Source organism: Calothrix rhizosoleniae SC01, from assembly GCF_900185595.1.
Taxonomy (GTDB): domain Bacteria; phylum Cyanobacteriota; class Cyanobacteriia; order Cyanobacteriales; family Nostocaceae; genus Calothrix_A; species Calothrix_A rhizosoleniae.
This window is the reverse complement of sequence record NZ_FYBH01000114.1, coordinates 1-57,671: the sequence shown is the minus strand read 5'-3', so window position 1 is coordinate 57,671 and position 57,671 is coordinate 1. Positions and strand designations below refer to the sequence as shown.

At 39.1% G+C, this 57,671-nt stretch carries 48 protein-coding genes and 1 pseudogene (1 of these 49 running past the window's edge); 16 read left to right on the top strand and 33 right to left on the bottom strand.

The window, feature by feature from the left end:
• The 7 genes from CALSC_RS06520 to CALSC_RS06490 form a co-directional block, all read right to left on the bottom strand.
• Positions 1-593 carry the 5' portion of an NAD-dependent epimerase/dehydratase family protein gene (locus CALSC_RS06520; RefSeq protein WP_088240577.1) on the bottom strand. Its footprint begins 418 nt before the window's first position, so 593 of the gene's 1,011 nt are visible here — the first part of the coding sequence; it begins with the start codon at positions 591-593; its stop codon lies off the left edge, out of view.
• Between the two features lie 216 nt (positions 594-809).
• Positions 810-1,727 carry a glycosyltransferase family 2 protein gene (locus tag CALSC_RS06515; protein ID WP_088240576.1) on the bottom strand — a complete coding sequence of 306 codons (918 nt, stop codon included), beginning with the start codon at positions 1,725-1,727 and terminating at the stop codon, positions 810-812.
• A 199-nt stretch (positions 1,728-1,926) separates the two neighbouring features.
• Positions 1,927-3,468: a haloacid dehalogenase-like hydrolase gene (locus CALSC_RS06510; RefSeq protein ID WP_200817581.1), complete on the bottom strand. Its 1,542-nt coding sequence runs from the start codon at positions 3,466-3,468 to the stop codon at positions 1,927-1,929.
• A gap of 575 nt (positions 3,469-4,043) precedes the next feature.
• Entirely contained in the window at positions 4,044-5,942 is a 1,899-nt protein-coding gene (locus tag CALSC_RS06505) for a glycoside hydrolase family 9 protein (RefSeq protein ID WP_088240575.1), read from the bottom strand.
• Positions 5,943-5,983: 41 nt separating this feature from the next.
• The gene (locus CALSC_RS06500) at positions 5,984-7,276 is read right to left on the bottom strand and encodes a glycosyltransferase family 4 protein (protein ID WP_088240574.1); all 1,293 of its coding nucleotides are present in this window, start codon (positions 7,274-7,276) and stop codon (positions 5,984-5,986) included.
• Positions 7,277-7,476: 200 nt separating this feature from the next.
• A complete protein-coding gene (locus tag CALSC_RS06495; protein ID WP_088240573.1) occupies positions 7,477-8,757 on the bottom strand; it encodes an oligosaccharide flippase family protein in 1,281 nt (426 codons plus the stop codon).
• The gene (locus CALSC_RS06490) at positions 8,754-10,079 is read right to left on the bottom strand and encodes an O-antigen ligase family protein (protein ID WP_088240572.1); all 1,326 of its coding nucleotides are present in this window, start codon (positions 10,077-10,079) and stop codon (positions 8,754-8,756) included. Before CALSC_RS06490 ends, CALSC_RS06495 begins: the two co-directional genes overlap by 4 nt.
• 607 nt (positions 10,080-10,686) lie before the next feature.
• Between CALSC_RS06490 and CALSC_RS06485 the strand changes: the two genes are divergently transcribed.
• The 3 genes from CALSC_RS06485 to CALSC_RS06475 all read left to right on the top strand — a co-directional run bounded on the left by CALSC_RS06485 (position 10,687) and on the right by CALSC_RS06475 (position 15,736).
• Positions 10,687-11,007 (top strand): DUF3040 domain-containing protein, encoded by a 321-nt coding sequence (locus tag CALSC_RS06485; RefSeq protein ID WP_088240571.1) that lies wholly within the window; start codon positions 10,687-10,689, stop codon positions 11,005-11,007.
• Between the two features lie 5 nt (positions 11,008-11,012).
• Entirely contained in the window at positions 11,013-13,094 is a 2,082-nt protein-coding gene (locus CALSC_RS06480; protein ID WP_088240570.1) for a dynamin family protein, read from the top strand.
• Positions 13,095-13,483: 389 nt separating this feature from the next.
• Positions 13,484-15,736, top strand: coding sequence for a dynamin family protein (locus CALSC_RS06475; RefSeq protein ID WP_088240569.1), 2,253 nt, complete (start codon positions 13,484-13,486; stop codon positions 15,734-15,736).
• A gap of 228 nt (positions 15,737-15,964) precedes the next feature.
• On the opposite strand, the gene CALSC_RS06470 is transcribed toward CALSC_RS06475, so the two are convergent.
• Both CALSC_RS06470 and CALSC_RS06465 read right to left on the bottom strand, forming a co-directional pair.
• A complete protein-coding gene (locus CALSC_RS06470; protein WP_088240568.1) occupies positions 15,965-16,603 on the bottom strand; it encodes a peroxiredoxin in 639 nt (212 codons plus the stop codon).
• A 154-nt stretch (positions 16,604-16,757) separates the two neighbouring features.
• A complete protein-coding gene (locus CALSC_RS06465; protein ID WP_088240567.1) occupies positions 16,758-18,008 on the bottom strand; it encodes a ribulose bisphosphate carboxylase small subunit in 1,251 nt (416 codons plus the stop codon).
• Between the two features lie 322 nt (positions 18,009-18,330).
• Between CALSC_RS06465 and CALSC_RS06460 the strand changes: the two genes are divergently transcribed.
• Positions 18,331-18,891, top strand: a complete 561-nt coding sequence (locus CALSC_RS06460) for a peroxiredoxin (protein ID WP_088240566.1) — start codon at positions 18,331-18,333, stop codon at positions 18,889-18,891.
• A gap of 36 nt (positions 18,892-18,927) precedes the next feature.
• On the opposite strand, the gene CALSC_RS06455 is transcribed toward CALSC_RS06460, so the two are convergent.
• From CALSC_RS06455 to CALSC_RS26305, 6 genes are all read right to left on the bottom strand, one after another.
• Complete coding sequence (locus CALSC_RS06455; protein ID WP_088240565.1) at positions 18,928-19,539, bottom strand: GDSL-type esterase/lipase family protein; 612 nt, start codon at positions 19,537-19,539, stop codon at positions 18,928-18,930.
• Positions 19,540-19,541: 2 nt separating this feature from the next.
• Positions 19,542-19,985 carry a GNAT family N-acetyltransferase gene (locus CALSC_RS06450; RefSeq protein ID WP_088240564.1) on the bottom strand — a complete coding sequence of 148 codons (444 nt, stop codon included), beginning with the start codon at positions 19,983-19,985 and terminating at the stop codon, positions 19,542-19,544.
• A 119-nt stretch (positions 19,986-20,104) separates the two neighbouring features.
• Positions 20,105-20,434 carry a ribulose bisphosphate carboxylase small subunit gene (locus CALSC_RS06445; protein ID WP_088240563.1) on the bottom strand — a complete coding sequence of 110 codons (330 nt, stop codon included), beginning with the start codon at positions 20,432-20,434 and terminating at the stop codon, positions 20,105-20,107.
• A gap of 46 nt (positions 20,435-20,480) precedes the next feature.
• Positions 20,481-20,888, bottom strand: coding sequence for a RuBisCO chaperone RbcX (rcbX, locus tag CALSC_RS06440; protein ID WP_088240562.1), 408 nt, complete (start codon positions 20,886-20,888; stop codon positions 20,481-20,483).
• 88 nt (positions 20,889-20,976) lie between these two features.
• Positions 20,977-22,401 carry a form I ribulose bisphosphate carboxylase large subunit gene (locus tag CALSC_RS06435; protein WP_088240561.1) on the bottom strand — a complete coding sequence of 475 codons (1,425 nt, stop codon included), beginning with the start codon at positions 22,399-22,401 and terminating at the stop codon, positions 20,977-20,979.
• Between the two features lie 239 nt (positions 22,402-22,640).
• Entirely contained in the window at positions 22,641-22,787 is a 147-nt protein-coding gene (locus CALSC_RS26305; RefSeq protein ID WP_159460573.1) for a hypothetical protein, read from the bottom strand.
• Between the two features lie 319 nt (positions 22,788-23,106).
• On the opposite strand from CALSC_RS26305, the gene CALSC_RS06430 reads away from it, so the two are divergent.
• Positions 23,107-24,234: a ligand-binding sensor domain-containing protein gene (locus CALSC_RS06430; protein ID WP_088240560.1), complete on the top strand. Its 1,128-nt coding sequence runs from the start codon at positions 23,107-23,109 to the stop codon at positions 24,232-24,234.
• A 162-nt stretch (positions 24,235-24,396) separates the two neighbouring features.
• Complete coding sequence (gene panB, locus CALSC_RS06425; protein ID WP_088240559.1) at positions 24,397-25,173, top strand: 3-methyl-2-oxobutanoate hydroxymethyltransferase; 777 nt, start codon at positions 24,397-24,399, stop codon at positions 25,171-25,173.
• Positions 25,174-25,409: 236 nt separating this feature from the next.
• Here the strand turns inward: panB and CALSC_RS27985 are convergent.
• Positions 25,410-25,613, bottom strand: a pseudogene (locus tag CALSC_RS27985) (hypothetical protein); the annotation flags it as partial.
• A 218-nt stretch (positions 25,614-25,831) separates the two neighbouring features.
• On the opposite strand from CALSC_RS27985, the gene CALSC_RS06415 reads away from it, so the two are divergent.
• From CALSC_RS06415 to CALSC_RS06405, 3 genes are read left to right on the top strand one after another with little or no spacing between them, the layout of a single operon-like run.
• Positions 25,832-26,824: an iron ABC transporter substrate-binding protein gene (locus CALSC_RS06415; protein WP_088240558.1), complete on the top strand. Its 993-nt coding sequence runs from the start codon at positions 25,832-25,834 to the stop codon at positions 26,822-26,824.
• A 3-nt stretch (positions 26,825-26,827) separates the two neighbouring features.
• On the top strand, positions 26,828-28,411 hold the full coding sequence (locus CALSC_RS06410; RefSeq protein ID WP_088240557.1) for an ABC transporter permease: 1,584 nt from the start codon (positions 26,828-26,830) through the stop codon (positions 28,409-28,411).
• A 29-nt stretch (positions 28,412-28,440) separates the two neighbouring features.
• Positions 28,441-29,499 (top strand): ABC transporter ATP-binding protein, encoded by a 1,059-nt coding sequence (locus CALSC_RS06405; protein ID WP_088240556.1) that lies wholly within the window; start codon positions 28,441-28,443, stop codon positions 29,497-29,499.
• Positions 29,500-29,706: 207 nt separating this feature from the next.
• Here the strand turns inward: CALSC_RS06405 and CALSC_RS26300 are convergent, their stop codons facing one another.
• Both CALSC_RS26300 and CALSC_RS06400 read right to left on the bottom strand, forming a co-directional pair.
• A complete protein-coding gene (locus tag CALSC_RS26300; RefSeq protein WP_159460572.1) occupies positions 29,707-29,868 on the bottom strand; it encodes a hypothetical protein in 162 nt (53 codons plus the stop codon).
• Between the two features lie 73 nt (positions 29,869-29,941).
• The gene (locus CALSC_RS06400) at positions 29,942-31,564 is read right to left on the bottom strand and encodes a DUF6930 domain-containing protein (RefSeq protein ID WP_088240555.1); all 1,623 of its coding nucleotides are present in this window, start codon (positions 31,562-31,564) and stop codon (positions 29,942-29,944) included.
• A 304-nt stretch (positions 31,565-31,868) separates the two neighbouring features.
• Between CALSC_RS06400 and CALSC_RS06395 the strand changes: the two genes are divergently transcribed.
• The 3 genes from CALSC_RS06395 to CALSC_RS06385 all read left to right on the top strand — a co-directional run bounded on the left by CALSC_RS06395 (position 31,869) and on the right by CALSC_RS06385 (position 33,064).
• Positions 31,869-32,225 carry an iron-sulfur cluster assembly accessory protein gene (locus CALSC_RS06395; RefSeq protein ID WP_088240554.1) on the top strand — a complete coding sequence of 119 codons (357 nt, stop codon included), beginning with the start codon at positions 31,869-31,871 and terminating at the stop codon, positions 32,223-32,225.
• 88 nt (positions 32,226-32,313) lie between these two features.
• Entirely contained in the window at positions 32,314-32,739 is a 426-nt protein-coding gene (locus tag CALSC_RS06390; protein ID WP_088240553.1) for a tetratricopeptide repeat protein, read from the top strand.
• A gap of 79 nt (positions 32,740-32,818) precedes the next feature.
• A complete protein-coding gene (locus tag CALSC_RS06385; RefSeq protein ID WP_088240552.1) occupies positions 32,819-33,064 on the top strand; it encodes a hypothetical protein in 246 nt (81 codons plus the stop codon).
• A 31-nt stretch (positions 33,065-33,095) separates the two neighbouring features.
• Here the strand turns inward: CALSC_RS06385 and CALSC_RS06380 are convergent, their stop codons facing one another.
• The 9 genes from CALSC_RS06380 to CALSC_RS06340 form a co-directional block, all read right to left on the bottom strand.
• Positions 33,096-33,314: a hypothetical protein gene (locus tag CALSC_RS06380; RefSeq protein ID WP_088240551.1), complete on the bottom strand. Its 219-nt coding sequence runs from the start codon at positions 33,312-33,314 to the stop codon at positions 33,096-33,098.
• 272 nt (positions 33,315-33,586) lie between these two features.
• Entirely contained in the window at positions 33,587-34,027 is a 441-nt protein-coding gene (locus tag CALSC_RS06375) for a hypothetical protein (RefSeq protein WP_088240550.1), read from the bottom strand.
• Between the two features lie 113 nt (positions 34,028-34,140).
• Positions 34,141-35,754, bottom strand: a complete 1,614-nt coding sequence (locus CALSC_RS06370; protein WP_088240549.1) for an NAD(P)H-quinone oxidoreductase subunit 4 — start codon at positions 35,752-35,754, stop codon at positions 34,141-34,143.
• Positions 35,755-36,296: 542 nt separating this feature from the next.
• Positions 36,297-37,196: a peptide chain release factor N(5)-glutamine methyltransferase gene (prmC, locus tag CALSC_RS06365; RefSeq protein WP_088240548.1), complete on the bottom strand. Its 900-nt coding sequence runs from the start codon at positions 37,194-37,196 to the stop codon at positions 36,297-36,299.
• Between the two features lie 227 nt (positions 37,197-37,423).
• Positions 37,424-38,494 (bottom strand): iron-containing redox enzyme family protein, encoded by a 1,071-nt coding sequence (locus CALSC_RS06360; protein WP_088240547.1) that lies wholly within the window; start codon positions 38,492-38,494, stop codon positions 37,424-37,426.
• 152 nt (positions 38,495-38,646) lie between these two features.
• Complete coding sequence (gene thrB / locus CALSC_RS06355) at positions 38,647-39,567, bottom strand: homoserine kinase (protein WP_088240546.1); 921 nt, start codon at positions 39,565-39,567, stop codon at positions 38,647-38,649.
• A gap of 649 nt (positions 39,568-40,216) precedes the next feature.
• Complete coding sequence (locus CALSC_RS06350; RefSeq protein WP_088240545.1) at positions 40,217-40,567, bottom strand: DUF1257 domain-containing protein; 351 nt, start codon at positions 40,565-40,567, stop codon at positions 40,217-40,219.
• A 139-nt stretch (positions 40,568-40,706) separates the two neighbouring features.
• Positions 40,707-42,218, bottom strand: coding sequence for a stress-responsive protein Ycf46 (gene ycf46 / locus CALSC_RS06345; protein ID WP_088240544.1), 1,512 nt, complete (start codon positions 42,216-42,218; stop codon positions 40,707-40,709).
• Between the two features lie 98 nt (positions 42,219-42,316).
• Positions 42,317-42,676 carry a hypothetical protein gene (locus CALSC_RS06340; protein WP_088240543.1) on the bottom strand — a complete coding sequence of 120 codons (360 nt, stop codon included), beginning with the start codon at positions 42,674-42,676 and terminating at the stop codon, positions 42,317-42,319.
• Positions 42,677-43,059: 383 nt separating this feature from the next.
• Between CALSC_RS06340 and CALSC_RS06335 the strand changes: the two genes are divergently transcribed.
• Positions 43,060-43,566 carry a hypothetical protein gene (locus CALSC_RS06335; protein ID WP_235006702.1) on the top strand — a complete coding sequence of 169 codons (507 nt, stop codon included), beginning with the start codon at positions 43,060-43,062 and terminating at the stop codon, positions 43,564-43,566.
• A gap of 362 nt (positions 43,567-43,928) precedes the next feature.
• On the opposite strand, the gene CALSC_RS06330 is transcribed toward CALSC_RS06335, so the two are convergent.
• The 4 genes from CALSC_RS06330 to CALSC_RS06315 form a co-directional block, all read right to left on the bottom strand.
• Positions 43,929-44,909, bottom strand: a complete 981-nt coding sequence (locus CALSC_RS06330) for an aldo/keto reductase (protein WP_088240542.1) — start codon at positions 44,907-44,909, stop codon at positions 43,929-43,931.
• 261 nt (positions 44,910-45,170) lie between these two features.
• Positions 45,171-46,697 (bottom strand): ferredoxin:protochlorophyllide reductase (ATP-dependent) subunit B, encoded by a 1,527-nt coding sequence (gene bchB, locus CALSC_RS06325; RefSeq protein ID WP_088240541.1) that lies wholly within the window; start codon positions 46,695-46,697, stop codon positions 45,171-45,173.
• Between the two features lie 389 nt (positions 46,698-47,086).
• On the bottom strand, positions 47,087-48,280 hold the full coding sequence (locus CALSC_RS06320; RefSeq protein ID WP_088240540.1) for a DNA sulfur modification protein DndB: 1,194 nt from the start codon (positions 48,278-48,280) through the stop codon (positions 47,087-47,089).
• Positions 48,281-48,386: 106 nt separating this feature from the next.
• Entirely contained in the window at positions 48,387-49,985 is a 1,599-nt protein-coding gene (locus CALSC_RS06315; protein ID WP_088240539.1) for a DGQHR domain-containing protein, read from the bottom strand.
• Positions 49,986-50,202: 217 nt separating this feature from the next.
• Here CALSC_RS06315 and dndC point away from each other — a divergent pair, with 217 nt between their 5' ends.
• Both dndC and dndD read left to right on the top strand, forming a co-directional pair.
• Positions 50,203-51,858, top strand: a complete 1,656-nt coding sequence (dndC, locus tag CALSC_RS06310; RefSeq protein ID WP_088240538.1) for a DNA phosphorothioation system sulfurtransferase DndC — start codon at positions 50,203-50,205, stop codon at positions 51,856-51,858.
• 87 nt (positions 51,859-51,945) lie between these two features.
• Positions 51,946-53,946, top strand: a complete 2,001-nt coding sequence (dndD, locus tag CALSC_RS06305) for a DNA sulfur modification protein DndD (RefSeq protein WP_088240537.1) — start codon at positions 51,946-51,948, stop codon at positions 53,944-53,946.
• An 89-nt stretch (positions 53,947-54,035) separates the two neighbouring features.
• On the opposite strand, the gene CALSC_RS06300 is transcribed toward dndD, so the two are convergent.
• On the bottom strand, positions 54,036-55,550 hold the full coding sequence (locus CALSC_RS06300; protein WP_088240591.1) for a hypothetical protein: 1,515 nt from the start codon (positions 55,548-55,550) through the stop codon (positions 54,036-54,038).
• Positions 55,551-55,715: 165 nt separating this feature from the next.
• Between CALSC_RS06300 and CALSC_RS06295 the strand changes: the two genes are divergently transcribed.
• A complete protein-coding gene (locus CALSC_RS06295; protein ID WP_088240590.1) occupies positions 55,716-56,918 on the top strand; it encodes a histidine kinase in 1,203 nt (400 codons plus the stop codon).
• 20 nt (positions 56,919-56,938) lie between these two features.
• Here the strand turns inward: CALSC_RS06295 and mutT are convergent, their stop codons facing one another.
• Positions 56,939-57,367: an 8-oxo-dGTP diphosphatase MutT gene (gene mutT / locus CALSC_RS06290; RefSeq protein ID WP_088240536.1), complete on the bottom strand. Its 429-nt coding sequence runs from the start codon at positions 57,365-57,367 to the stop codon at positions 56,939-56,941.
• Positions 57,368-57,671: the final 304 nt, after the last annotated feature.

The window sequence follows — 57,671 nt, the reverse complement described above, 5'->3', positions numbered from 1 at the left end:
GCTCCAATCAATAACCAAAGCGGGCCAAACCCAGCCCCATGACAAGCATTCCAGAGTACTTCTCGCCCATAAATCATTCCCGGTCGCAGAATTGTCACAGCACTATGGGGGAGAGATGCAAATTCACGAACAAGCTGTTCTTGCATTAATTTTGTTTGAGCATAAGCATCACGTGTGCTAGGAGAAGTCTCTATTGGACATGACTCATCCAGAGTATTCCCATCTGAGACTTGAGAATAGTCATATACGGAGAAGCTACTAATAGAGATTAGCCTCATAACCTGGGCACATTCCATCGCTTTCAGTAGATTTTGCGTCGTTAATACAGTTCCTTTACAGGCTTTTACAAAATCGCTACTTTTGGATGCTACCAAGTGGATAACACAATCCACTCCTGAGACAGTAGAAACAAGCTCAGGAGCAACAGCAAGATCTGCTTTGACAATTTCAACAGCATCGTGGTTAGACCAGGTTAACAAAGATATATCCTGATGGGGACGTACAACAGCCCTGACTTCATATCCACGACGCAGAGCATTAACAACCACATATTGTCCCAAAAATCCTGATGCTCCAGTAATCAATAGCTTCACAAACTAAACTCCTGATTTGATTCTGATGTTTACAGGACTTACGCAACGAAGATTTGTCATTGCGACCGAAACGAAGTGTAGGGAAGCAATCCCAGGATTTTTGCGATTACGTCGCTGTCGTTCGTCCGTTCCGGACATGCTACGCAAACGTAATGACGCAGTAACGTTACTTTTGCGTAAGTCCTAGTTTAAAAAGTGCGATCGAAAAATTTTATTTTATTTCCATTGACCTTGAAGTCCAAATAGACCTGAAATAGTTCCTAATCCTCGATAAATACTCAACAGAGCAGAAACTAATTTATGTTTACCTTGAATTATGGCTGGGACAAAAGATACTACTCCTAATCCAATCAAAACAGCACCTTTTAAAAAGCGCATTAACCAATATTTTGATGAAGAATATATATCTGTTTCAATAAAGCTGTAAGAACTCCAACCCCAGTAACCGCGTTGTAATATCCACTTTAAATTAGTACGTGATGGTGGAATCCATTCATCAACAATTGCTTCATTTGCCCATACTATTTTATATCCTTGAGAATGCAAACGCATAAACAGATGAGTATCTTCTGCTCCTTTAATAGCAAACCTTTGATCAAAAATTACGTTTAGTTTTTTTAATCTCTCAGCTCGAACCAACACATTATTTGTAAAAGCTGTTTCTAGTAGAGTTCCTGTTTGATGAAGTCTAGGAATAAAGAAATTACCATTACAAATCCATTCAGGCAAATCTTGCTCTTCAAAACAAGGAAATACTGGTCCTGTAACTATATCCGCATCATACTTTTGCTGTGTTAGTAAAAACTCTTCTAGCCAATTAGAACGAGGCACCTCATCATCATCAATCATGACAATAAAATTAGATTGTTTCGAAGAATTTTTTATCGCACGATTACGAGCAAAAGTGACTCCTTGGGTTGGTTCAATATCATATTTTAATGGCCATTTAAACTCTGTTTTTATGCGATCGCATAAATTTTGTGCAGATCCAGAAGCATCATTATCAACTACAATCACTTCTATATCTGGCAAGGTAATTTTATTGAACTTTAAGCGATTAATCCCCTCCATTAATCTTTCGAGACCATGAGGACGTTTATATGTTGCAATACATATAGATACCTTTACAGTCATAAGCTGTTACCTCATATAATGAGTAAACTTATTGTGTTTATAAAAATCCAATTTTAAAACAGATAAAATCTGATTTAGATAGAACAATTGATATAGTATATGGCGGTTAAATAAACCAATTAATATGAAGAATACATGGATTATTCAGAATTTTTAACTATAGTCTTTTTATCCTAATTATTGATTGTTCGTATCACAACTAAGATATTTGATGTGCCTGCCAATCATCTTGTTTAATTGGATGTGCTTGATGAATAATTTCTCTGAATTGTTTGCGTCCCCGCCAAGCGCAATAGACGAAAATACATAAACTTTGCCAACTAATTAATAAAGAAGTATCTTGATTTCCCAGAGATGCAGCTATAAGTAAGAAAGTAAAGATTACACATCGAAATAAGTTAGTGAATAAGTGTCCTACATTTGCAGTCCAATTACCAACCTTCGCATATCGATAAATAATATAAGGAAGCCAGCGAGATAGTACTTGTGCTGCAAACAGCATTGATCCAACAATATTTGTTGTTGTTATTACCAGAAAACCAAAGCACTTATAAACTTGTAAACATGGAAATAGCCAAACTCTCGTTTGTTTATCTACACGATTGTAAACCCAGTAAGTAGCTCTTAAGAGTAAAAGTAAACCAAACCATAATCCAATCTTAGTTAATATTTTACTCAAATCCAGTTGATTAAATCCAAAAATAAAGTCATCATTGTGAATGATTGTTGTTAACTCAAGTAATACAATACCAGGGATTGCTAATATTGATGACCAGATCCAAGGTTGCCAGAGATTAATAATTGGTTTATATTTTTGATAGTTTGCTGTTAGTTGAGGCGATTTTTCAAATTTTTCTGCAATTAAATCGTTCTCCATATAACCAATTTCGTAAATACACCAGAAGGAGAACATTAATAATGTCATACTGGCAAAATGTAAAAGAGGTTGATGACTTAACCAAGTAGATGCCATTACTAACATTAGTAAATCATCTTTGATAATTGTTTTAAATAAATATTGATCGCCAGGTTTTTTAACTTTTTCTGTATATACTAAGGGTATATAAATATCAGACATAGCAGGTATATATTGTGCTTCGTGCCATACAAGCAGACAGGGATGAGAAGCAGATAATAGCAGAGTTTCATCATCATTAGAATCTGTAATTACCAGAGAATTAGTAACAGCATCTTTATCTAAAGAATCTGTTACCATTTGCAATTTACCTTTAACTCTGTCTATTCCACCTTGCCAAAATCTACAGGAAATGACTCGATTTATTTCTAATGATAAATGTTTAATAATAGGGTAAACTATTAAATCAAAGCCTAATGTACCAATAATAATTGGGCAATCTTTTCTATTTTCTAATGCCTTAATCAGAGCTTTATTTTCATAATTATGAGCTAATGTTTTAGCTTTCCACTGCCATATTATCAAAGTCCAAGGGAGAAATATAGTTGCTATTAATACTCGCATCCAATCTCTGGAAAAATCACCTTTAATTGCATCTGGTAACCAATTCCACGGTTTCAGAAAGTTCAATAATGTTAATACAAATTTTCCAATAATACGAGGTTGTAAGCTATTAAGGTATTCTTCTGTGGAGTTGCGTAATAAAAGAGTTTCGTCAAAATCGACAATAATTGGAGTACCCCCTGGTACATTCTCTACTAAATTAATTGCTGCTTCCTCTGAGTAACAATTAATATTTTTATCATTTTGAGATATCTGTAACATAAATAGTAGTATTTATGATGATTGTGAGCAAGAATATTTTTAATGACTTTGTAACCAAATCATTAGGGCTTTAATCTCTTTATGTGTCTACACATAAAATTAACCGTTATAGGACAATATAAAATATCTTATAAAAATTAGAATATAATATTTTATGCCGGTCATAAAAAATGATGGGATACATTGTAATTTTTTTAAACAAGTATTCCGTCCTCTATAATTTAGTCTATTGCAAGCATTTTTATTTAGTATTACTTGTTGTTTTTTTAATACTAATAATATATTCATCCAAATAGTATAAGAACATATCTATATTATTAGAGATAAGTAAATATTGTTAATCGTACAATTACTTAAAAAATATACATATAGCACTACGCGCAAGTAATTATTAATTAATAATTAATAAGTTTACTGCTCATAGGTTTCATCATTTAAAAATTTCCTAACGTACTTTGGTAATGCTATAAATACAATTCTTTTAGAAGTCTTAAAAAAATCTGCAACATTGATAAGTAACCTAATGTCCTAACCTGTATGTCTGTTGCTATAACTTATGGTCAATATCATAAATTTCACTGAGATTGACAAAAATAAGCCAATAAATTTACATAAGCAGCCTGATAATAAATTGCTGGTTCCGTAATACTCCAAGAATCTTCGGAAAAACCTCCCCAAAAATTCCAGCTACTATTCCAGTCTTTATATGCCTTCTGGGGTGGTTCACCAAAAGGAGGAGCCACTTGTTTTACTTTGTAGTATTTATTAGCTCCACCAGCCAGCAACCCTGGAACTGGGCCATATTTAGAATTGATACCATCATAGACACTGCCATCATGGAACCAGTTGTGGAATATTTCCATGACGCTCTTTTCCGCCCCTGCATTAGCGCCTTTGGCTCCCATATTGCTTAGGTATACCCATGAAAGGGGATTACGACCGTGGATATAATGTAAATACTCTTCAGCGTTTTGCTCATAGAATTGATTGCGTGATTCATCAACAGCTAATAATTTGGCGAAGAGAAATGTCATTCCCCAGTTTGCCTTCACCTGATTAGAACCCCAGAAATAGTCCCAGATAATGGCGCGATAAGGATCTTTTTGATTCACCTCCAGATTATTAAACCAGGAAGTTGTGGTTTTGAGAGCGTTTTTAATCTCAGTTACCTTGGCTGAATCTGCACCTGGAGTTTGAGCATAGGTGATATATGCAAGTTGTTGTGCCCAAGGATGTTTCTTATCCCCCATAGGATCGAACCAACCATCTTTCAAGGGTGTATAGTGGCGATCAAAATATAGTTTATATTCAGCTTTATATGTAGCTCGATAAAGTTCCGCAGCAGCCCACAGTCGTAACATTTTATCTTTACCTTCTTCATCACCTTGGGCTGCACAACTTAATTTTCCTTTACTCCCATAATCATGACCATTTTCAGGTAATTTATTGGGAGTGCGCTCTAGGTATTTCCAAGCCTTTTCGGAGGCACTAATTAGTTGTTTGGTATAACCAGGGTAGATTTTCTCGAATCTTCTAAGTACGCGAGATGCATTGGCACTACCAATAATTAAGCTGGAAGTTGCCCAAGTGGTTGGTTCTGTATAATATCGCCTCTCCTTATCTGTGTGAGGTGTACCAGTAAAACATCCACCCTTACTACTAGCAACACGATTCGCTACAGAACCATCTGCCATTTGCATTCGCAATATCCAATCTAATTCCCACTTAATTTCATCTAAAATATCGGGGACACCGTTACCACTTTCAGGAATATTGTAATTATCGGCAAATATGCCAGGATTTATTTCGTAGGCATTAATTAAATTCCACAGAGGTTTACTGGTGAAGGAAACATATTTATTCATATCACCAGCATCATGCCAACCACCATGAACGTCTTTGGATGGAGCTTTTTTAGTATAACTTTGTGCTGCTAAATCTTGATGTGTTCCCAGATGGCAAGCAGCATGAGTCCATTTTCCTCCGTACTTGGCAGATATTTCGGTACCACAACGCTGATAATAGAAAGCTCTCATTGCTGCTTTGATTACAGGATTATAGATATCATCCCGAATTGCAAAACTATAGGAACGTACTTTATTAACTGAATCGTAAATATAGTAAGTACCTTTCTTTTTCAAATCGCTGAAATTTCCCCACCAAATTTGGTCTCCAGAACTACTATCTATTTTTTCATCTTTCCAAGGTACAACTGAACCAGTATATACAGTTTTGTTATTATCTTCCCGACGAATTTCAAACTTTCCACCTGGTAAATAAGAAACTTGGGAATTTTGACCTTTGACAGGATTAGCAAATATCGCCACTTTTTCAGTTGGCGATCGCCAACCAAATTGATCGATAATTATTTGTTCAGTTTGTTGATTATTAAAAGCATTTACACTGATAGAAAAAATAGATAGCAAGGATAGTCCGAGCATGACTAGAATCACGAATAGATTTTTCTTATTCATAAATAAATCGGTTACTTGTGATATGCCCGTTATCCTTGAGATTAATCAACCCTTAGGGTCTTCCAAAAATTAGGCTTTTGATCTTCCTTACCTAAAACCCAGTGATAAATTTCTACATTTTTTTGAGCTTTGATATCCCAAGAATAATGACCAATAGCATGTTCATAGGCTGCTTGTCCTAATTTTGCCCGGCATCCGGGATCTTGCACTAATTCTTCTAAAGCTTTTGTAAAAGACTTGACCATATGTGCTTTGTCGCCCATAGGTATCTTGACTCCACGATCCGCGTCTACTAATGCACCGCATCCACCATAATCCATGACGACACAAGCCAAACCACAAGCCATAGCCTCAATCACGACCCCAGCCCCCAGCTCTCGAATAGAGGGAAATGCGAAGATATCAGCCTCACGCATCAATTGACTGACTTTTTCGTGGGGGACATTTCCCAATAGTTGTATGCAGTCCCCTAAATCTTCCTGTTGCACCAGAGCTTCTAAACGTTCACGTTCAGCCCCATCTCCCGCCATGAGAAGTTGATGCTGCTGGAGTATTTTACTACTAGCAAAGGCTTGAATTACTACCTCCGGCATTTTGTAAGGCACTAAACGCCCTACGTAGAGAACTGTGACTTTTTCTTTCAGCTCCCGTACTGGTAAATTGAATAAAGTGGGATCAATACCAACTTCTGGGAAGTTGATGATTTGTTCTTGAGAGGAAGATGGCAAGTCAGCAATTGTGTGATCAAATGCAGCCAGAATTGCATTAGCCTTTCTATAAGTTGATTGTTGGTATGGGAGAACTTTGTAGAAGTCACGGAAGTTACTGAGCCATTCTCGTTCACGACTTTGTTCTACAGCAAACTGCTTAGGCCATCTTAATCCACCATTCAATGGCCCTAACACAAAAGGAACTGGACTCCAAGCAGCCATTGGGCTGGGAAGAGTAGGTGTCATGGGGGTGAGTCGATGAACCACATCAAATTTACCCTGTTTCAATTCAGTTTTAAATTGTCTCCATACAGCCCACTCAAAATACAAATAGGCTGGATAGATCAAAGCACGATAGATTGTCCAACCAATATTTTTTTTATGTCCTCCCATTAGAAAAGCAGCCAATTTTTCTAACGGTCTGACTACCAATTCAACGTCTAAAAAAATGACTTTAGCACCTTTAATGCCACCATGTTTCTCAATGTTTTCCCGATTCTGGATCTGAGTAACGACGACTAAATCATCAACATGATCTACTAAAGTTTCTGCATAGCGATATGCCCATGCAGGTAGAGAGTACCATTCTGGATTACATTCAAAAGCTAGCAATAAAACACGCATATAATTGTTATTTATTGAGATTAATATAAATCTATAAAATATTCGGCCATTCAGTAGTTTGTATGATAAACAAGTATAGGCATCATGTTTGATGACAAAATCATGATCCCAGATACTGAAGAAACAAATATTCTATTTTTAGAGTTCCCAAAATTCTTGGTTAAGTAACAGTATGATATTTAATATCAATACATTCAATTCTAATTATTTCTTATTTCTTGGTTATAGAAGTAAAAAACTACTGACCATAAAATGAGCATTTTTAAACCATCTGAAGCTAAACTAGACCAAGCTGCACCTTTCCACGAGTAAAGAGGTATGAGCCAAAGATTTAGCAAAAAATTAAACAGAGCAGTAGTAACTTGTACTGCACTCCGCACCCCTTGAAATCCGGCTCCAGTTAAGGTATCTGCTGCAAAGTGCTGTAAACCCATTAAAAATGGTAAAGGTGCCAGCCAACGTAAAGCTTCTACTACATTTACATATTGATTACCTAATATATAAGGAACAACTGGAGCTAGAAAATATATTCCCAAGCCTGCAATTATTCCATATAAGCCTGAAATCCCAGATAGACGAGTTGCAAAATTAATACTACCACTAACACCTGCTATTCCTTTCTGAAAAAACTTAGTATAAGCTGCACCCATGAGAGATTGTATCGGGATGCCAGCAATATCAATTAGACGATAAGCGGCACCATAAATTCCTGTTGCATCTAATGTAGAAAAGCGTGCCAACATAGTTTTATCTACATTATGATTCACAGTTTCAGCAGATAAGCCAACAGCAAAATAAAATCCTTCCTGGCACTCAGATTTGAATTTTGATAAATCTAATTTAGGAGCTGCAATATTTTTATTAACAAGTAAAAAACTAATTAATGCTGCTGCAAATGTAAAAACACAATACAGAAAGCTCCAGGTGATTAAATCATGATTCTGAAAACATAATAAAAAAATACAAATAGCACCTAGGTTTTTCAGACTTAATAAAAGACTTAGCTGAGCTGTAATACTAACTTTATTCACAGCGAGAAAAGCTTTAATAGCACTGTCAATTATTAAAGTAAATATTAGGTCTGCTATCCCAACTAAAAATATCACCAATATAGATATTTGGGGAGGAAATATATAACTACTAGTTAATAATAATATGCTAGTTAATATCAATCCACTAACGACAATTATCAATACAGAATTTCCCCAATATTCACTAAAAACATTACTATTTCTAGATACATTTTTAATTAATAGATCGCCAGTACCCAAAGTAGCAAATGGTCTGAGTAATCCAGCCAGTGCAGTAATACCGACAAAAGCCCCATAATTGTCAGCTCCCAGAAAGCGAGCCAGCATAATAAAGTAAGCAGCTTGGACACCTAATTTCAGCCCATTGGAGAACAACATCCATAAGGTGTTGCGTAACAAGGAATTTTGCAGTATTTGGGAAAAACTAAATTTTAATCCGAGAAATTTCATTGTTTATGATGTGGAGATATTTCTAGATAATTCCATGATTTTTGTTCTAGATGATGGCATATTTTTACCTGTTCGTACTCTATGACAATGGAAAAACTAATAGAAACAAATAATATCCAAAAAATACTATTATTAGCGAGTAAAGTACTTTCACTAATGTTATAAAGTGCTAAAAAAGCTAGATATAATAATGGCCAGATACCTTCGACATTATTAGTAATTCTTAACCATTTTATACCTTTCACATAAGTAATTATATAGCCAAACAAAAATAACCCTAATCCGGAAAAACCTAATTCTGCCAATAAATCCATAAAGCCATTGTGACCATAGGGACATTCCCACTCTAGTTGTTTCCACAGGTAAGCCGTAGCTTCATTATTCCAGTTTTGCCATACGGCGTTTAATCCGTAACCTAGTAATGGACGTTCTTGGATGATATCCCACATGGCTATCCAAATATTTGTCCGTCCTGTGAGAGTTAAATCTCTTCCCAAAGTAGTTGCAATTACATCCAATTGGTCGAAAATTAATATTGCTGTACTACCAACTACAAGGATAACAGCAATCATAAAAGGCATTACTTGGGTATAATTACGTCGCCAAGTTCTATATAAAGGTATTATTGTTGTCAAGGTGAGAGAAACAATTAAGGCTGTTTTGGAAGTACACAGTAAGATTAAAAGAATTGACAATCCATAGCCTAGCCAGGGAATCCAATGATATTTTTGTTTTGTTGGCGACAAAGAAATTCCTCGTAATAAAAATACCATGCTACTGAGAACCATAATCCTACCTAACAGGTTTTTATGAGTCATGACTCCTCGCCAAGCACCAGCATGAGCTCCCCCTTCCTGAAAAGTCATGATCCCAGTATTTGGTAGGGCGATAGCAAATACAAAACTGAGGATAATAATACTACCAAATACCCAGCTTAATAACTCTAATTGTTCGCGTAAATTATAACGAACAGCAATATAAGCTCCGAATACAGTTGTTCCTAAAAGGAGAATGCTACGACGCAGAGTAATATCAGGTTCTATTGTCCACAATACTGAAGCTATCGCCATTCCTGCTAGTAACCAAATCCAGATATTTTTCCATGCCACACTGCGAGTAAATTGCAGAAAAATTTGGCGATATTCCAGGATTAAGATAGCAGTAATTACATAAATCCCCAGAAACAAAATAGGGCTGAATGGGTCTTGAGAAAAGCCATTGGAATCCTCTTTTTCTAGGAGGACGGGGATTAATGCAGAAGTAGAAAGAAATAAAGCGAAAATAACAAATATCTTTTCTAATGACAGAATTAGCTTATGCATCACTGCTTCAGTTGATAAATAAATATATCTTTAAGGAAGATTATGAGGTTATTGAAAGTATGTTCTATAGATGTTTGGCATTAACATCATTTAGCATCTTTGTATTAACTATTTCCCAGGCTGAAGCTGAAAACTTAAATACCTGAATCTCTGCCTTTACACTTAACAGGAACTAGATACTAAGTAGGTTGGCGTAAAAAATTATCGTTTGGATAAGGCAGGGGGCAGGGAGCAGGGAGCAGGGGGAACAAGGGTTTTAGGCTTATTTACTATTCTTCACATAGTTTGGTTTTATTGTGCCGACTTACTTATTTGATTAATTTAGTACTATTCCTATATAGACTAGTTTACCCAGAATGCTTATGAAAATCTCAATCGACAAACAATTTTGGATTTTGCGGAAAGTTGCGGTGCGGTGAGTGTAGTATGGTCTTGGGGGTTTCCTCCCGTTGAGCAAACTTTTCAAGACGGATTGTGGATTTTGGATTAACTCCATGTCCTTCAGTGATTAAACTGATGTATCTTTTTTATTTTGTGAGCTAATTTACAAATTAGTTCCGCTAATTTATTGATGCATATTTATTTAGCTGTCCAGGGGTAAACTGGAATGAATTCTCCAGAAAATTACGAACAAGAATTACAACATAGAGAACGTAAATTAAGGGAAAAGGAAGCAGAACTACGACTTCGGGAATTGGAAACTGAAATTTCTGAGCAGGATGCTAAGTTCTATCGAACGGTGAAGCATGAATCAAAAAAGACTGAAAAACCTGCTTGGCGGAAAAAAACTGTCTTGGGACTAAAGTTATTCGGTTTGGGAGTTGTAGCACTGGTGGCTGTCCGTTTAGCTGCTGTAGTTGCAGGAGTAGTTATTATTGGAATTTTAATGTTTGCGGCTTATAAATTATTTTTCCATCCTCAAAACTAAAGATTATGAGTTATCAAATACCTACTGATCGGTTTATTCACGATTTAGAGCGATTTGTTCGAGTCCGTTCTGAGGTTTCCATTGCTTTAGATAAACTTGCTGAGACTATCGATAGGGCAGAAATTGATGGGGATACTGCTTCCGGAAAACTCAGTTTAGAACGGGATATTGAAGATATTAAGGTAGCGAGTAAAAATCTCCGCCAAGGTGTATTCCGTCTGTTGGTGTTGGGAGATATGAAACGGGGTAAGAGTACGTTTCTAAATGCATTGATTGGGGAAAATTTGTTACCCAGTAATGTTAATCCTTGTACGGCGGTGTTGACTGTTTTGCGCTATGGTGCAGAGAAACAAGTAACTGTACATTTTAATGATGGAAAGAGTCCACAAAAGTTAGATTTTGATACCTTTAAACATAAGTATACTATTGATCCGGCAGAGGCAAAAAGGTTAGAGCAACAGAAGCAGGAAGCATTTCCTGATGTTAGTCATGCTGTGGTTGAGTATCCCTTACCATTGTTAGAAAAAGGGATTGAAATTGTTGATAGTCCAGGATTAAATGATACGGAAGCACGGAATGAATTATCCTTGGGTTATGTGAATAATTGCCATGCAATTTTATTTGTTATGCGAGCTTCCCAACCTTGTACTTTAGGAGAACGGCGCTATTTAGAGAATTATATTAAAGGTAGGGGACTTGCGGTTTTCTTCTTACTAAATGCATGGGATCAAGTCAAAGAGTCATTGATAGATCCCGATGATGAGGAGGAATTACAAGAAGCAGAAGGTCGTTTGCGACAAGTTTTTCAGGCAAATTTAGCTGATTACTGTATTGTTGATGGACAAAATATCTATGATGAACGGGTGTTTGAAGTCTCTTCTCTGCAAGCATTACGTCGTCGATTAAAAAATCCTCAAGCTTCATTGTCAGGAACTGGTTTCCCTCGGTTTATGGAAGCATTAAATACCTTTTTAACTAGGGAAAGAGCGATCGCAGAATTGCGACAGGTAAAAATCTTAGCTCGTCAAGCTAGTGCAAATACTCAAGAAGCGATCGATAGACGTATTCCTCTTCTGGATCGAGATGTGAATCAACTCAAGGAACGGATTACTTCTGTAGAACCGGAATTTAACAAGCTCAGGGGTATTCGGGATGAGTTTCAGCAAGAGATTATTCGTACTAGGGATACCCAAGCCAAGTCTATTGCTGATTCTTTCAAGAGTTATGTTTTAAGTTTAGGTAATACTTTTGAGAATGATTTTCTCCGCTATCAACCAGAGTTAAATTTGCTTGATTTCCTCAGCAGTGGGAAACGGGAAGCTTTTAATACTGCATTACAAACAGCTTTTGAGCAGTACATCGCCGATAAATTTGCGGCTTGGAGTTTAACTGCTGAAAAAGATATGGGTGCAGCCTTTAGACAACTTTCCCGCAGTGCGGCTAAGTATGGCATGTCCTATAATCAAGTCACAGATAGAATTACAGAAAAACTCACCGGCGAACCAGTCAGATTGAACAGTAGTGTCTCTGGTGAAGATGATAACTCACCGGCGTGGGCAAAATGGGCAATGGGATTGTTTTCTCTGGCTCGGGGAAATTTGGCTGGTTTCGCGATGGCTGGTGCGGGTTTTGATTGGAAAAATATTCTGTTAAACTACTTCACTGTAATTGGTATTGGTGGCATAATTACGGCGGTTACGGGGGTTTTCCTCGGTCCCATTGGCTTTGCATTGTTAGGTTTGGGTGTGGGTTTTTTACAAGCGGATCAAGCCAGAAAGGAATTGCTAAAAACTGCTAAGAAAGAGTTGATGAAATATTTACCCCAGGTAGCCAATGAGCAATATCATACTGTTTACAGTGGGGTGAAGGAGTGTTTTGATTCCTATGAGCAAGAAGTGAATAACCGCATCAATGATGATATTACAGCTCGTAAGTCAGAATTAGATAACTTACTCAAGCAGAAACAAACCCGTGAAATTGACCGTGATACAGAATTAAAACGGTTAAGTAATCTTAGGGAGGATGTGACTGTACAGGTAGAAAAGGTAGAGTTAGCTTATAGTAATTTAATTGCTGATTACAGTTAATTTTTGGCGTTGCTGATTCAGAATGTGAATTTGGCTCACCAAAATAGGGAGTAGGGAGTAGGGAGTAGAGAGTAGGGAGTAGGGGAAGAGGAAAAATACCCTACTCCAGGATTGTTTGTTAGCGAAGCGCGAAGTGTCTCCTGAAAGGAGATAGCGTGTCCGGTAGGACATAGCCCCCGGATTTATCCCTGGAAAGTTAAGAAAATTTGGGTGGAGAGGCGCAAGCGGTGACAGACAAAACGTCAACATTAAATCCCCTACTTTTAAGTATGGGACATCCCTACTCCCACGCCCCTACTCCCTACTCCCTCGTTAAGCAGAGGCGCTCCAGGCGAAGAGTTAGGGATTTTAGAGACTAGATTTTGGAAATAATTGTCAACCGTCAACCAATGCAACAGGTACTTCAAAACTATCAACAACTAGCAACAGCAATTAAATCTGCGTCTAAATTGCTAGATTTAGATCCAAAATCAGCACTTTATACAGATGCGATCGCTATTTGTCATCATCTGACTAATCCCAACTTGCGTATTGCTGTATTTGCACCTTTTAATCATGGCAAGTCTACCTTAATTAATGCCATGTTGGGGAATAAAACTTTACCCATTGATTTGATTCCTACCACTGGTGCAGCGATTATAGTTAAGTATGGGACTGACTTACGGACTCGCATTGTTTTAGTTGATGGTACGGAGATTTACCGCCCTGGTACGGATATTTTAAAAAAGTTTGCCGTTCTTGATGGTGAGAGACGGATGCGGGGAGATGTTGCATCTGTGGAGGTGTTTTGTCCCCACCCTTTGCTAGAAACGGGGGTGGAGTTCCTTGATTTACCCGGAACTAATGACAGGGAAGCACAAGATAATTTGGTACGTCAACAACTCCTAGGTGCGGATTTAGTCGTGCAATTACTAGATGCGCGGAAGTTGATGACTTTGGAGGAACGGGAAAATTTACGGGATTGGCTGTGGGAACGGGGAATTAAAACAGTTATTTTTGTGGCGAACTTTTTGAATTTGTTAGAGCCTGACGAACAAAAACAAGTGCAACATCGCCTACGTTTTGTAGCTGAAAGTTTCCGCGCTGAATTACCTTCCGGCTTTAGTAATTTGTATCGAGTTGATGCTTTACCTGCTTTAAGAGCTAGATTAAAAGGAGATGTTGCAGCTGCTAATACTAGTGGTTTAATCGAGTTTGAAACCGCATTACAAAACTTGGTGAGGATTCTGCAAAAAGATACCCAAGTAGTAAGAAAGCCAAGGGTAGAAAAAATAGCTGCAAAAATCCAGCGATCGCTAAAAATAAAAATTACACCTTTAGAAGTTGAAATCGCTCAATTTTCAGACAAAAATCAGGCAAAATACAATATTAAAAAACGTGCTGCCGAGTTAATTAAACAAGGTTTTCATCAGAGTATTAATGAATTAAAAGATTTTTTAAACATAACCAACTTGCGAGATAAATATCAAGCAGATGCTGCTGTTGCTTTGGCTCAAAATGAGTTTAAATCATGGGAAATAGATCATCTCAAACAAGATTTAAAACAACTACAATTAGAAGTGAGTAAATGGCTGTATCAAGCTAATGAAATCTTCCAAACTACAAGACCAGAAGATTTATTCATTAACTTACCCAATACACCACAAGTTACCCTACCCCATAAGCCAGGAATTGATGATGGGATTAGCGATCCCAGTTCCTTAGCGGTTGGTGGCGGTATTGTTTGGTTATTAGGTGGCCCCGTAGGTGCTGCTGTGGTCGGAAGTATCACCTATATGGTGAATAAAAATCTGCAAAAAACAGAGACAAAAACATCTAATGAATCCTATCATCAACAAGTCGCAAAAATTTGTCTTGATGCTGTTGATGATTATTTAATGCAAGTGAATCGTCAAGGATTATCAATTATAGATAAATATCAGCAACAATTAGAAATTATTATTCAATTTAATCGTAGTGAACTACCATTAGAAATTCAACAAAAACAAATTGAATTACAGAAATGGCAAAATAGTTTATCCGAGTTAAATCAACAGCTACAAAAAAGTCTGGACATTCCTATTACTGATGAATTTAAAATTGAAGCAAAGACTTTCAATTCTCCAGAAATAAAACCTCCACAAACCCAAACTAAATCCTCAGTGTATAGTTTCTCTGGGAAAGGTGTGAAAGAAGAAGTTGTAATTCCCCGAAAAGCACCACAGCAACAACAAAATCAGCAAACAAACCAAACAACCACAAAAAAATCACCTCCATCTTCCCCTCCCCCACCAGCACATGATTTAGAAGCAAAATTCAGTGCTTGGGAAATTGATCAAGAAATTGCCCAAATGAAAGCAAATATGGGTAAGTCTGGATTTAATCGTAGTAAAAAAAATAATAACCAACAAAATCAAACAAACAAAGATAACAAGAGTAACAATAAGTCTCAAGCTAAAGTAGATCAACAACAAATTAATCGAGCTTACAAAATATTAGGACTACAGCCAGGAGTATCTATAGTTGAGATTAAAAATACTTACAAAAAATTGGTTAGGAAATGGCATCCAGATTTATATATAGATAAACCGGAAATGAAACAAAAGGCTGAGAAAAATATGCGATTAGTTAATGAAGCTTACTCGCTTTTATCCCAACAATAACTGTTATGCCAACAATAAATTTTGTTAATTGGCAATTTACTAATTTAATCTTATAGTACTATGCGATTAGGGCGCGTACATTGTTGAAGCACCAAAGCTATTAACAGTAAACTTATTACTTATTACTTATTACTTATTACTTATTACTTGCCCGTAGCACTATAATTGGCAATTTTCGGATATAAAAGGGTGGGAATTACCCACCCTCAATTACAATCATCGGAGGAATCACTTATTGGGTTGAGGAGTCATTCTTAAGTAAGGCTTAACCACTTCAAAGCCTTTAGGAAATTTCTGTTTCAGTTCCTCGGGATCTTTAATGGTGGGGACAATTACGCAATCATCACCATCTTGCCAATCTGCTGGTGTAGCCACACTATAGTCATCAGTTAACTGTAGGGAGTCAATTACCCGCAAAATTTCATCAAAGTTACGTCCGGTGCTGGGAGGATAGGTTAAAGTCAGACGTAATTTTTTGTTCGGATCGATAATGAAAACTGTCCTTACCGTTACCTTAGCATTAGCATTGGGATGAATCATATCGTACAAATCGGAAACTGTACGATCTGCATCTGCCAGAATTGGATAGTTGAGTTTTGTACTTTGGGTTTCCTCAATATCACCAATCCATCCCATGTGGGAATCTACATCATCAACACTGAGAGCAACGCATTTAACGTTACGTTTATCAAATTCTGGTTTTAATTTAGCAACAGTACCTAATTCTGTTGTGCAAACAGGTGTATAGTCTGCAGGGTGGGAGAACAGCACTACCCAGCTGTCACCTGCCCAATCATAAAAATTAATGTCGCCTGTGCTAGAGGCTTGGGTAAAGTTGGGTACTGTATCACCTAGACGGAGAGCCATGAAAGATTCCCTATTTTGTTAAAGCATGGTTATTTCACTTTGCAATCATGACATAAAACGCCTGTTGTTTAATGGGTGTTTAGCAGTTTGCAACAAAAAGTTATAGGTTTTAATGCTCAAATATCCTTATCCTCAGCGAGAAGGGTAAATTGAATCAATTTGGTCGTTGAATAATCTGCTCTACAACTCGCCGCTTTGCCTTGGGATCTATTCCGACTAACCTTACATACTCATCACTATATTCTGTCAAGCATTGTTTCAAGGTTGATATGGCATCTGATTCTGCATCAATTGTGCCCACATTACAACTTTGCCAAGAACCAGTACGAAAACGGCGCTCATCTACGTGCTCAACACCTATTTTGTAACCATAAGCCAGTAAATCTCGAACCTGTGCTTGAGTTTCCAGGGTGAGATGGGAATTATTGAGGTGATGTTTTTGGGAGCCATTGGTTGATGACTGGCTAATTGGTATTTCTGTATCCGCATGGTTACTTTCAGCAGATTGATTATACTTGCGGAAATTTAAGACGCGATTATACTCAGCAACCAAACGGTGATTATCCACTTGCTGCTGTTCTGTAACGATTAAGTTACCTATGTCTGTGAGGTGAGATAAGCTAAAATCAGGTCGTTTAAATTCTGGTAATCCAGCTAAACTTTTAACCACCCGTTGAGATATACGTTCTAAACCAACCTCATAAATAAAGTCACTAATTTGTTGATCATAAATACGCGATCGCAAGGCGCTAAAAAAGTCAATAGCCTGGTTGGGAAACTTATCAATTAATTGCTCTACTTCCTGGGATGACAGCCCATCTTCACTAAAAATACCACCAACAATACCCAGCTTGTCATCCTTATCTGGTTGCCAATAATATTTTTCCATGCGTCCATCCCGAATTAATGGAGCATAGAGGGTAGAAAAATCATTTCCAGTAGCGATAATGGGGACACGATGTAAAGGTGTAGCATCGTAACTTCCTGGAAGTTGGACATTGGTAGGATTATCGGCAATATTCATCAGTGTGGCATTTACCAATTGGGTATTCACCGTATACTGAGTACCTTCATCAAAGCGTCCCGCACCTGCATCTAAATCGTTGATCAGAATTACACACATTTGACCCCGCACTTTGATTAATTCGGCGGTTTCCCGGTAACGCAGACGCAATAAACGGGCGGGATCTCCAGCATCAGGACTTTCCAATTCTCCCCCGGAGATATGAGTTACTTCCACACCCATTTTTTCCAGTACTAAATCGCATTGAAATGATTTACCTTCACCTTTACGTCCATGAATTCCTAATATTAAAGGAACTCGCATATTGGGGATATTAAGATAGTTTTTGGTGATAAAAATGGCAAGTTTCTCTTCAAAATGGGGGGAGATATAATAACTCATATTAATTTTGGATTTTTGATTGATTGTTAGCAGTGGTTAGTTACAACTTGGCTTTCAATAATATTATGATGCAAAATGTAAAATTTTATCAGCGTACTTTATATACTAATAAAAATTTCTTAAATCCTTATATAAATTCCTTTATATTTACCACCATGATATATTTGACTTGGGTAAATGCTTGGATTATAGATATTTCTGAAACAGTTTTTATTCATGGGATGAACTACTCAATTACTTTGTAGTCCATTAAGATAAAGGTGTAGCATTTAGAGCCTATATAAGACTAACGAACGATGAAGTATAGAAAGACTATATGCATATGAGCAGACTCAATCAACTCCCTGAGGATCTTCCAATTCCAAAAGATGATGGCACCTGTCGCCATTTACCAGGATTCCCTGTACCAACTATAAAGCTTTCCGCAACAACCGGACAATCCGTTGATATATGTGCAGAAAGCCATCAGCAGCGTGTTGTAATATACTGCTATCCCATGACAGGGCAGCCTGATAAGCCCTTACCAGAAGATTGGGATATGATCCCAGGTGCCCGGGGCTGTACACCTCAGTCTTGTGCTTTTCGGGATCATCATACTGAAATCAAAACCCTTGGTGCCTCTGTTTATGGGCTAAGTACACAATCAACCGACTACCAACAAGAAATGGTAACAAGGCTACATCTGCCTTTTCCTATATTAAGTGATGAGCAGTTGTTACTTGCAAAAGCTTTACAGTTACCAACATTTTCTGTTGATGATATGACTTTAATTAAACGACTGACGCTGATTTTATATCAAGGTTTCGTTGAACATGTGTTTTATCCAGTGTTTCCACCAAATAAAAATGCTGCTATTGTTATACAATGGCTTCAAGAGAATTAAATTATTAAATACTATTTAATAATATACTTACATACTTCACCGAAACCAACTTAACCAACCATCCCAATTATCTACAATTTGTGCAAATACTTGATAACCTCCTGCTCTGGGATGAGCACCATCATTATTTTTAGCTTCATCTATCCACACAGAAGATTTTTTTAAAATAGGAAAAACATTTAAATAAGGTATATTCAATTGTTGGCAAACTAAACCAAACTCTTGAGATAAATTAGCAATTCTCTGATTTTGTTCCCTATCTCCACATGGTGCTGGACTAACCATTAACACAGGGTATAACTGTTTAGCTGCACTTAAAATACTGGAGAGATTTTCAATTGATTGATTTATTGGTACGCGGGTTTTCCCATTTTCTATTGTTATGTCATTTACACCAAAGGAAAACACAACCCTACCATCATATTCTTTTGGTAAGCGATAGGAAACTTCTGTTAACCAACGATTTTTTAGCTCAGTGCTAGTTTCTCTTCTTACACCTAAATTATAGTACGTTATATCGTAACCTTTTTGATTGGCATTTACACATATTCTACCTGTCCAACCAAGGCATTGGGGGTCGCCAGTTCCATTCACAAATGATTCTCCTAGAAAGCAAATTCTCACTTCTGAAGGCTTAGTTCCTGACATAATTAATTAATTTTATAAGAGTAGATTAGCCACTCACTTCCACTTCCATATTTTTGATATAGCTGTTGTGCGATCGCATTATCTTTAGTAGTTGACCATCTAACTGTACTCATACCACGGGACTGAAGATAATTGATGCAGTAGTCAACCAACTTTTTGCCATATCCTTGCCTACGATGATTTTCTAATATATATAAATCATTGAGAATGGCAATTTGTTCGGCAATGGTACTAGAAAATGAATAATAAATTGTTGCGAAACCAAGATGTATTTCCTTATCTTGCAAGAGAAATAATTTTCCCAATTCTTCATTATTCATGATTCTATTCAAGTGTTGACGATTTTTTTCTGTATCAATCGCATTTACTTGATAGAATTCTTGGTATTTTTGTAACAGCTCTAAAGCAACATCAAAATTTTTCAGGTTTAACTCTTCTATAACCATGACACGATTTGCATTCAGCCATTTGATGCTAAAAAAATAAAAAGAAGAGAGGTAGATATTTCCACCCCTCTTAATTTTAAAATACCGAGTTGTCGCTAATTATTAATAGCGAATCAATCTTAGTATCTGTTGGGTTTGTGAACAATGAAGCTGAGGATTTGACACTGCTTAATATTATCAAAACCAACAACGCGGATAAAGCAATTAGAGTATTGAGAACGACATTCTTGTACTTCTCTCAATACATCTTGGGTGCTGGTAGCGTTGAACAAAGGCAATTTCCACATTGTCCAGTAATACTGGGTAGGTTCAGAATCTTCGTTGAACTCAATTGCTGGGAAGTAACCTTGATCCAAAACGTACTGAATTTGCTTGGCGATTTGAGCGTCACTCAGAGGAGGAAGGTAAGAAAGGGTTTCGTAACGACGCTCTTTTGGTAAAGTTTGCATAGTTTTTGATGATAGTTGGCGATATTTGAACTACGGTAAGCAGAATCTAATCAGATGGAATATCTAAATTAGGATCTGGATTGGTTTTTTGCTCCGTCTCTAGGCTGGGGTTAGATAAATTCAACTGCGTAATACGCTCAAGATGCTGACGACGATGCTGCATATTAGCTTGCTGAATACCAGTGCAAAGCATTTCTGGTAAAAACTCAGCTACTTCCTCTGCAATATTTTCTCTGACAGACATAATCCGCAAAGCCAATTCTGGTTTTTCTTGGAAAAGCTGCTCTATCAGAGCTTCCCCATCCTGAATTTTGTCGGCGGAAAAGTTATTTAGCCAGCGCCATAGTGGAGGATTTGTTTGACTAAGTTGAGCTAACACAGTTTTAATTGCCTGGTAAGTCAGGTAACGTTGCAGTGTCTTAGCTGTGTCTTTCGCAATTTGCTTCAAATTCATGCTTGACCCCAGCCTTTAGTTAAGTTAAAAGTCAAAAGAAGAAAAAATATATTCTTTTACTTTTTAACTTTTACCTTGTACCTAAGAATTAGACGGTATCCATTGCCTCGAACTCGAACTTAATTTCCTTCCACAGTTCGCAAGCAGCAGCTAATTCTGGGGACCATCTAGCAGCTTCACGGATGATGTCGCCACCTTCACGAGCCATGCTACGTCCTTCGTTACGAGCTTGAACACAAGCTTCTAAGGCTACACGGTTAGCGGTTGCGCCAGGAGCATTACCCCAGGGGTGACCCAAAGTACCACCACCAAATTGTAGTACGGAATCATCACCAAAGATTTCTACCAATGCGGGCATGTGCCATACGTGGATACCACCGGAAGCTACAGCCATTACACCAGGCATAGAAGCCCAATCTTGGGTAAAGTAAATACCGCGAGACTTGTCTTGCTCAACATAGTTTTCACGTAGCAAGTCAACGAAGCCCATGGTGATACCACGCTCACCTTCCAATTTACCAACAACGGTTCCGGTGTGAATATGGTCACCACCAGACATCCGCAAACACTTAGCCAATACCCGGAAGTGAATACCGTGGTTCTTCTGACGGTCAATAACCGCGTGCATCGCTCTGTGGATGTGTAGTAATAGACCATTGTCACGACACCAACGAGCCAAGGTGGTGTTAGCAGTGAAACCTGCGGTCAGGTAGTCATGCATAACGATGGGCATATTCAGCTCTTTAGCGTACTCAGCCCGTTGTAACATTTGCTCGCAGGTAGGAGCGGTTACGTTCAAATAGTGACCCTTGATTTCACCAGTCTCTGCTTGTGCTTTGTGAATAGCATCAGCCACAAACAAGAAGCGATCGCGCCACCGTTGGAAGGGAGCAGAGTTGATGTTTTCGTCGTCCTTGGTGAAGTCCAAACCACCGCGCAAACATTCATACACAGCACGACCGTAGTTCTTCGCAGACAAACCTAACTTAGGCTTAATGGTACAACCCAACAAAGGACGACCATACTTATTTAATTTGTCACGTTCAACTTGGATACCGTGGGGAGGGCCTTGGAATGTTTTCAGGTAAGCAACGGGAATCCGTAAGTCTTCCAAACGTAGTGCTCGCAGAGCTTTAAAACCAAATACGTTACCTACAATGGAGGTCAACACATTAGTTACAGAACCTTCTTCAAACAAATCCAAAGGATAAGCTACGTAGCAAATATATTGGTTATCTTCACCAGCAACTGGCTCAATATCGTAGCAACGACCTTTGTAGCGATCTAGGTCGGTGAGCAAGTCTGTCCACACGGTTGTCCAAGTACCAGTGGAAGACTCAGCAGCTACAGCAGCGCCAGCTTCTTCTGGAGGAACTCCCGGCTGGGGTGTCATGCGGAACGCCGCTAATAAATCTGTATCTTTTGGTGTGTAGTCTGGGGTGTAATAAGTTAATCGGTAATCCTTTACCCCTGCTTCATACCCTGCTTTTGCCTGAGTCTTCGTGTAAGACATATTTACCTTCCAAGGAGTCACTCTGTTGAACGACAAATTTCGCTAGGTGCTGTTTATCATCATCATTACCTATCCTCTGTTCACTAGAGAATTGGTTGGGAACATTATTCTGTTAGGGATTGTCTGTAGTGAGGTCTAGTTCTTTTTCTGAGACGGGGTACTGAATGAATATCCAACAATATTCACTTCTTGATTGCTTTCGCTCTCCCACGCCTTGAGAATACTTTTTCCCAGGACCCTTACATAATCAGCACGCTAGACAGCGCACTTGCCCTTTCTCCATTTTCCCAGGAATCAAAAATAATTTTTATTTGTTCCCCTGAACCACCACTCAAAGTATCAACTGTTGTTGATGGAGTTTGAGGGAGATGACGAGTGAAAGACAAAAATCGCACTCCACGTAATTTGTATCTAGTCTCACAATATATCAAGAATCCGATAAGTTTTTCTTTCAATCTGCTTAACTTTGTTATTTAAATTCATTATTAAACATTTTTTTTACTTTTTGTTAACGATAAGTAACAAAACCACATGTTTCGTTGTATGTCGAGAATATTGGAGAAATAACTACATGTTCTCAGAGCAACGCCATCAGAAAAATCACGGCAGACTGTAAAAAAAATACCAAGTAGGGGAACACTGAGATTAACCCACAGCCAGTTGTATTGATTGCTATGGGTGCTGTATCTACGAGGATGTGTGACCGTGTTATTGTTTCGCAACCAGACTAACCCACTATTTATTCCCGTCCTACTGGGATGTGTAGTACTATCAACCCTAGGTTTCCAGGGCATCAGGAATCAGGTGTTAGCGCAGAAAAATCAACCTAGCAAAAAACCAGACAAAATTCTCCAAGTAAATCCATCGGAGCTAACCCCTACTTACCCTGCTAAGGCTCCACCACAAAAAGTTAATCCCTTGCCCGATGAGCGTCAACGGCAGGAAAACGTTGGAGAAGTTAATTATCGGATTGGTGCATTACAAGCAGACTATACCGGTAATCTTTGGGTTGGTTCTTGGCGGGGGTTAACACGGATTGACCCGAACACAGGTAAAATATTGGCTCGGGTGAGGTTGCCCAACTTAACCATTGGAGATATCACCCAAGATAAAGTCGGTCGTTTATGGGTGGGAACCTATGGAGGACTGAAAAGGATCGACCCTCGTAGTAGTGAAATTACAGCCCAGAATTTATTTTTGCCTTCTAAAAGAGTATTATCTTTATTGATTGACAAAAGAGGTTATTTGTGGGTAGGAACCGATAATGGTTTAGCATTAATTAGTCCTGACCAAGGATTGTTGATGACCACCTTACAAAAACTGCCTGGTGTGAGTGCTAATGCTTTGACCTTGGATGCAGAAGGCCAACTATGGGTAGGAACCCTCGATCGCTTGGTGCGGGTAGACACCGCTAAAGCCTTTGTCATCAAGCAAATTGATCGCTTACCAGGAGGAACTGTACAAGCCCTGGCAACTAGCCCAGAAGGATTGATTTGGGCAGGGATGCCAAATAACTTATTAGTCATAAACCCTCAAACCGGTGCTATCTTAAGGTCTGTCACACCTTTAAGGGGACGTAATGTAAAATCAATTAAGTTTGCCAAAGATGGTAGTGTGTGGGTTGGTACTAGTAATGGTTTACTACGATTAAATCCACATACTGGTGCTGTATTAGATCAAAAAGTACCTGGTCTTCCTTCTAGTCGAGTTTTAGCGATCGCTCCTGATGTGGGTAATAAATTATGGATTGGTACGACTGAAGGTTTAGCTTGGTTAATGCCTAATATGAAACAGGCAAGACCCCATTTTGGTTTTACTCGCGCAGTTAAATGAAGAGAGAAGGAGGGAAGGAGTGAAGGAATTAATCTCGATTTCTTCACAGTTTCCAACTCTCAGTTCCCAATCTAAAATCTAAAATCCGTCTTGAAAAGTTTGTTCAACGGAGGGAACCCCCGCACCGCAACTTTCCGCAAAATCTAAAATCCCAAATTGCCAATGCCAATTACTACCCACAAATTAATCCAATGGAAGCAGGAAGGACGAACCATAGTAGCTTTAACAGCCTGGGATTATGCGATCGCTCAACTCCTTGATTCTGCTGGGGTGGATTTAATTTTGGTGGGTGATTCTATGGCGGTAGTCTTGGGGTACGAAAATACACTACCAGTAACTTTAGAAGAAATAATTCATCACGCTAAAGCAGTTCGTCGTGGTGTTTCTAGAGCATTGATGGTAGTAGATTTACCATTCTTGACGTATCAAGAAAGTATTCAGCAAGCAATGCACTCAGCAGGACGAGTACTCAAGGAAACTGGGGCACAGGCAGTAAAATTAGAGGGTGGTTATCCACAAATGCTGGAAATTATTGCCCGATTGGTGCAAGCGGGAATTCCGGTGATGGGTCATGTGGGTTTAACACCCCAGTCCGTGCATCAATTGGGTTTGCGTCAACAAGGAAAAACCGACACAGATGCCCAGAGGATTTTACAAGAAGCGATCGCTCTGGAACAAGCGGGGGTATTTTCTCTAGTCTTGGAGCATATTCCCGCAGATTTAGCATTACAGATTACTCAAAAACTCAGTATTCCTACTATTGGAATTGGTGCAGGTAAAGATTGTGATGGTCAAATTCTAGTTACTTCTGATGTGTTGGGGCTTTCAGCAAGACAACCACCATTTGCTAAAGTTTATACAAATCTGCGACAGACAATTACTAAAGCTGTGGAAGATTACGGGATGGAAGTTAGGGAAGGTAAGTTTCCAGAATCTTGAAAATAAGTACTAAGTACTAAGTACTAAGTAATAAGTAATAAGTAATAAGTAATAAGTAATAATTCCTTTCTTGATGCAGTCGCTCATGGGAGAGACCCTCAAGACCGCGCTGCATCGCTATTTCAAGCCCTCAGATTCATGTATCGGGTTTCTCCCCTGCTCCCTGCTCCCTGCTCCCTGCTCCAACAATGTCCGCACCCTAATTGCCTAGTGCTATAACTATTCAGCATGGAAGCAAAAAATAAGGGGAAGATTAATGTTTCTTCCCCCTGTCTTCTTGTTCGATTGTTCTGAGATTGATTATCTAAATTGTCGTTCCCTTTGAGCTTTTTTCTTAGCATCTGCTGTTGCTTTTTCAGTTGTCGCTTTCTAGCAGAACCACCCTTACCTTTATTATTTCTCCCTTGCTTGCGGGGAGACTCCCATCTTTTTAATCGCATGGTAGTGACTTCCTTAAATTTTAATCCAATACCAAACTTATAATACAAATTGTATTTTATTGTAGCCTAAATTGTCAACTAAGATTAAATATATTTTTTTTGAGAAATATTCTTGATTAATTTAATGAATTAATGATATGAGTTGAGAATAATTAATTTATTGCAAAAAGTTCCCTTTAATAATTACGGAGAGTAGAAGGGTGAGACAAGCGTCGTTGATGAAAATCTCAGCTGGAGCATTGGCTGTTGTTATCAGTATGGGCATGGGTTTAGCAAATAGTGCCCAAGCTCAAACCCTAATTATTTATTCAGGTAGGAGTAAAAAGCTAATTGGACCCTTGATTGAAAAAGCCAAAAAGGATTTAGGGTTTAATATTCAAGTGCGCTATGGTAAGACTGCTCAATTAGCGATCGCACTGTTGGAAGAAGGTAGAAATAGTCGTGCCGATCTATTTTTTGCCCAAGATGCTGGAGCCTTGGGAGCAGTGGAACAAAAACAACTCACTCTGAAAATTCCATCACCACTATTAAATCAGGTTGATAACCGTTTCCGTTCTCCACAAGGTCATTGGTTAGGCATTTCTGCAAGGGCACGGACAGTTGATTATAATACCAAACTAGTAAACAAAAGCGATTTACCAGAATCAATTTGGGACTTAACCAAACCCAAATGGCGAGGCAAAGTAGGTTGGGCTCCTACCAATGGCTCATTTCAATCCTTTGTTACAGCTATGCGAGTTTTGTCAGGGGAGCAAAAAACCTTACAATGGTTGCGTGCTATGAAGGCTAATGGAGTGAAATCATATCCCAAAAATACTCCAATTGTGGCAGCTTTAGGAAGGGGCGAAATTCATTTGGGACTAGTAAACCACTATTATTTACAACGCTTCAAAAAAGATAATCCCAATTTTCCGGTAGCACACCACTATACGCGCAAAGATCCAGGCGCTATGATAAATGTGGCAGGGGTGGCAATTATGAAGACCACCGATCAAAAAAAAGATGTGGAAGCATTGATTAATTATCTACTTAAACCTGTATCACAAAATTATTTTGCTCAAAACACTCGTGAGTATCCTTTGGCAGCAGGAGTCAGCGCATCTACCAAGCAAATTCCATTGAAAGAACTTAACCCACCTAACATTAACCTCAGTAACTTATCTGATTTAGAAAAAACTTTGGAATTACTACAAAAATCAGGAGCATTGTAGTCATTGAAAGCGGTTCGCCCTCCATTGTTTCTCACTCTAGCAGGGGTGGTGGTAGCAATTGCCATTGCCCTTCCTTTGGTGTATTTAGTTATCCGTACAGCAGGTATGGGTTATGAGGATTTGTGGGCATTAATTTCTAGTTCCCGCAATCTCTCTATTTTAGTTAATAGTGCGGTGATGGCGGTACTAGTAACTGTATTTTCTACCCTGATCGCCGTACCCCTAGCATTTTTAACTGTACGCACAGATTTACCCGCACGGCGGTTTTGGTTAATAGTAACCACATTACCCTTGGCAGTTCCCAGCTATGTAGGTAGCTTCACCCTCATTGCTACCTTAGCGCCTAGGGGTAGTTTTTTGCAGATATTACTAGCACCCTTGGGAGTGGAGGAGTTACCATCCATCTATGGTTTACCGGGGGCTGTGTTAGCAATCACCTTGTTTACCTATCCCTACATGTTGCTAAGTGTCCGTTCTGGTTTGCAAGGTATTGACCCATCACTAGAAGAAGCTGCTAGAAGTTTGGGTTGTAGCAAAAGGGAAACCTTTTTTAAGGTAATCTTACCCCAATTAAGACCTTCAGCGATCGCCGGGGGTTTGTTAGTCGCTCTATACTCCCTAAGAGATTTTGGCACCCCTTCTCTGATGCAGTTTGATGCTTTTACTAGGGCGATTTTTATCCAATATACAGCTAGTTTTAACCGTAATTCTGCCGCCGCATTAGCTTTAATGCTAGTTTCCCTAGTATTAGTTATTTTATGGCTAGAATACCGAGTGCGATCGCGGGCTGCATACTACAGTCGGGGTTCCGCATCTCAACGTCCCATCCCAGTAATCAAGTTGGGAAAATGGAAGTGGTTGGCTTTTAGTTTTTGTTTGCTCATCGCTATCTTCAGCGTCTTTCTACCCGTTGGTATTACCATATTTTGGTTAATGCGTGGTTTGAGTACAGGCTACTCCTTCCCGAATTTATTACCAATAATCTTCAATTCCGTGGGAGTAGCAGCATTAGCAGCCATAGTAGCCACGGTATTTGCTTTACCAATTGCCATCCTTGCAGTCAGATTTCCTCATAAAATTACCGCTATCATTGAGCGTTGTTCCTACATTGGGTTTGGAGTACCGGGAATTGTAATTGCCCTCTCCTTAGTTTTTTTTGGAGCTAATTACTTACCGTTCCTGTATCAAACTTTGCCCATGCTCATGTTTGCATACTTGGTTTTATTTTTACCTCAATCCCTAGGTAGCGTCCGTAGTTCCCTCTTACAAGTTAATCCCCAACTGGAAGAGTCAGCCCGCAGTTTAGGCAGATCCCCTTGGCAAACCGTCAAAGAGGTAACCCTACCCTTAGTCAGACCAGGGATTTTAAGTGGAGCAGTGCTTGTATTTCTGACCACCATTAAAGAACTACCCGCCACCATGTTGCTATCTCCCATTGGTTTTAGTACTTTAGCAGTGGAAATCTGGCAAGCCACAGAAAATGTGGATTTTGCCGATGCAGCAGCAGCTTCCCTAACCATGCTCTTGGTTTCTATGGGTTCAACCTTACTGATTCTTTCCCAGGAACAAGTTCAAAATAAAACATAAATAACTAGATTTTTATACGTAAATTAACTATGAAACCAGTAATTTTAAACTTACAAAACATTGCTAAGAAGTTTGTAGGTAATTCCTCGAACGCAGTTGATAATGTCTGCTTAAAATTACACAAGGGTGATATTTTGGGGCTACTAGGGCCCTCTGGTTGTGGCAAAACAACCCTATTGAGAATAATTGCTGGTTTTGAACAACCACAAACAGGAACAATAGAAATTGCCGAAAAATTGGTTTATTCACCCGAACTTTTTACTCCTGCAGAGCAACGGGATATTGGTATTGTGTTTCAGGATTATGCCTTATTTCCTCATTTGACAGTAGTGGGTAACGTTGCTTTCGGGTTAAAAAAACAACCAAAACAGGTAGTAGAACAACGAGTATCTGAAGTATTGGCTTTAGTCCAGTTACAGGGGTTAGAAAAACGCTATCCCTATGAACTATCAGGGGGGCAACAACAACGAGTTGCCCTGGCTCGGGCTCTAGCACCACAACCACAACTGATGCTACTGGATGAACCTTTGAGTAATCTTGATATTCAAGTCCGATTACAACTGCGAGAAGAGATCCGAGATATTCTCAAAGCAGCAGGAACCTCAGCCATTTTTGTCACCCATGACCAAGAAGAAGCCTTAGTCATGTCTGATACTGTAGGAGTAATGTACCAAGGACATTTAGAACAATTGGGTACACCAGAGGAAATTTATACCCACCCTGCATCCCGTTTTGTGGCAGAATTTGTTACCCAAGCTAATTTTTTGCCTGCCCACCGCCAAGGTAGTATGTGGTCAACAGAAGTTGGTTGTTTTCAATTTGCAGGTAAGTCTACCGCAAACAACCATGACAGTGCTGAATTAATGATTCGCCAAGAAGATGTGATATTACAGCCTGCTGATGACGCTGCGCTGGTAATTCGTACCCGGCGGTTCCTAGGGCGAGAATACCAATATTGTTTACAAACACCCTCAGGCAAAGAATTGCACGCCCGGACAATGTTGGATACCTTATTACCTGTGGGAACAAAAGTTAATTTAGCGATCGCAACTGATAAATTAAGGGTATTTCCTCACGGTCTTGGATAGTAATATCATGTCTGGTTAAATACTTATCATTAGGACTGCAAGGGAGCAGGGAGTAGGGAGCAGAGGAAAAACAAAACCTCATAAGTAGTTAAACATAATTAATTACACAATGTCATTGCGAGCGTAACGGAGTGAAACGAAGCAATCGCAAGGGTTATGATTATTTCGCGTAGTTTGTAATAATGGTAAATATTTTTGTTTGATTACTTATATGAATCTGGGAGCTTGAAATAGCGATGCAGCGCGATCTTGGGGGATCCAGCGTTGTAGACGGTAAGCCATTGCGGTGGACGGGTTTCCCGGCATAAAGCAAGTGGCGCAACCCGTAGGGATTTCCCGTCGCAGACGACTAGCGTTGGTCTCCCCCATGAGCGACTGCATCAAGAAAGGAATTATTACTTATTTCTTATTACTTGCGCGAAGCGCTATAACTGTTTTCAACCTAAACTTCCGGCATGAGGTGAAGAGTACCTAAATTTAAATCTTCTGGAGATAGGGATGGCACTTCAAATAGAGCCATCATATCCCGTAATTGGGGATTACCACGGGAAGCACCTGTTAATCCTCTAGCAAGAATCAAACCGCAGTAGCCTTGAGTCTTTTGACAGCGTTGATTCCATTTTTGGCGGGCTTCTGCATGTATTGGATCTGCTTGTAAAAATTCACCAAATAAAAATAACTCATTATTGGCAGTTTGCAATAAACCTAAATCGTAAGATTCCCCATCTATGGAGTTAACACCTGGATTAAAGCAAACTGCCTTGAGTCCTCCAGCTTGTTCAATACTTTCAATAATCTTTTTTGCTTTGGGACGGGAGGTTTGAATTAAAATTACAGGCAGCCCATCACCTATTGGTTTAATTTGCTTGACTTTTTGGCACTTTACTCGCTGATGTAGGTACTCCAACATTTCCCAAGAAACCACACCCAAACTGAGAAATGAATCTTCTGGAATTAAATCATCTCGTAAAGAGTTGAATATGGGGAAGTTGGAAATGTCTAATTCGTCATCAGCAGCTAAATCTGCCATTGTTTCCAATTCCCCGGCTAATTTAGGCATGGTAGCCAGGGAGATATTGACTGATTTTACCGATTCATTACCGTGAGGTAAAGAAATACGATAACGACGACTGATCTCGGGAAAGGCATTGCCGCTTAATTGAGTGCGTTTATCCCGGAAAAACCGTTGTAATGCCTCCAGTGCCACTGCGACTACTAATGCTTCTTCTTCATACAATACAGAACGTAATCCTTCTAAAGGATGGATATTACCAAAAGTTGGTTCGATGGCTGATAAAGGTAAACTGGCTAAATCTGCCAATTCCTGATTGTCCTCTGCAATTGTCTCAAAGGTTAAGAACAGGCAATCTTGTTTAAGAAAAGCTTCTTCCAAATCTGCTTGAGATTCCTCACTCCTTAAGACTGTGGTGCGAAATTGCTTCAGGGACTCTTGGGAACGATATAATAAAATCCCATACTCCATACCCAACATTCCCATGATGGAAACATAGAGGGTGCCCACATCCCACTTATTAATTTCCAGGGATATGATTTGCTGTTCTTCCAGAAATTCCCAAGGTGCTGCTTGCCAAATAGCAAAAGCTTTCTCCCTGAGGGTTTGAGCATACTCTGGTGGTAAATCAGGAATTTGATTATCGAGAACTTCGGTAAATCCCCGAAATAGTTGATCAATTAAAGGTAATTCCGGAGCATACTCAATATTTATATTTAAATCTTGCAATACCCCCCGCAAGTAAAATTGAATTTCTCTGTCTTTGACAACTATTCTTTGGGGACGAGCTGGTTTAGCTGGGCTATGGGGATTTTCCATTGCCTTCATTAATGTACGGACAATAGCTTCTGGGCCAGTATCTTTTGAGACTACATCCATGCCTCGGACAATACCTTGAGAACCATCAACCCAAAGAATACATTCACCTTTTGCCTCCGAGTCATAATGGGTAGATGGTGATGATGACAATGGACGGCGATCGCCCTCCCATATAGAAGGAATTTGATTTAATTTCTTCAGTCTGCGACTGGTAGAGCGATTAAAGGTGGTCATAGAGTAATTTAACTAGAAGCAGCAATAGGGACGGTAATCGATCGAATCACGATGAGTTTTAGATCCAAAACCTGACTGGTGTTTACTAAAAGCATAAAGCAGCAAAAATACCGAATCTTTGAAAACACCGAGTTTCTCAATTTTAGAATAAAAATCTCTGGGTGCTATGAAATAAGTATTGATAAATTGATAATTTCTAGCTGGAATGTCGCTAGAATAAATACAAAAACTATTGAGCTATTAATCCTCAATATATTCAATATTAGGTGATAGTTAGAGACACTACTAGGAGTTAAAATAACAAATGACACAAGCAACTCAGCCCCAACAAAAGGGCATTTTGTTGAGTGAAGCCGCATTGCAACAGGTAAAACTATTACGGGATCAGCAAGGCTCAGACCTGTGCCTCAGGGTAGGAGTCCGTCAAGGTGGCTGTTCTGGGATGTCCTACATGATGGATTTTGAACAAATCAGTCAGATTTCCCCTGAAGATGAAGTCTTTGATTATGATGGCTTTAAAATTGTTTGCGATCGTAAGAGTCTTTTATATCTCTATGGTTTGATGCTGGATTATAGTAATGCCATGATTGGTGGTGGTTTCCAGTTTACCAACCCCAATGCCAGTCAAACTTGTGGTTGCGGTAAGTCCTTTGGAGTGTAATATTGTCTGTTGTTTGTCCTTCGTCCTTTGTAGCCAACTACTGACCTAGGACAAATTATAAATGGCTCATGACAATTACCCATGACTAATGACTGAAACTGTTGAATCCCTATTTGATAAGGGTTTAGAAAGATATAAGGCTGGAGAAGCCGCATCTGAATTGATTCCTGTATTTAAGGAAGTTTGCGATCGCGCTCCCAAAAGTAGTGCCGCTTGGACTTGTTTGGCATGGTTATATTTATTGGAAAATAAATATAACCTGGCTTACAAAGCAGCCCTAAAGGCTACAAAGCTCAATCCTCAAGACCCCCAAGCTAGGGTTAACCTCGCCATTGCTATGCTAGAAACCAAGCAAAAAGGCTTACGACAACATGTAGAACTTGCCCAACAGTTAATATTTGTTAACTCGGAATGGGAAGAGGAAATTAAAAAAAGTATAGAGGATGGGTTCAGCAGAAAGCCTGATTGGCAGAGTTTAACCAAAGTCAAAAAATGGATTTTTGAAGAATCATAACTAGGGATCGGTAACTGGTAATTATTTTTACCTGTTACCATCCTTAAATTTTGGTGCAAGTGGAACAAATCAAGAATTAATGAAAGAAAAAATTATCAACTGGCTTAACCTGGTTTTAGTTGCAGATGTGTTTCTAGTTATTTTCGGGTTTGCCTGGTTAGCGATCGCAGCAATAGGTAAAACCATAGGAGTACCTCTAGGCTTGGATTTATGGCATACTCTGTGGCAACCCCTATTTAACCCTGCCATTGGTATTCTCATGGGTGGTGCCATTCTCAGTGGTCTAATTAGCTGGGTTGGGCGCAAATTTTCCAGTGATCAGTGAACCAAATTCAGAAAATTGCTGCGAATGATTTCTAATTCTCGATTAAATCGCAATAAATTATCCCCTCGTAATCGTATACAAGCCACTCACTGCTAAGTTTTTCTAAGATGCGGAAGGTGACAAACCACTCATTTAGCTCATGATCGTAACGAGCCTCGAGTAATTTTATATCTTCTTCTTTGCAGTTATATTCCTTTTGTGCTTTCTCTTTAGCAGCCGCAACCAATTTTTCTTCATAATTATTAGACATATGCCACAATTCCCCCAATAATTGTCATCAAGTCCCAAACAAATAGAAATACCATTGTTATGAGAATGGCTACAATAAACACAATATCGAAATAAGCGGTATTCTAGCAACTAAGTGACAATTTCAGCGCCAAGGGTATCAAATATAGCGCTACGCGCAAGTAAGAAGTAATAAGTAAGAAGTAATAAGTTTACTGCTCATGGGTTTCAGCATTCAAAAATGTCCTAACGTGCTTTAGTAGTGCTATATTTATAAAAAACAAAGGTATTATCTTACTTTTGACAATATTTTTGTAGAAGACTTGTAGCTAATTGCAAACTATTGGGTTGAGTTTGTACCGCATATGCTTCTCTCTCTATATCTTGTCTATGAATATTGGTATAGCGGAGAAAAAGTCGCCGAGCAGCCGGTATGGGTTGAAGTTCTAAGCCTAAAGTCTTGATTCTCCCTTTTCCCGCACACACTTGTGCTGCATGGACAGATTCATGGATTAAAGTTGGAGTCGCAATTTGTAAATCAAAAACTACTGGATTAATCCAAATTTTCTTTTCTTTTATTTTTAATAGACCATAAGCTCCTCGCTTTGGTGGTAGTTCAATTATGACCTCAAACCCATATTTTTCTAATTGATTTTTTAAGTCTAAAAATTGTTGGGGCACACCCTTGATTTGAGAAATTAATAATGAAGAATAAAGAGCCGCAATCTCTAACATATTTGTTAAAAATTTTAGTTTAACAAATAACAAGCACAAGGGGCGATCGCAAAATCGCCCCTGACTGAGAAATTATTAGGTTTTAATCGCACCAACCCTTGGAAGATAAATATTTATTCATCAATATTAACTAAGCTTGCCACCTGAGAGTTAGCTAATTTAGGGGCACTAAAAACACTAGAATAGAGGCTAGAAGAATCTTGGCGGGCAACTACTGGTAAGGCTTGACGAGCATGGGTCGCAACTTCTACTGTCTTCACATCATAAGCCTGGGTTGCTAATTTGGGATAGAAGCCAATGCCAATAATGGGAAGCAATAAACAAGCTGTGATAAATAGTTCCCGGGGTCTCAGGTCGGGAACAATTTTATCAAGATGTAACTCTTCGTTTTGTTGACCGTAGAATACTTCACGGAGCATGGACAATAGGTAAATAGGAGTTAAAATTACACCCACTGCACTCAGCATGACAACCACAACCTTAAAGCTGGAGCTGTAAACATCACTGCTGGTAATACCGAGGAATACCATTAACTCACCCACAAACCCACTCATTCCAGGTAATGCGAGGGAAGCCATTGCACCAGTGGTGAACACAGCGAATGTTTTAGGCATAACCTTTGCCATACCACCCATCTTGTCCATCATTAAGGTGTGGGTACGTTCATAGGTGACACCAGAGAGGAAGAATAAAGCTGCTGCAATTAAACCGTGGGACACCATTTGCAATACTGCACCACTGATACCCAATTCTGTATAAGAACCAATACCTACTAATACAAATCCCATGTGAGCGATGGAAGAATAAGCCAAGCGCCGTTTGAGATTAGTTTGAGCAAAGGCACAACAAGCGCCATAAACTATATTAACTACACCTAAAATTATTAATACAGGAGCAAAATAAACGTGAGCGTCAGGTAACATTTCCATGTTGAAGCGGATTAGAGCATAGCCACCCATCTTCAATAACACACCAGCTAGAATCATGGAACCAGGAGCAGAAGCTTCACCGTGGGCATCAGGTAACCAAGTGTGAAGAGGGAAAATTGGCAGCTTGACACCAAAGGCGATTAAGAAACCGGCATAAGCTAACAGCTCTAAAGCTTGGGGATACTGCTTCATTCCCAGAGCCATCATATCGAAGGTGACCGTATCTCCAGAGAATGCTATGGCAAAACCTGCAACTAAGATAAAGATAGAAGCAGCAGCAGTGTAGAGAATGAACTTAGTCGCAGCATAACGGCGTTTTGGTCCACCCCAGATAGAAATTAGCAGGTATACGGGAACCAACTCAATTTCCCACATCAGGAAGAATAATAGTAAATCCTGAGCCATGAATACACCAAGCTGGGCGCTATACATTGCCAGCATTAATGCATAAAATAAACGCGGCTTGTTGGTAACTTTCCAAGCCGCGAATATTGCTAGGGTGTTAATTAAACCTGTAAGCAGTACCAAGGGCATGGATAAGCCGTCAACCGCTACAGACCAATTCATGCCAATTTGAGGTACCCAAGCATATTTTTCCATTAACTGGAAACTTGAGTTGTGGAAATCGTAACTATGCCAAAAGGTGTAAACCATTAAAGCAAAGTCTGTTAGTGCTACCCCTAGGCCATACCAACGAATGGTTTTACCATCCTTATCTGGTACGAGGGGAACGGCTAAAGCAGCCACTAAGGGGAAAAGAATTATGGCTGTTAGCCAAGGAAAATCGAAAGAGTTCATGATTGAAAATTATTTTGAATTTTCATCTTTTATTACATTATATTAAGCAATAATTAGTTTTGTAAACGTAATTTATCCCTAAATTTAGACATAATCACCATAAACAAGAATAAATACTTATTAATTTTGGCGATAATCTATCTTATTGATAAAGTTTTATTAAGTCAACCAAGTCCTTACTTTAGCCTAACTTAACTTATATTTACATAATTTGAATTTCGAGATATGGCTATAGCCAGCCAAATTAGGACGCAAAGTACAATGATTCATATCCGAATGGCACTCTTGTTCAACGTAAACCCCTAATATTACTAGCTTTGGGGTGTAGAGTGTGGGGTATGGGGTGTAGGAAATAAAGAAGAAGAGAATTTTTTTTAAGCACTAAAATTGAATATCTATCAACACTACACCCTACCCCCCCCAATACCCTGCCCTGACTAGGTTTTGTCTTAACTTCGTGCCATTCGACTCATATCCCAACTTTTACGCCGAATAAGACTTGAGTTGATAGTTTACTACTTTTAATTACGCTTAATCCTACATCATCTTTTACAAGCCAGGACAACGTCTGCAACACCTGCTAAATCAGAAAATATCTGAACTTCCTCATAACTCCCCTGATTTTCCAACATTTCCCTCACTGCTGGTGCTTGTCCGGCCAACATCTCTACTAACCAGACTCCTCCAAGACAAAGATAGTCTGGTGCGATCTCCACCAATTCCCTGATAAAATTTAATCCATCCTCACCCCCGTCATAGGCTAGGTTCGGTTCGTGTAACCTCATTTCTGGTTGGAGCTCTGGTATCGTTTTACTGGGCATATAGGGGGGATTGGCTACCATCCCGCTTAACTGACCTTTTAAATCCCCTAGAGGATCGAACCAATTACCTTGATAAAATCTAATTCTGTTTCTTAAGCCTTCTTTGGCAGCATTCTTTTCGGCAATTTTCAAGGCTTTGGGGCTATAATCTACAGCATGAATTGTCCCCGATGGGAAAGCTTCGGCTAAACCAAGGGCAATTGCCCCACTACCAGTACCCAAATCTGCCCAATCTCCCGATATAAACTCGCTTTTAGACTTCACAGAAGCGATCGCCAAATCTATCAAGCACTTTGTCTGTGGTCGAGGAATCAGCACATCAGGAGAAACAATCAAGGAAAAATTACGCCAATGGGTTACACCCGTCAGGTACTGGACCGGCATTCTACCATCGAGCCTTTGTCGCCATAGCCTCTTGAGTTTGGCAAAATCAATATAAAGCTGAATTTCAGCTTTATCCTTAAATAACTCCAGGCGGAGACTCAATTCGTCCAGACCAGTGAATTCATCTAGTAACTGGTCTATCGCTGCTGGTTCTACACCTGCCCTGTTCGCCTGTCCTATTGCCTCTCGTCGCCACAAAGCCAGTTGGGCTCCGTCAATAATATATCGTGCAGTCATTCTTACCTGTGGTTATAACTAGCCTAATTAACTGCCTGATGATAAGTTTAGCCCTTCGGATACGCCACTTGCTTCGACGTGGGTTACCCACGCAACGCAGTGAACTTACCCGGTAAGGGCTTATCCTGTCGGCACAGTCTCAGAGGGAATTTACCGGATATGCTGAGTACACTAAGCTAGACTAGCTAGCAAAAAATCTGTAACTCGTCATATTTCGTGCAATGTCCTTAACCATTGGATTTGGTACCGAGCTCGGCTTCGCCTACTGAGCGTGCTACGGATGCACTGGCACGAGAGCTAATTAGCCGCTGCTGGTCGTACCCAAGCAGTAGCTCCCAGGCATTAGCAGGGTACTGGTCCACAAGGGGCAGAGCCACATTATTTAACATCCAGCGTCCGTGCAGTTCATCGACCTTAATGTGCAAATTCCAGTAAGCCATTGCATCCGGAGAAAGTCTCAACCTAACACCAGCAGCTTGGTAGTTGCTAAAACCTGCTGGCACAGAAGTCTCGGAGTAGAGCAATCCACCGATGTAACGTAGGAAATAGCGCTTGCGTTCGCTAACTATGAAGCCATAGTTGATAGATGCTAAGGATTCCCAAGGCACTAAATCCAAATATGCCTCTGGCTTAAGATTCATATCTAGTTCGGCAAGCATAGTTGCAAAATAGGAAGAGTGCTTACGAGCAAGACGACCACCGCCATACTCTTCCAGCAGTAACTGCGTCAGCACTGAATGCACCTCATTAGCTACACCTCCCAAAGTTCTGGACATCTGGCTGGCTTCGACTAAACCATCCACAGAGGCGATGGCCACCAGTTGGCGATACCCCGCTTCCGTCATCTGCTCTCGAAAAAACTTGCCATCAGCAGAAATTGGAGGAGCTACATCCGCTGCTGTCCGAGTGATTAACCCCTGCCGGACATACTCTGCTTGCAACGCCACCACATCGATTTGTGCTAGTTCCCATTCCTCCCAAACAGCCTCAATCCTCTGTAGTATCTTCTGCAAGTAAAGCGAGTGCTCGTTGGTGTAGTGCTGCAAATCATCGTACCAAAAGAACTTCAAGCGATTTATGCGATAAAGCACCCGCTGCAAAAAAAAATGTGCTGCATCATCACCGTATTGGTAAGCAGCCAATATAGCGGAGGAGATCGCCTCTTCAAAGTCCCTAACCATATCTGGATCTACAGCTACTTTCTTGTCTAGCTCTTCTATTTCCAGGATTCTGATGAATTGTTGCTCGACTTGATCGTAGTTGACTGTTGTTAGTGGATTTGCTTGTGTTCTCTTCATGTAAATGCCATACAACTGTAGCAAACGTAGTTATTTTACCGAAAATCAATTCCCTTAATTGTCTAATTAACCTGAGTTCGGGATAAGGAAAGGGGCGGGTAGTAAGCTGAGAATAAAGAGGAATGATGATTTACTTATCTTCCCCTCATCCCCTAATGAAAAATGATCTTTGCCCCTTGATTATCTATAGATAGCGATCGCACAGAGGCTTTAATTCCTTTTTGCTGCCAAGCTGTTGCCATTGCTGCCACCACATCTGTAGAATGGGCTTGATCTGTTAAAGCTAATAGGGTAGGGCCAGCGCCACTAATTACCATGCCATAGGCTCCTGCTTTTGTAGCGGCAGAGTTGACAGCATCGTAACCATTAATTAATTGTTGGCGATAGGGTTGGTGTAACTTATCTTGTAAAGCGGATGTTAACCAATCACCCCTACCAGTTGCCAATCCCCGTAATAATAAACCCAAATGTGCTGTATTGAAAATTGCGTCTGCACGACTGACTTGTGTGGGTAAAACTCGCCGTGCTTCTTCTGTAGATAGTTCAAAGTCAGGAATAGCAACTACAGGTATGATATCCCCATGCCAAGGAATATCACAAATTTCCCAACCAGCTTTACTAGTAGCTGCAAGACGACATCCACCAAGGAGAGCTGGTACTACATTATCAGGATGTCCTTCCATTGCGATCGCTAATTCCATTAACTGGGACTGACTTAATGGTTCCCCAGCTAATTGATTTGCACCCACCAAACCACCAACAATGGCTGTCGCCGAACTACCCAAACCTCTAGCTAAGGGAACCCCAAGTTTGATTTCTATATTTACTGATGGTGGTGTTTGCTCTATATATTGATATAGTTTGACAAAAGCTTGATATACCAGATTGCTACTATCGGTTTTCAGCCCTGGAGCTTCTATACCAGTAACAGTAATACTAAATTCTCCGCGATCGAGACGAGTAAACTTGAATTCATTACTCAGAGTTAGAGCAGCACCAATACAATCAAAACCAGGCCCCAAGTTAGCTGTTGTGGCGGGGATAGAAAGATTTACACAAGAAACAACGGACATATGCGAATATTCACTAATCAATCAACCAGCATCCCATGTAATTGATTGATTTACTCAAAATCTTGGAATTCACCAGTAAATTCAGAAATAAGTGCTTAGAACTTTTTTGGTTACTGTAACAACTTTATACGGATAATTTATTACTATTTTGCAATAATTATTTAATTTACTCAATTTAATTGATTTTTTTATAACGAAAATGTTACTAAAAAAAGAAAAATTGGAGTAAACTGTAGTCAAATATACAGTTTGCAGAACGAAGAATTAAGGTTTTTTTGGTTGACTTTTTATACCAATTTATAGCATGATGGGTGAATATAAAATGGGGATGTTTTGCATAAAAAAGTAAGTTGAGGAACAGAACCCAACATTATCAATCATTTTTCGGGTTTCATTTTAAGGAAAAATATAATAATAAATTCAAGATGCTGCCAAAAATTTCAGCCACTCGAAAATTTCCATAGGAGATGCGCTCAAAGATTATTTCATTGTAGGTTTTACTTCTCCAACCCTAGTAATTTCAATCCGAACTCGCATAATTTACATATATAAAAAGGGACTAGATTATTTCTAGTCCTGAGAAAAAACCGGGCTAACTACTATGTGAATAGTTAAACCCGTGCTGTTTTGGGAACGCGCAACAGAAATATTATTGCAATACCAATTTCACGTTGGCATTTTGTAAGCCACGCTGCTTCACTTCATTTAAAGTCTTGTTAACAGCGTACTTCTGATTAATGGAGTTAATTAACTCGGTTTGGTTATGCTTCTTAGCAACACCCCAAAGATCCGCAATCAGGTCAAAAGAACCATCACTGTTGCGAGACCAACCTAAGTCATATTCGCCTTCTAAAACAGCAACGATGTCGGCACGAACGCGTTGACCATTGTAACCACGGACATCTGCATCAGTCTTCACAGAAATACCAAGGTCGCGCAAGGAAGAAGTTAGGATTTCAGATTCAGTGATTTTGGTACGCAGAGTGCTAAAATGTGACATTTGGGTTTCCTCCTAAAGAAGAAGATTGAGAAAAAGGACAACGTTTTTTGGGTAACACCACGCCAATTCAACGCGGTATTTTTGAGAATTGCTAGCTATAATAGCTAACCTTTCCCTCTGTGGTAGCAGAGGAAAGCTTTTAGAACTCCATGCGCTGATACTCAGCGACAGAGGCTGCGGCGGGTCTTGCCCGTTGTCTTGCCCAGTCTCTTAAGGCTGTTACCTGTTCTTGCATCGTTCGAGACAGTGGCAATGTAGCTTTAATCGCAGCAATAATATCTAATTGGGTGAACTCTCGATCTTGGGCAAAAGCTTCGTACATTGCCGCAATAATCGCCTGTTCAATTTCTGCACCAGAGAAGCCGTCGGACATTTTTGATAGTTGTTCCAAGTCAAACCGGTCAATATTTTCCCGACGCTGACTCAAGTGAATAGTGAAAATGTCTTGCCGTTCTTCAGGAGTGGGCAGATCCACAAAGAAAATTTCATCAAAGCGACCCTTCCTTAAAAATTCCCCTGGCAAACGTTCAACTCGGTTTGCAGTTGCCATCACGAATACTGGGGATTTTTTCTCCTGCATCCAGGTAAGGAAAGAGCCAAATATTCGACTGGAAGTACCGCCATCAGAATCGCCGGAACCAGCACTACCAGCAAAAGATTTATCTAATTCGTCTATAAATAGGATGGCTGGAGATATGGATTCGGCTGTTTTTAAGGCGTTACGTAGATTCGCTTCACTACGCCCCACCATAGAACCATCATATACTCGCCCCATATCTAAACGTAATATTGGTAAACCCCACAATCGGGAAGTTGTTTTTGCTATCAGAGATTTACCACACCCAGGGACTCCTAAAATTAGCATACCTTTTGGCTGGGGCAATCCATATTCCCTAGCTCTTTCTGTAAAAGCATTGGAGCGTTGCTTTAACCAGTTTTTCAGTTCTTCTAAGCCCCCAACAGCATCAATGGTTGCATCTTCTTCGATGTACTCTAATATGCCATTGCGGCGGATTAATTGTTTTTTCTCCGATAAGACTATATCTACCTCATCTTCCGTCAATCTTCCAGAAGTTACCTGTGCCTTACGGTAGACTTTTTCCGCTTCATCTTTTGTTAAACCTAAAGCTGCCCTGAGAAGCCTTTCTCGCGCATCTGTTTCCAACTTGCGTCCACGGTTACTATGAAGATGATTAGTTAAAACTTTATTTAATTCTCCCATATCTGGTAAAGGAAAATCTAGAACCACTACTTCCTTTTCCAGCTCTATGGGAACTTGCTGCATGGGCGACATTAATATAATATTCTTTTGCGTATTCTTGAAGCCTGCGATCGCATCACGCAAAGACCTTGTGGTCGCCGGAGCATCAATAAATGGATGCAAATCTTTGAGAATAAATATACCTGGTTCCCTTTGTCGGATAATCCACTCAATCGCCGCTTCTGGGGAAACAGTATTATGCTGAGTGACATTCCGGGGTTGACCATACTCTACGATGCCATGAGTAACCGTCCAGACATAGACTCTTCTTTGTGGTTTCGATGCTTGGGCAATGTTAGAAATTGCCTGCTCAGCCCGCTCTTCCTCCGAGGTTACAAGGTAGATTAAAGGGTATTGAGCTTGAATGAGAATGTTGAGCTCTTCTTTCATACATCAACCTACTTGAGACCTAATAAAGACAGTACAGACATCGTTATCAGTTTGTTTAAAACTTAAGAATTTATGAATTAATAATTCACAATTTCCATCTAGCAAGGAACCAGTTCTTCTTCGTTCTGAGGACAAACTTCGCTCTCTTGTTTTTCTTCAATAGTTTCTTCAATAGAAGATATTGGTTCGGAAGGAACTACACCTGGTTGATTTCCTAAAGCAACCAACTCATGATCACGGATGAGTAAAGGACTATCACAAGTAGGACAAGAATATACTCTATGAGTTCCGCCATAGCTAACTTGACTCTCATCCACTAATTCCGAATTTGCCAAATAAAAGCCAAGCGCACGCTCTGCTAAATCTGACATCGGCTCGGAATCTACTGCTGAACGAACTTTTAGTCTTTTGTGCAGTTCTGGTGATAAATACAAAGTGACCTTTTGCTTAGTTTGCATATAACTTTTCATTGGTCTTACCCGGGTATGTATCTTACGTTATCTGCTCCCACATTAGTTGTCAAGACTGCAAAACGTTTTGACGGCTATTTCGTTACATTTATTTACGTTTGATTTTTGAATACAGTTATTGTTGCCTCTGCGAAACAATGCCAAACCCCTGATTTTTCCTAGGGAGTGCCTAATTTTTAGATAATTTAGAAATTAAGAAGGCGAGAAAAACATAATGTATTTCAGTTTGTTTCTTAGACAACAAAATTTTTGGCCGAGGTGATGGATTGGAGATGAAAATAGTAAAAAATTTAATAAACTAATCTGATTCAGTATTATTGTTGGCATATATCCACAATTTCAATAAATTTACAAATTAATTAATATTTTTTATGATTATCAGTACAAAAGCTATTGCTTGGAACTTTGATTGGAGGATTTACCCACTCATTCTCTCATTGGCTTTATCCGCATGTGGTGTACCAAGTTTCCAAGGGGAGAGAAATTCTTGGAAAACATACAAAAATTCCCGTTATGGATTTGAATTTCCCTATCCTAGTAACTGGGAAGAGGTGAAACCAGATAATGATGATGGCATTGTTTTTATATCACCACAAAAAAAATCTGTAGAAATTCGCGGTTGGGCAGGTAATCAGCTGCTCACAAATACTAATACAAGCAGCAATAGAAAAAAATCTATTAATCCCAACTTTAAAAACATTCAAGGAATTGCTGGGGTAATGACAGTGGAAATAGGAACAACCGAAAGTATAGTTGCCATCAAATTTAATCAAGGAGGCGTGAAATATTATTGGCAGGGAAAAGCCCCTAGCTCCGAATTTAACGACTACTACCGATTTTTTTACTATATTGCTCAACATTATCGCCTACCCCAGTGAGCAGGGAGTAGGGAGTAGGGAGTAGGGAGTAGGGAGCAGGGAGCACGGAGTAGGGAGCAGGGAGCAGGGGGCAGGGGTAGGCTTTTTACAATTGGGTGTTTGTTGGTAAGACTTGGATGACAACCCCCCATAATCCCTCAAGAGGGATAGGGAAAGTAGATAAGGGAGGAAAAAAGAATCTACCTTCCCCTATATTCTTGCATCTGAATATATTTCTCTGGTCTGATATTCCCACAATAACTACTTTCTCTCTTTTTTCAGCAAGCCCTATTTATAGATAAATTGAAGTTTATCTATAAATTGACTAATTGCATGAAAGATGATAAAGAGTTCCCCTAGATGTTAGATAATCCAAAATCAGATTATTTTGTTTGAAAGATATTCTGCACCATTTTTTTCTCCAAACTCGCCGCAACTCGATCTAATTCCTCAACCTCACCACTATCCAATTGCCAGCCCAAAGCACCGATATTCTGCTGTGCCTGTTCTATATTTTTTGCTCCAGGAATAGGAATAGTACCTTTGCAAATACACCAGTTAATAGCCACCTGGGACATCGTTTTATGCCTAGATTCTGCTATCTTCTGCAAACAGGATAAAAGCGGTTGAGCCTTGGGTATTAACTGCTGAAACAGAAAACTCCGAATACCTGAAGGATACTTACTTTTATCAGCATACTTCCCCGTTAAAATACCCAATCCTAAAGGACTATAGGCAATCAATTTTATCCCCAAATCATCGCATACTTGTTTTAAACCCAATTCAGTCACAGGATAGGTAGACAGCAATGAATATTGGACTTGGAGAGTTGTAATAGGAACACCTCGTTCCTTAAATCTTGTGTGTACCCATTGCAATCTTTTGGGTCCATAATTCGATAATCCGACACCCCTAACTAATCCCTGTTCGTAAAGGTCAGCCAAACCATCTAAAAGTGCTCCTTCCTGCCAAGGTGCATAATTAGCTGTAGACCAATGCATTTGCACCAAATCTATATTTCTCCCTAACCTTTGGGCAGAAGATTTACTAGCATTAACCATAGATTGACGGGTTAATCTCCAGGGATAGGCAGCCAATTTGGTAGCAATGCAAATATTTTCTTGGTTTGTCCCTTGATATGCTTTGGTGAAGCGTCCCAAAAGTTGCTCGCTACGTCCGTTTAATTTACCTGTACCGTAGGAATCTCCCGTATCAAATAGGGTAACGCCATTGCTGACACAGAGGTTAAACACCCCCTGCAATTGGTCATCCATACTTTGATCATATCCCCACAGCAGTCGATTCCCCCATGCCCAAGTTCCGCAACCCATAACTGGTAGGGAAAGTTTTTGGCTAGTCTGCATATTTATCCCAGAGAAAATTACCGAATAAGGCAAATAATCAGTTATCAGTTTTATTGCAGGAAGCAGCCCCGATGAAACAATTTCACCACCAAGGATAAAAATACCTCTTTCCGACTCCCGATTCCCGATTCCCGACTCCTCATTTTCAATTCAGGAGATAAAAATATTGCTACATCTACATTGTAGCTTCTCAATTCGTCCTAACCTTCAAGCGTTACTAGTAAACCAGCAACGCCTGATAACTGATAACTGTTAACTGATTTAAGCTCCTACCGCTTCCTTGGCTGCATATAATACTTCAACGTTAATATCCTTAATTTCCCTTTCCCTAGCAAATTTCTCAGTATTGCGCTTAACTTTACCGCGAACAAAACCGGGAATCTTGTTCAACTCAGCTAAACCATCCTTCGTCCAATTTAAGTCGGATGTAGCGGAAATCCCTTTGGTAATTACTTCCTTGGTATCATGTCCGCCAAATATTTCTAATAAATGGTCTTCCATACCCAAGGTAAAGGAATTGTATACCAAATCGACTAATTGGTTTGTCCCTTCATAACCCATGAATGGTTTGTAACCCATAGGGAAGTCTTGGATGTGGATGGGTGCAGCAATTACACCGCAGGGAATATTCAGGCGCTTGCCAACGTGACGCTCCATTTGAGTACCGAAAATCGCCGCTGGTTCCACACGAGCGATCGCATCTCCAATTGCCCCATGATCGTCGGTTATAATTACCTCATCACAGTACTCACTTACCTGTTCCCGGAACCAATCAGCATCATATTTACAGTAGGTTCCCGCCCAAACTACGTGAATACCCATTTCTCGGGCTAAAATTTTAGTCATTGCCGCCGCATGGGTATTGTCACCAAATACCACGGCTTTCTTACCAGTTAAGTTTTGACAGTCGATGGAACGGGAAAACCAAGCTGCTTGGGATACATGTAGGGTTTGTTCTTCAATGAAATTTTCATAGTCTACATTTGCACCTTGGGCGTTAATTACCTGCTGAATTTTGCGGATACAGCGAGCAGTTTCCACAACACCCATAGGGGTAATATCTACGTAGGGCATACCAAACTCTGCTTCTAAGTATTTAGCAGTCATCAAGCCCAATTCCCGGTAGGGACAAAGGTTAAACCAAGCCCGTGGTAAATTCTTCAACTCATGAACAGATGCACTTTCTGGAAGTAATAAATTAACTTCAATTCCCAAATCATCCATGAGTTTCTTCAACTCTGTAGCGTCATGTTGATTGTGGAAACCCAAGGTAGAAACGCCAATAATATTGACAGAAGGCTTGGCTGTTTTCCCTTCCGGGAGTTCTCCTTTTTTCCGGGCTTTATTGATGTAGTATTGGACAATCTGATCTAAAGTGCGATCGCCTGCTTCTAATTCATTCACTCGGTAGTGGTTGACATCAGCCAGCAGCACATCCCCTTTACACTCCATTTGTGCCCGTTCCACAAAGTTTTCCAGGTCTTCTTGTAAAATGCTGGATGTACAAGTAGGGGTTAAGACAATTAAATCCGGTGCTTCTTCCGTGTCCTTGCGAGTGATGTTATCCACAACCTTTTCTTGGGAACCCCGCGCCAAAACATGGCGATCAACTACACTGGTTGTTACAGGGGTAAAATTGCGCTCCCGCTCCAACATTGAGCGCATGACATTAAAATAATCATCCCCTAAGGGAGCGTGCATAATCGCATGGACATTTTTAAAAGAACTGGCGACTCGTAAAGTACCTATGTGAGCTGGACCAGCGTACATCCAGTAAGCTAATTTCATGTAAAGGTTCTCCCTATTCCTAGCAGTGAATGATGTCCGATAAAAGTTGGACTATAAATGCGTTTATTTTTGTTATTGCTTTTGATTTTCGCAAAATTGCTGGGAATGATGGGCTGTAGTTAATAGAAGTTGATTTTATGATGTATTTTTATGAAGATATGAGACTAATTGAATACTTAATAATAAGTTTAAGTCAACATCAGGAATTGTATATAACAATATGTATGTACGGGTAGGATGTTAAATTGCGATCGCTAAATGATGAAGAGTATAAAACCGAACGCGATCATATCCTTGAAAAGCATGCTATCGGTAGTTGGAAAACATTATAAAGTAATTAGTTGGAGGAGGAATCTATCTAAGTAAATTTCTCCCTTGGATTTAAATAATTATGACATCCATCCCAATTTTATTTTTATAATGTCAACTGCTGTTGCGATCGCGCCCGCACTAAATGATATTTTATAAGGATTGTTTGGATTTTTCGGGTTTGGATCTCTTCTAACAATATTGTTTGCCCACAAATCATTTTTTCTTGACCAGTCTAATTGCGCTAGTTGATTAACTTTTTCTTCATCAAATTTATAATATTCTGGAGAATATGTGGAATACAATAAACGACCCAAAATCTCTAAACCAACGCTTACACCAAGTACACCATTTTCTTTAAATTCTTTGATATCATCAACTGTTAATTCATTAATTGGTTTTTGAGAAATATAACGAGTATTTTCACATTTCATAAAAAATTTATTAAGGCAATAGGCTAGAGATTCTGATGTCTGTTCAACGTTATAATCTTTAAGTTCATTTTCTGTATTATTAGTAAAAGTACAACTTACAAATCTAGCTATATAATTTGTAGTATAAATTAATTTATGTTTGACTGAGGGAGATGCTTTAACTTTTTCAGTTTTATCCTGAAACATTGATACTCTATCTATTAATTCTTTAGTAATACCAATATGACCCTCATATTCACCGAAAGATACTAACAAAGATTTATCAAGCTGTTTTGTCTGAGCCATATCTCTAAAATCTATTTGACACTGGCGTTTGTCACCCTCCAGAATTAGGGTAATTGGAAAATCATCATTTGCAATGAGTTTGCTATCAATTCCTTCTATCAATTCATGAATCGCCCGTTTTCTATGTTGCCCATCTGTAATATCCAACTTTACGCCGCGAGGAATAACAACTAAGCACATACCTCTAGCAAATTCATGAATTTCTATATCGTCTGGATCGACATTTGCTGTTAATGTTCCTACAATCCATGGTTTATCTTTGTTGGCGCAACCAATGATATATTGTTTAATATCCTCAGCATGACCTTTAACTTCTGGACGATTCTTACCAGAATCTGGATCGTTACCACTAGATGGTTTTGCTTGGAGAAGTCCAGAAAAATCACCAGCAGGTACATTTATTTGTAGCATCCTACGCTTTCCCTGCCAAAACACCAGCCCTAGATAGCATCGTTCTCGGTAATGTTTGGAAAAGAAAGATTCAATAAAGCTGCTAAATTTAGCTTTTATTTCAGATGAAATGGTATCAGCACTATCCTGATTTATGGAATGCATAAGAATATTGATAAAAATTGTGTAATTTACTAAATATATTATTCTCTGCTATAAAACTTTGACATTAGTAAAAACCACATTATCAAACTACTTATAATCTTTATAATTACAGCACCTTTGGCAACCCTACTTCTTTAGGTTCAACAAACTTCCCATCAAAACCAATTGTTTGATTTTCCGTAGTTCTGGCTTTTGCTAAATCTGTACGCAGTTTTGCCCGTTCCATTGAATCTTCAACGCCACCCAAAATATAAACCAACAACCTCACAGCTAAATCTTTTCCAGCCACCTGTATGCGCTTTTTATTGGGGTCATATAAAACGCCATACCAGAGAGATTGGGGATACTCAATACCACTAAAACCACCTTGTCTATCAAACTGATTCAGCTTCTTAAATATCTGCTTGAGTGATAAACCTTTCTTGAAAATAGCAATTCCCAAAGCTTGAGCTAAAGCAACTTGACCAACAGGACGAAACAGCATATTACCTTCACCACCGTCCTTTTCAAAATTAAATCTTCGCAACTGTGGTGTGTCCTCATACTCCAGTAATTTGTAACTGGGTAGAGCTGCTAAATTATCAAACAAATCTTGAAAATGCTGAATACCGGACTCTAATTCTTCATCCTCTGGACGTATGGGAATTAAACCTTTATCTAATGGTTTCCAGTGCGGATATTTATGTCCTAAATATCGTTCTGACATTTCTTTTAAAGCTTGCAAAGTTGTCAAAACTGTTGACTTTGTTGCAACGGTTGCACTATCCCAATTGACACGATGGTTTCTATCCTCTCTTTGCTCTAAAAGTGGATGAATAACAGCAATTTTTCTCGCCACAATTGAAAAGCCATCATCCTCATTTAACTGTGCTAATTGACCTTTACTTAAAGGAACAGCCATGAGGTTAACATGAACAAAAATCGATCTTACCCGCCGCCTTGCTTGCTCCCTAGTTTCTCCCACCGCAACTGCGGAAATAAACTCAATGCCAATCTTTTCCTGGGGTAAGCTTTGTAAGTGAGCAGGGGATACCCCATACTGCTCCACTAAATCATCAATACTTAAAGAACTCCCATAGGGGGATTTATCCTTTCTGTAGCGTTGGAGACTTCCAGTTTTCAACAACTCCATTAAACCCTTTACCCCCATCAGCCGATGTTGACCATCTAATGCATAAATAGTTACATTTTTTTCAGTAATATTCAGCAGACCAAATTTACCTGCTTCATCCACAGGGGTAAATTCCGCAGCAGTTTTTTTTGCTTGTCCCTTTTTATCCCACTCCTGAGCTTTGTGATTATCTACCCAAGGTTGGTTAATAACTACCAACACCGGGGGGAATTTATGATTTTCCCGCACTGCTAAATACTGTACCAATGCTGCTTGACGTGACCAATCTAGGGGACGTTGTTTAATTTCATCAATACTATCAGCATCAATTTCAATATTATCAGTTTTGGGATTATACTTATGATGCAACAGAGGTAAAGCAGAGGCAAAATTTACCCGATCCGCGAACCATTCTAAGGTCACAGAACCGATATAAGCATGGTTATTACCCATCTCTGTTCTCTGCACCAGAATCTGTTCGTTTTTACCAAGATATTTATTTAATAGTAGAGTAAGTAACTTTTTATCCCGATATTCCGGCTCGATATTCTGGCTATAAATCTCGGCTATAGGATCAGGTAAGGTATCGGTCATTTTAATTCTCAAAAAATTACAATCTCAGCATAATATAAATAAATACAGCATAATGTATGGGTCTATTAAGTTTTTAAAAACTATTATCTGTACATTTTTATGTAATACTATAATTTGCCCTTGTATTTATCTCAAATTTCAACTTGTCTACCCTGATGTGCATCAAAGGTGGAGGGTCAATAAACCAAAGGGTGCTGTTTAGAAAACATACAGATAAATGACCACAACCAAAAAGCCACCAAATAAAGCTCAGGGTGAGCAACCAACAACACCGCTACAAAGAACTGTAGAAGATTTAGTAGAAGATATCCAAGCAATTACCAGAGAAATACAAGAATTATACTGCCGCGATGAAATACCTTGGATTATAGGAGTTTCTTGGGGTAAGGATTCTAGTACTGTATTACAACTAGTATGGAATGCGATCGCAGCACTACCACCAGAAAAACGCACTAAGACCATACACGTCATTACCACAGACACATTAGTAGAAAATCCCATTGTTTCTGCCTGGGTTCGTAAATCTTTACAAACTCTCAAATTAGCGGCAAAAAAAGAACAATTACCAATAGAACCACATTTACTGCAACCAGTGGTTCAAGATACATTTTGGGTAAATCTCATCGGTAAGGGTTATCCTGCACCTCGTCATCAGTTTCGTTGGTGTACCCAGCGTTTGAAAATTACTCCAGCCAACCAATTCATTCGTGAGATGGTTCGTGCTAACGGTGAAACCATTGTTGTTTTAGGTACTCGCAAAGCAGAAAGCTCAAAAAGAGCCGCAACAATGAAAAAGCATCAAGCAGGTAGACTACGTGAACACCTCAGTCCCAATGCTAGTCTGCCCAATTCCTTAATTTATACTCCCATAGAAGATTGGAGTAACAACGATGTTTGGATTTTTCTCAACCAATGTGATAATCCTTGGGGACAGAATAATAAAGAACTTTTCAATTTATATCGTGGTGCAACTGCTGATAATGAATGCCCCTTGGTGATTGATACCACTACTCCCAGTTGTGGTGATTCTCGTTTTGGGTGTTGGGTTTGCACTATGGTGAATCAGGATAAATCAATGGAGGCAATGATTCAGAATGATGAAGAAAAAGAATGGATGCAACCTCTATTGGATATTCGCAATGAACTAGATATAAAAGATGATCGAGATAAAAGAGACTTTAGACGTATTTGGGGTAATGTTCAACTATTTGAACGTAATAAAGATGGTGAAATATCTGTCGAACCAATCCCTGGCCCTTATACTAAATATTGGCGGGAACATTGGTTAACCAGAGTGTTGACAGCACAAACACAAATCCGGCATACGGCACCAGAAAATATGCGCGAAATTACCCTGATTACGACAGAGGAATTAAGCGAAATTCGCCGTATTTGGCTAGAGCAAAAAAACGAATTTGATGATAGTTTACCTCGTATATATAAAGAAGTGACTGGTGAAGAATTTATAGATCCTCGTCCTGGTGCTGGTAACAGTCTTTTAGGTAGCGATGAATGGATGGTATTAGAAGAAATTTGTGCAGATGATGCCATGCATTTAGAACTGATGGCTAAACTCTTAGATACAGAGCGTCAATTTCGCAAAAAGGCACGACGGGTAGGAATTTATGATGCATTAGAACAATGTTTTAAAACTAGTTCTCACTCCCAAGCAGATGCAATTAAAAATGCTTACCTGAAACGGGATTTAAAAGAAGCAGTAGATAAAGGAGATATTGCAAAAGTCAAACAACTCACATTAGGTGATGTGGATGTAACGGAGGATAAAGATGAGGAGTCAGTAACAGATTCTCCTGGTGAACCTACTGCCAAAGCAAAAAATTGGGCAAATACAAAATTTAAACAGAAAAATTAATTACTTCACTATTTGGCATCAAGAAAAATCCCTAAATTTCTGCGTCTAGAGTAACCAGAGTATGAGATATAAATAATATACTTAAACATGAAATTTATTGAACTTGTTCTGCAAAACTTTGGGCCCTATGCTGGAAAACAAATCATTAACTTCGATACAAATATTGACTCGGAAAACTCTCACCCGATTATTCTCCTAGGAGGAATGAATGGCGGCGGCAAAACCACCTTAATGGATGCGATTCGTCTTGCACTTTATGGACATCGTGCTGACTGTTCTACTAGAGGAAATTTAAGTTATAGTGATTTTCTTAGCCAATGCGTTAATCATCAAGATAACTCAGGAGAAAAAACCAGGGTTGAGTTATTATTTGAACATATAGAAAATGATCAACCAATCAAATACCGCATAGTACGCACCTGGGATAAAAATCCTCAAGATGGAAAAGATCATTTGGGAATTTTAGAATTAACTACTGGTAAAAATGATGATTGGTTGAGAGAAGAATTAGTCAATACCTGGGATGATTATATTGAAAATCTTTTACCTTTAGGGATTTCTAATTTATTTTTATTTGACGGCGAACAGGTAAAAGAACTGGCGGAGCAAGAAACACCACCAACAGTTGTTTTTGAAGCAATTCGTTCCCTTCTCGGTTTAGAATTAGCAGAACGTTTAGCTGTCGATATCGAAATTTTAGCCAATCGCAAGCGTAAGGAATTAGCTAACGATACAGATTTAGCTAATTTAGAAGCAATAGAAAAACAATTACAAACAAAGCAAACTGAATATACTAGTATTAATCATCAAATAGAAATATTACAACAAGACTTAGAATTAGCAGAGAAACAAGAACAAGAGGCTTTTGATACATTCACATCTGAAGGCGGTAAAATCGCTGCTGAATATAAACAATTGTCAGCTCAAAAAAAACAAAAAATAGATGAAGTAGAACAAGCTCGTCAAGGGATGTGTGACTTAGCAGCTAATGTATTACCTTTATCTTTAATTGAACACTTACTGAACCAAGCTCAAATCCAAGCCGAAAAAGAATTTCGCGTCCAACAAGCCCAAGCAGCTAGAGATATTTTAGTTGAGAGAGATAAACGTTTACTCAATTGGATGAGTGAAGCGGGATTTGTTATAGAACAACAAGAGAAAATTAAACAATTTTTAGCGCAAGATGAAGAAACATTACGGGCTAATTTTCTCCAGCCTGAGGAATCTTGGTTACTAGCAGATGCTGACAGCCTCAGTCAATTAGGTAATCTGCTTTACTATCTCCAAAATTTTCAAAATGTTGCCAAACAACAAATAGAAATACTCGCAAATAAAGAAATAGAAATTGAAACATTAGAAAGACAATTACAAACAGCAGCCTCACCAGAAGACTACCAAAAACTTGCTGATGCACTGAAAAATACACAAAATAAAGTTATAAACATTAAAACAGAACTTGAAATAGCTCAACATCGATCTCACGAATTAGAACTAGAAATCAAAGAAATAAAAAAAGATTTACAAGCATACACAACGGCAAACATTCAACGTAAAGATAGAGAACATATCATCTCATCAGCAGCTAGAGTCCAAGAAACCATCAAGATTTTCCGGGAAAAATTAACCCTACGTAAACTCAATAAACTAGAAATCGAAGTTACTGAATGCTTCCGTTATCTCCTCCATAAATCCGACTTAGTTCACCGCATCGCCATTGATACTCACACCTTTAGCCTTTCTCTCTACGACTTACAAGGTAAAACAGTCCCCAAACATCGCCTATCCGCAGGAGAAAAACAGCTACTAGCCATAGCCTTCCTCTGGGGACTAGCCAGAATCTCCGGACACCACTTACCAGTCGCCATTGATACACCCTTAGGTAGACTTGACTCATCCCACCGCAATAACCTGGTAGAACGTTACTTTCCCTCCGCCAGCCACCAAGTAATTCTCCTATCTACGGATACAGAAATTGGTAAAAAAGAAGTCCAGAATTTGAGAAAAAATGAAGCGATCGCTCGTGAGTATCTCCTCGAATATGACTCTTCTGCCCGTCAAACCACCATCAAACCCGGTTACTTTTGGTAATTGTTAACAAAAATTAACTCTATGGATTGAAGTCAGCAGAAGTCGGCAGGCAGAATCAACTATTAGTGGAACTTTTTCATCTCTGCCAGCTAATTTTTTGTTGTAAACTGCAAATAATCTTCTAAATCTTGAATTTGTGGAGCAGGTAACTGTTTTAAAACTCGCCAGAGGATTGTATAACTACCATCAGCACGGCGGCTTACTGGTCGAAATGCTACAATCACATCACTACTTTGCATTTCTAGTAACTGATCAAGATAAAGCCGATCGCCCAAAGCAACTGGTTGACCACCTTTAATAATCTCAGGTAATTGGAACTGGAACGATCGCAATAAATAAGTGTGGTTGATTTTTGCTGGCATCTGAGCTAGGATACCCTCTCCTTGGTGCCACTTTTGCAGTTTACCAGTCAAAAAACGCCGACGCTCAATTTGTAGCTGTTCTAACTGTTTAGGTGGCTGGTAATTGAATAATAAATCCTGCTGTGGATGTGTGACTTTTTGCAAGTGAACATCCAATTTTTCCATTGGGATATCCCCCAAATCCATCATCAAACTATAGTCAACACCCTGGCTTAACATCGCAAATTTACCATCCACAACCTCAAGTGCTAAATTAGGAGTAAAACCATTATGCTTTCTTCCTAGGGATGGAAAGGGATAACGTTTTCTCACACCAGCTTGTAAGCGATTTCTCAAACCATTACCTTGTTGAAGTGGTAACACCCGAAAAATTCCTGTATTCGGTTTTGCTAAAAATTGAGCATAAATTCTCTTCTCCTTGACATCAACGCCAAAAGCACGTCGATCAATAAAAGCCCGATTTTGGCGAGGATCGATAAATTTAGTTCCTACAGGGAATGCAGGCTTTGCCGCTATTAACACAGTTCGAGCAGATTGTAAAATTTTCAAGACCTCTGGAGGTGGAGCGATCGCAGGAGCCATAGGCATTATATAATTAGCTATGGCCTTTTTCCTCTTCCCACCGATGGCAAATTGGGTACTTGAAGCAGCATTAGGTGGTTTAATGGAAAAAGGAACTGCTGATTCACCTAAATGAGGGCGCTTTATCGGCGCAACGGAAAGCACTGGATGGGATTGTCGCTCTCCACTCACCAATGGTAAATCTCTCACCCACCCTAACTCACCACGACGAGATAAGAGTCTATCTATGATTGGAGTTAATTTTATTAATTCCCCATTAGAAGTAGACAAAGAGCAGTATATTTGTCTTTGTTTTCGAGTCAACTGACTTGATGTAGATGAAGTACCACTAGTAATCCTGGCTGTGTGCTCACATATAGGTTTTTGGTGCATATAATCATCTTTGAGAAACCTCTCTACCGCCTTGGTTTGGAGAAGTAAATGTCCCCGGACAACTCTCATAGGATTGGGATCCGGTTCTACAAGAGCCGTTTCGATACGAGCAAGCAAATTGATTTGCCTCTGTACTAGTTGGCTAGCCGTAGTATAAAAATTTGCATCTGCCCTTGACGAAAGATGGCGATTCCAGGAAGATGACCACTGAGATTCAGCATTAACCGGATTTTCGAGAATAGTCAACAAACCCAAAGGGAGGACAAAACAAGTAAGTAAATATCGCATATGATTAAAAGCTTTTGTTGGATAGGAGTGTGAAAAATCTAAAATAGATATTAAATTCACAAATAAAATATAAGGACGACCATGCGATCGACCACAGCTAGTCTATTTTACTCACTGTAGCTGTCAGGTGTCGTGGGTTAATTACTAGTTCTCATGCAAGATCAGATGCAAGTTTCCCAGGATACCACTATTTATTCTGAGGCTCCACTACAGCTGTTACTATTTATTGATGGACGACCAAAGTCTCGACAACAGATACAGCGAATTCGTGGTTACTTAAAGGAATTGCAAGCCACATACGACTTTGAACTACAAATTATTGATGTTGGACAACAACCATATCTGGCAGAACACTTTAAGTTAGTAGCCACCCCTGCTTTAATTAAAATTCAGCCAGAACCAAGACAAATTCTGGCTGGTAGTAACATTGTCACCCAATTAAAAATATGGTGGCCTCGTTGGCAAACGGCGGTAGAATCGTATTTAAAATCACATACTAACTTGCAAAGCACTGAAGAGGACAGTTGCGCAGAGGCTATTGTATTACCAAAATCCAAATCCTCATCAATTCGTTCGGTAGCTGTTTCCACAGAGCTGATACGTCTATCGGATGAAATTTTTCGCTTAAAACAGGAGAAAGAAAAACTGGAAGAGGAATTACAATTTAAGGATCGGGTAATTGCCATGTTAGCTCACGATCTACGTAATCCTTTAACTGCTGTTGCTATTGCTATAGATACTTTAAAGTCCAACTACAATTCTGAAAAAGGTGTATTTCATCGTTTAGCACCAAAAATGGTGATGCACTTATTTAAGCAGTCACACAATCAGACGCAGACAATGAATAGTATGATTGCTGATCTGTTACAGGTGGGACGTAGTAAAGATCGCCAGCTTACCATCCAACCGCAAAAGTTGGAAATCGGTAAACTCTGTTTAGATATACTTGGAGAATTTAGCGATCGCTGTACAAGTAAACTCCTCACCGTGGAAAAAGATATTCCTGAGGATTTACCATCTGTTTATGCGGATACGGAACGTATTCGCCAAGTTCTGATCAATCTTGTAGATAATGCCGTCAAGTATACCCCTGAAGGCGGAACTATTAAAATTAGTATATTACACCGGACTACCCAAAAAATTCAATGCAGTATTGGTGATACTGGTCCTGGGATTCCTGAAGATAACCGCGAGCGAATTTTTGAAAATCGCTTTCGCTTAGAAAGGGATAAAAAAAAAGACGGATATGGTATTGGACTATCTTTATGTCAACGGATTATTCAAACACATTATGGTCAAATTTGGGTAGAAAATGCTCCTAATGGAGGGGCATTATTTCATTTTACTTTACCAGTTTATCCAAATTAAGAATTAATAATTTAGAATTATCAAATTTTGTCCCAGACACCATTGCTCTGAATTACATCAATAATTTGAGTATTCGCTTGGGGAAAAGTAAACTGATCTAGTTCATCCAAATTTACCCACCGCACTTGATCACATTCTAGTGGTTGAGGAATACCTTCAACATGGCGGCAGTGATGTACATTTAAACTGACACGGAGATGGGTATAAGTATGATCAATTGTCAGTAAGTGTTCTCCCACTTCAATCTTAATTCCCAACTCTTCCCAAATCTCCCTTTGAATACATTCCTCAACAGTTTCTCCTGGTTCAATTTTGCCTCCTGGAAACTCCCATAAACCTCCCATTGCTCCTTGTGGAAGGCGACGATCAATTAAAATTTGTCCCTGTTGGTTCCAAATAACTGCAACACCAATAAACTTATGGGGTGGTTGTACATTCTGAAGATTCATGTTTCTCTAGATTAGATTAATTGTTCTGAGTCATATAGCGCTACGCACAAATAATAAGTAATAAGTTTACTATTCATAGGTTTCAGCATTCAAAAATGTCCTAACGTACTTTGATAGTCCTATGATTATGTACATTCATTGACCATAATGGCTTTGATAATTTTGATAAAAAAATAATACAACAAAACTCGATAAACTTATTAGTACCGAGCTTTTATTGTATTAACAATACTTGTTAAATATCAAACTATTTTGTATATATTTGCTCTATTCATTACAAGGGTGCAGTTTCTCACCTAGATAC

Bases quoted from the DNA above. Each gene is read 5' to 3' on its own strand.
- CALSC_RS06515 (WP_088240576.1), bottom strand. From the start codon at position 1,727: ATGACTGTAAAGGTATCTATATGTATTGCAACATATAAACGTCCTCAT.
- CALSC_RS06510 (WP_200817581.1), bottom strand. From the start codon at position 3,468: ATGTTACAGATATCTCAAAATGATAAAAATATTAATTGTTACTCAGAG.
- CALSC_RS06505 (WP_088240575.1), bottom strand. From the start codon at position 5,942: ATGAATAAGAAAAATCTATTCGTGATTCTAGTCATGCTCGGACTATCC.
- CALSC_RS06500 (WP_088240574.1), bottom strand. From the start codon at position 7,276: ATGCGTGTTTTATTGCTAGCTTTTGAATGTAATCCAGAATGGTACTCT.
- CALSC_RS06495 (WP_088240573.1), bottom strand. From the start codon at position 8,757: ATGAAATTTCTCGGATTAAAATTTAGTTTTTCCCAAATACTGCAAAAT.
- CALSC_RS06490 (WP_088240572.1), bottom strand. From the start codon at position 10,079: ATGCATAAGCTAATTCTGTCATTAGAAAAGATATTTGTTATTTTCGCT.
- CALSC_RS06485 (WP_088240571.1), top strand. From the start codon at position 10,687: ATGAATTCTCCAGAAAATTACGAACAAGAATTACAACATAGAGAACGT.
- CALSC_RS06480 (WP_088240570.1), top strand. From the start codon at position 11,013: ATGAGTTATCAAATACCTACTGATCGGTTTATTCACGATTTAGAGCGA.
- CALSC_RS06475 (WP_088240569.1), top strand. From the start codon at position 13,484: ATGCAACAGGTACTTCAAAACTATCAACAACTAGCAACAGCAATTAAA.
- CALSC_RS06470 (WP_088240568.1), bottom strand. From the start codon at position 16,603: ATGGCTCTCCGTCTAGGTGATACAGTACCCAACTTTACCCAAGCCTCT.
- CALSC_RS06465 (WP_088240567.1), bottom strand. From the start codon at position 18,008: ATGAGTTATTATATCTCCCCCCATTTTGAAGAGAAACTTGCCATTTTT.
- CALSC_RS06460 (WP_088240566.1), top strand. From the start codon at position 18,331: ATGAGCAGACTCAATCAACTCCCTGAGGATCTTCCAATTCCAAAAGAT.
- CALSC_RS06455 (WP_088240565.1), bottom strand. From the start codon at position 19,539: ATGTCAGGAACTAAGCCTTCAGAAGTGAGAATTTGCTTTCTAGGAGAA.
- CALSC_RS06450 (WP_088240564.1), bottom strand. From the start codon at position 19,985: ATGGTTATAGAAGAGTTAAACCTGAAAAATTTTGATGTTGCTTTAGAG.
- CALSC_RS06445 (WP_088240563.1), bottom strand. From the start codon at position 20,434: ATGCAAACTTTACCAAAAGAGCGTCGTTACGAAACCCTTTCTTACCTT.
- rcbX (WP_088240562.1), bottom strand. From the start codon at position 20,888: ATGAATTTGAAGCAAATTGCGAAAGACACAGCTAAGACACTGCAACGT.
- CALSC_RS06435 (WP_088240561.1), bottom strand. From the start codon at position 22,401: ATGTCTTACACGAAGACTCAGGCAAAAGCAGGGTATGAAGCAGGGGTA.
- panB (WP_088240559.1), top strand. From the start codon at position 24,397: ATGCCAATTACTACCCACAAATTAATCCAATGGAAGCAGGAAGGACGA.
- CALSC_RS06415 (WP_088240558.1), top strand. From the start codon at position 25,832: ATGAAAATCTCAGCTGGAGCATTGGCTGTTGTTATCAGTATGGGCATG.
- CALSC_RS06405 (WP_088240556.1), top strand. From the start codon at position 28,441: ATGAAACCAGTAATTTTAAACTTACAAAACATTGCTAAGAAGTTTGTA.
- CALSC_RS26300 (WP_159460572.1), bottom strand. From the start codon at position 29,868: ATGGGGGAGACCAACGCTAGTCGTCTGCGACGGGAAATCCCTACGGGT.
- CALSC_RS06400 (WP_088240555.1), bottom strand. From the start codon at position 31,564: ATGACCACCTTTAATCGCTCTACCAGTCGCAGACTGAAGAAATTAAAT.
- CALSC_RS06395 (WP_088240554.1), top strand. From the start codon at position 31,869: ATGACACAAGCAACTCAGCCCCAACAAAAGGGCATTTTGTTGAGTGAA.
- CALSC_RS06390 (WP_088240553.1), top strand. From the start codon at position 32,314: ATGACTGAAACTGTTGAATCCCTATTTGATAAGGGTTTAGAAAGATAT.
- CALSC_RS06385 (WP_088240552.1), top strand. From the start codon at position 32,819: ATGAAAGAAAAAATTATCAACTGGCTTAACCTGGTTTTAGTTGCAGAT.
- CALSC_RS06380 (WP_088240551.1), bottom strand. From the start codon at position 33,314: ATGTCTAATAATTATGAAGAAAAATTGGTTGCGGCTGCTAAAGAGAAA.
- CALSC_RS06375 (WP_088240550.1), bottom strand. From the start codon at position 34,027: ATGTTAGAGATTGCGGCTCTTTATTCTTCATTATTAATTTCTCAAATC.
- CALSC_RS06370 (WP_088240549.1), bottom strand. From the start codon at position 35,754: ATGAACTCTTTCGATTTTCCTTGGCTAACAGCCATAATTCTTTTCCCC.
- prmC (WP_088240548.1), bottom strand. From the start codon at position 37,196: ATGACTGCACGATATATTATTGACGGAGCCCAACTGGCTTTGTGGCGA.
- CALSC_RS06360 (WP_088240547.1), bottom strand. From the start codon at position 38,494: ATGAAGAGAACACAAGCAAATCCACTAACAACAGTCAACTACGATCAA.
- thrB (WP_088240546.1), bottom strand. From the start codon at position 39,567: ATGTCCGTTGTTTCTTGTGTAAATCTTTCTATCCCCGCCACAACAGCT.
- CALSC_RS06350 (WP_088240545.1), bottom strand. From the start codon at position 40,567: ATGTCACATTTTAGCACTCTGCGTACCAAAATCACTGAATCTGAAATC.
- ycf46 (WP_088240544.1), bottom strand. From the start codon at position 42,218: ATGAAAGAAGAGCTCAACATTCTCATTCAAGCTCAATACCCTTTAATC.
- CALSC_RS06340 (WP_088240543.1), bottom strand. From the start codon at position 42,676: ATGCAAACTAAGCAAAAGGTCACTTTGTATTTATCACCAGAACTGCAC.
- CALSC_RS06335 (WP_235006702.1), top strand. From the start codon at position 43,060: ATGATTATCAGTACAAAAGCTATTGCTTGGAACTTTGATTGGAGGATT.
- CALSC_RS06330 (WP_088240542.1), bottom strand. From the start codon at position 44,909: ATGCAGACTAGCCAAAAACTTTCCCTACCAGTTATGGGTTGCGGAACT.
- bchB (WP_088240541.1), bottom strand. From the start codon at position 46,697: ATGAAATTAGCTTACTGGATGTACGCTGGTCCAGCTCACATAGGTACT.
- CALSC_RS06320 (WP_088240540.1), bottom strand. From the start codon at position 48,280: ATGCATTCCATAAATCAGGATAGTGCTGATACCATTTCATCTGAAATA.
- CALSC_RS06315 (WP_088240539.1), bottom strand. From the start codon at position 49,985: ATGACCGATACCTTACCTGATCCTATAGCCGAGATTTATAGCCAGAAT.
- dndC (WP_088240538.1), top strand. From the start codon at position 50,203: ATGACCACAACCAAAAAGCCACCAAATAAAGCTCAGGGTGAGCAACCA.
- dndD (WP_088240537.1), top strand. From the start codon at position 51,946: ATGAAATTTATTGAACTTGTTCTGCAAAACTTTGGGCCCTATGCTGGA.
- CALSC_RS06300 (WP_088240591.1), bottom strand. From the start codon at position 55,550: ATGCGATATTTACTTACTTGTTTTGTCCTCCCTTTGGGTTTGTTGACT.
- CALSC_RS06295 (WP_088240590.1), top strand. From the start codon at position 55,716: ATGCAAGTTTCCCAGGATACCACTATTTATTCTGAGGCTCCACTACAG.
- mutT (WP_088240536.1), bottom strand. From the start codon at position 57,367: ATGAATCTTCAGAATGTACAACCACCCCATAAGTTTATTGGTGTTGCA.